General features: G+C 29.5%; 49 protein-coding genes (2 of these 49 cut by a window edge). 27 read left to right on the forward strand and 22 right to left on the reverse strand.

Going from position 1 to position 57,671, the window contains the following annotated elements; translation table 11 throughout:
* The 7 genes from Q0881_RS13725 to Q0881_RS13755 all read right to left on the reverse strand — a co-directional run.
* On the reverse strand, window positions 1-297 hold the 5' portion of the coding sequence (locus tag Q0881_RS13725; RefSeq protein ID WP_299161349.1) for a DUF3703 domain-containing protein. The gene continues 45 nt to the left of window position 1, outside the view; only the first 297 of its 342 coding nucleotides appear in the window; the start codon lies at window positions 295-297; its stop codon lies beyond the left edge, outside the window.
* A 44-nt stretch (window positions 298-341) separates the two neighbouring features.
* Window positions 342-1,955, reverse strand: coding sequence for an amidohydrolase family protein (locus Q0881_RS13730; RefSeq protein ID WP_299161351.1), 1,614 nt, complete (start codon window positions 1,953-1,955; stop codon window positions 342-344).
* A gap of 98 nt (window positions 1,956-2,053) precedes the next feature.
* The gene (locus Q0881_RS13735) at window positions 2,054-3,814 is read right to left on the reverse strand and encodes a S41 family peptidase (protein ID WP_299161354.1); all 1,761 of its coding nucleotides are present in this window, start codon (window positions 3,812-3,814) and stop codon (window positions 2,054-2,056) included.
* An 11-nt stretch (window positions 3,815-3,825) separates the two neighbouring features.
* Window positions 3,826-4,572 carry an outer membrane beta-barrel protein gene (locus tag Q0881_RS13740; RefSeq protein ID WP_299161357.1) on the reverse strand — a complete coding sequence of 249 codons (747 nt, stop codon included), beginning with the start codon at window positions 4,570-4,572 and terminating at the stop codon, window positions 3,826-3,828.
* A 525-nt stretch (window positions 4,573-5,097) separates the two neighbouring features.
* Window positions 5,098-6,534, reverse strand: coding sequence for a M20/M25/M40 family metallo-hydrolase (locus tag Q0881_RS13745; RefSeq protein ID WP_299161360.1), 1,437 nt, complete (start codon window positions 6,532-6,534; stop codon window positions 5,098-5,100).
* 50 nt (window positions 6,535-6,584) lie between these two features.
* Window positions 6,585-8,369 (reverse strand): hypothetical protein, encoded by a 1,785-nt coding sequence (locus Q0881_RS13750; protein WP_299161363.1) that lies wholly within the window; start codon window positions 8,367-8,369, stop codon window positions 6,585-6,587.
* A gap of 39 nt (window positions 8,370-8,408) precedes the next feature.
* Window positions 8,409-11,429: a tetratricopeptide repeat protein gene (locus Q0881_RS13755; RefSeq protein ID WP_299161366.1), complete on the reverse strand. Its 3,021-nt coding sequence runs from the start codon at window positions 11,427-11,429 to the stop codon at window positions 8,409-8,411.
* 125 nt (window positions 11,430-11,554) lie between these two features.
* Here Q0881_RS13755 and Q0881_RS13760 point away from each other — a divergent pair, with 125 nt between their 5' ends.
* Window positions 11,555-12,238 carry an ATP-binding cassette domain-containing protein gene (locus Q0881_RS13760; protein WP_299161369.1) on the forward strand — a complete coding sequence of 228 codons (684 nt, stop codon included), beginning with the start codon at window positions 11,555-11,557 and terminating at the stop codon, window positions 12,236-12,238.
* A gap of 211 nt (window positions 12,239-12,449) precedes the next feature.
* On the opposite strand, the gene mdh is transcribed toward Q0881_RS13760, so the two are convergent.
* From mdh to gyrB, 4 genes are all read right to left on the reverse strand, one after another.
* Entirely contained in the window at window positions 12,450-13,376 is a 927-nt protein-coding gene (mdh, locus tag Q0881_RS13765; RefSeq protein ID WP_299161372.1) for a malate dehydrogenase, read from the reverse strand.
* A 129-nt stretch (window positions 13,377-13,505) separates the two neighbouring features.
* Window positions 13,506-15,365, reverse strand: a complete 1,860-nt coding sequence (locus Q0881_RS13770; protein WP_299161375.1) for a hypothetical protein — start codon at window positions 15,363-15,365, stop codon at window positions 13,506-13,508.
* Window positions 15,366-15,482: 117 nt separating this feature from the next.
* The gene (locus tag Q0881_RS13775; protein WP_299161378.1) at window positions 15,483-16,523 is read right to left on the reverse strand and encodes a DUF6588 family protein; all 1,041 of its coding nucleotides are present in this window, start codon (window positions 16,521-16,523) and stop codon (window positions 15,483-15,485) included.
* Window positions 16,524-16,611: 88 nt separating this feature from the next.
* The gene (gyrB, locus tag Q0881_RS13780; RefSeq protein ID WP_299161381.1) at window positions 16,612-18,549 is read right to left on the reverse strand and encodes a DNA topoisomerase (ATP-hydrolyzing) subunit B; all 1,938 of its coding nucleotides are present in this window, start codon (window positions 18,547-18,549) and stop codon (window positions 16,612-16,614) included.
* Window positions 18,550-19,025: 476 nt separating this feature from the next.
* Here gyrB and Q0881_RS13785 point away from each other — a divergent pair, with 476 nt between their 5' ends.
* Window positions 19,026-20,192 carry a DUF3103 family protein gene (locus Q0881_RS13785; RefSeq protein ID WP_299161385.1) on the forward strand — a complete coding sequence of 389 codons (1,167 nt, stop codon included), beginning with the start codon at window positions 19,026-19,028 and terminating at the stop codon, window positions 20,190-20,192.
* A 67-nt stretch (window positions 20,193-20,259) separates the two neighbouring features.
* On the opposite strand, the gene Q0881_RS13790 is transcribed toward Q0881_RS13785, so the two are convergent.
* Both Q0881_RS13790 and Q0881_RS13795 read right to left on the reverse strand, forming a co-directional pair.
* Window positions 20,260-20,895, reverse strand: a complete 636-nt coding sequence (locus Q0881_RS13790; protein ID WP_299161388.1) for a hypothetical protein — start codon at window positions 20,893-20,895, stop codon at window positions 20,260-20,262.
* 3 nt (window positions 20,896-20,898) lie between these two features.
* Window positions 20,899-21,588, reverse strand: coding sequence for a hypothetical protein (locus tag Q0881_RS13795; RefSeq protein ID WP_299161391.1), 690 nt, complete (start codon window positions 21,586-21,588; stop codon window positions 20,899-20,901).
* Between the two features lie 118 nt (window positions 21,589-21,706).
* Here Q0881_RS13795 and Q0881_RS13800 point away from each other — a divergent pair, with 118 nt between their 5' ends.
* Window positions 21,707-22,675, forward strand: coding sequence for a helix-turn-helix domain-containing protein (locus Q0881_RS13800; protein ID WP_299161394.1), 969 nt, complete (start codon window positions 21,707-21,709; stop codon window positions 22,673-22,675).
* A 59-nt stretch (window positions 22,676-22,734) separates the two neighbouring features.
* Here the strand turns inward: Q0881_RS13800 and asnB are convergent, their stop codons facing one another.
* Entirely contained in the window at window positions 22,735-24,399 is a 1,665-nt protein-coding gene (gene asnB / locus Q0881_RS13805; RefSeq protein WP_299161397.1) for an asparagine synthase B, read from the reverse strand.
* Between the two features lie 407 nt (window positions 24,400-24,806).
* On the opposite strand from asnB, the gene Q0881_RS13810 reads away from it, so the two are divergent.
* The 10 genes from Q0881_RS13810 (at window position 24,807) to Q0881_RS13855 (ending at window position 37,264) form a co-directional block, all read left to right on the forward strand.
* Window positions 24,807-26,198, forward strand: coding sequence for an anthranilate synthase component I family protein (locus Q0881_RS13810; protein WP_299161399.1), 1,392 nt, complete (start codon window positions 24,807-24,809; stop codon window positions 26,196-26,198).
* Between the two features lies 1 nt (window position 26,199).
* Window positions 26,200-26,772 (forward strand): aminodeoxychorismate/anthranilate synthase component II, encoded by a 573-nt coding sequence (locus Q0881_RS13815; RefSeq protein WP_299161402.1) that lies wholly within the window; start codon window positions 26,200-26,202, stop codon window positions 26,770-26,772.
* Complete coding sequence (trpD, locus tag Q0881_RS13820; protein ID WP_299161404.1) at window positions 26,772-27,758, forward strand: anthranilate phosphoribosyltransferase; 987 nt, start codon at window positions 26,772-26,774, stop codon at window positions 27,756-27,758. The genes Q0881_RS13815 and trpD overlap by 1 nt, the downstream gene beginning before the upstream one ends.
* Window position 27,759: 1 nt before the next feature.
* On the forward strand, window positions 27,760-28,548 hold the full coding sequence (gene trpC, locus Q0881_RS13825; protein ID WP_299161406.1) for an indole-3-glycerol phosphate synthase TrpC: 789 nt from the start codon (window positions 27,760-27,762) through the stop codon (window positions 28,546-28,548).
* Window positions 28,549-28,550: 2 nt separating this feature from the next.
* Window positions 28,551-29,174: a phosphoribosylanthranilate isomerase gene (locus tag Q0881_RS13830; protein ID WP_299161409.1), complete on the forward strand. Its 624-nt coding sequence runs from the start codon at window positions 28,551-28,553 to the stop codon at window positions 29,172-29,174.
* Window positions 29,155-30,333, forward strand: coding sequence for a tryptophan synthase subunit beta (trpB, locus tag Q0881_RS13835; protein WP_299161411.1), 1,179 nt, complete (start codon window positions 29,155-29,157; stop codon window positions 30,331-30,333). Before Q0881_RS13830 ends, trpB begins: the two co-directional genes overlap by 20 nt.
* A 2-nt stretch (window positions 30,334-30,335) precedes the next feature.
* On the forward strand, window positions 30,336-31,103 hold the full coding sequence (trpA, locus tag Q0881_RS13840; RefSeq protein WP_299161413.1) for a tryptophan synthase subunit alpha: 768 nt from the start codon (window positions 30,336-30,338) through the stop codon (window positions 31,101-31,103).
* A gap of 74 nt (window positions 31,104-31,177) precedes the next feature.
* Window positions 31,178-34,345, forward strand: coding sequence for a S41 family peptidase (locus Q0881_RS13845; protein ID WP_299161416.1), 3,168 nt, complete (start codon window positions 31,178-31,180; stop codon window positions 34,343-34,345).
* An 80-nt stretch (window positions 34,346-34,425) separates the two neighbouring features.
* Window positions 34,426-36,537 (forward strand): DNA helicase RecQ, encoded by a 2,112-nt coding sequence (gene recQ / locus Q0881_RS13850; protein ID WP_299161514.1) that lies wholly within the window; start codon window positions 34,426-34,428, stop codon window positions 36,535-36,537.
* A 10-nt stretch (window positions 36,538-36,547) separates the two neighbouring features.
* Window positions 36,548-37,264, forward strand: coding sequence for a hypothetical protein (locus tag Q0881_RS13855; RefSeq protein WP_299161419.1), 717 nt, complete (start codon window positions 36,548-36,550; stop codon window positions 37,262-37,264).
* Window positions 37,265-37,306: 42 nt separating this feature from the next.
* On the opposite strand, the gene Q0881_RS13860 is transcribed toward Q0881_RS13855, so the two are convergent.
* Together Q0881_RS13860 and Q0881_RS13865 are read right to left on the reverse strand one after the other, a co-directional pair.
* Window positions 37,307-37,930 carry a hypothetical protein gene (locus Q0881_RS13860; protein ID WP_299161422.1) on the reverse strand — a complete coding sequence of 208 codons (624 nt, stop codon included), beginning with the start codon at window positions 37,928-37,930 and terminating at the stop codon, window positions 37,307-37,309.
* Complete coding sequence (locus tag Q0881_RS13865) at window positions 37,914-38,396, reverse strand: sigma-70 family RNA polymerase sigma factor (RefSeq protein WP_299161425.1); 483 nt, start codon at window positions 38,394-38,396, stop codon at window positions 37,914-37,916. Before Q0881_RS13865 ends, Q0881_RS13860 begins: the two co-directional genes overlap by 17 nt.
* Window positions 38,397-38,515: 119 nt before the next feature.
* Between Q0881_RS13865 and Q0881_RS13870 the strand changes: the two genes are divergently transcribed.
* The 7 genes from Q0881_RS13870 (at window position 38,516) to Q0881_RS13900 (ending at window position 42,033) form a co-directional block, all read left to right on the forward strand.
* Window positions 38,516-39,022 (forward strand): helix-turn-helix domain-containing protein, encoded by a 507-nt coding sequence (locus tag Q0881_RS13870; RefSeq protein WP_299161428.1) that lies wholly within the window; start codon window positions 38,516-38,518, stop codon window positions 39,020-39,022.
* A 39-nt stretch (window positions 39,023-39,061) separates the two neighbouring features.
* Window positions 39,062-39,403, forward strand: coding sequence for a hypothetical protein (locus tag Q0881_RS13875; protein WP_299161431.1), 342 nt, complete (start codon window positions 39,062-39,064; stop codon window positions 39,401-39,403).
* The gene (locus tag Q0881_RS13880) at window positions 39,400-39,744 is read left to right on the forward strand and encodes a hypothetical protein (protein ID WP_299161434.1); all 345 of its coding nucleotides are present in this window, start codon (window positions 39,400-39,402) and stop codon (window positions 39,742-39,744) included. Before Q0881_RS13875 ends, Q0881_RS13880 begins: the two co-directional genes overlap by 4 nt.
* Before the next feature lies 1 nt (window position 39,745).
* Window positions 39,746-40,237 carry a hypothetical protein gene (locus Q0881_RS13885; RefSeq protein WP_299161437.1) on the forward strand — a complete coding sequence of 164 codons (492 nt, stop codon included), beginning with the start codon at window positions 39,746-39,748 and terminating at the stop codon, window positions 40,235-40,237.
* A 122-nt stretch (window positions 40,238-40,359) separates the two neighbouring features.
* Entirely contained in the window at window positions 40,360-40,638 is a 279-nt protein-coding gene (locus Q0881_RS13890; protein ID WP_366139568.1) for a hypothetical protein, read from the forward strand.
* Window positions 40,639-40,845: 207 nt separating this feature from the next.
* Window positions 40,846-41,322, forward strand: a complete 477-nt coding sequence (locus tag Q0881_RS13895) for an SRPBCC family protein (protein WP_299161440.1) — start codon at window positions 40,846-40,848, stop codon at window positions 41,320-41,322.
* A 6-nt stretch (window positions 41,323-41,328) separates the two neighbouring features.
* Window positions 41,329-42,033, forward strand: coding sequence for a DUF2071 domain-containing protein (locus tag Q0881_RS13900; protein ID WP_299161444.1), 705 nt, complete (start codon window positions 41,329-41,331; stop codon window positions 42,031-42,033).
* Between the two features lie 66 nt (window positions 42,034-42,099).
* Here Q0881_RS13900 and Q0881_RS13905 read toward each other — a convergent pair whose 3' ends face one another.
* The 5 genes from Q0881_RS13905 to Q0881_RS13925 all read right to left on the reverse strand — a co-directional run bounded on the left by Q0881_RS13905 (window position 42,100) and on the right by Q0881_RS13925 (window position 47,716).
* Window positions 42,100-42,354, reverse strand: a complete 255-nt coding sequence (locus Q0881_RS13905; protein ID WP_299161447.1) for a hypothetical protein — start codon at window positions 42,352-42,354, stop codon at window positions 42,100-42,102.
* Between the two features lie 5 nt (window positions 42,355-42,359).
* Window positions 42,360-42,764, reverse strand: a complete 405-nt coding sequence (locus Q0881_RS13910) for a hypothetical protein (protein WP_299161450.1) — start codon at window positions 42,762-42,764, stop codon at window positions 42,360-42,362.
* Window positions 42,761-43,303, reverse strand: coding sequence for an RNA polymerase sigma factor (locus Q0881_RS13915; RefSeq protein WP_299161453.1), 543 nt, complete (start codon window positions 43,301-43,303; stop codon window positions 42,761-42,763). Before Q0881_RS13915 ends, Q0881_RS13910 begins: the two co-directional genes overlap by 4 nt.
* 210 nt (window positions 43,304-43,513) lie before the next feature.
* Window positions 43,514-44,134, reverse strand: coding sequence for a TonB-dependent receptor plug domain-containing protein (locus Q0881_RS13920; RefSeq protein WP_299161456.1), 621 nt, complete (start codon window positions 44,132-44,134; stop codon window positions 43,514-43,516).
* Window positions 44,135-44,281: 147 nt separating this feature from the next.
* Window positions 44,282-47,716 carry a methylmalonyl-CoA mutase family protein gene (locus Q0881_RS13925; RefSeq protein WP_299161459.1) on the reverse strand — a complete coding sequence of 1,145 codons (3,435 nt, stop codon included), beginning with the start codon at window positions 47,714-47,716 and terminating at the stop codon, window positions 44,282-44,284.
* A 243-nt stretch (window positions 47,717-47,959) separates the two neighbouring features.
* On the opposite strand from Q0881_RS13925, the gene Q0881_RS13930 reads away from it, so the two are divergent.
* From Q0881_RS13930 to Q0881_RS13950, 5 genes are all read left to right on the forward strand, one after another.
* Window positions 47,960-49,075, forward strand: coding sequence for a helix-turn-helix domain-containing protein (locus tag Q0881_RS13930; RefSeq protein ID WP_299161462.1), 1,116 nt, complete (start codon window positions 47,960-47,962; stop codon window positions 49,073-49,075).
* Between the two features lie 115 nt (window positions 49,076-49,190).
* Entirely contained in the window at window positions 49,191-49,565 is a 375-nt protein-coding gene (locus Q0881_RS13935) for a hypothetical protein (protein WP_299161465.1), read from the forward strand.
* 160 nt (window positions 49,566-49,725) lie between these two features.
* A complete protein-coding gene (locus tag Q0881_RS13940; protein ID WP_299161468.1) occupies window positions 49,726-50,574 on the forward strand; it encodes a sterol desaturase family protein in 849 nt (282 codons plus the stop codon).
* A gap of 7 nt (window positions 50,575-50,581) precedes the next feature.
* Window positions 50,582-53,089 carry a DUF5686 family protein gene (locus tag Q0881_RS13945; protein WP_299161470.1) on the forward strand — a complete coding sequence of 836 codons (2,508 nt, stop codon included), beginning with the start codon at window positions 50,582-50,584 and terminating at the stop codon, window positions 53,087-53,089.
* A gap of 3 nt (window positions 53,090-53,092) precedes the next feature.
* Complete coding sequence (locus Q0881_RS13950) at window positions 53,093-53,722, forward strand: DUF6134 family protein (protein WP_299161472.1); 630 nt, start codon at window positions 53,093-53,095, stop codon at window positions 53,720-53,722.
* A gap of 376 nt (window positions 53,723-54,098) precedes the next feature.
* Here Q0881_RS13950 and Q0881_RS13960 read toward each other — a convergent pair whose 3' ends face one another.
* Window positions 54,099-54,983: a LysR family transcriptional regulator gene (locus Q0881_RS13960; protein WP_299161477.1), complete on the reverse strand. Its 885-nt coding sequence runs from the start codon at window positions 54,981-54,983 to the stop codon at window positions 54,099-54,101.
* A gap of 78 nt (window positions 54,984-55,061) precedes the next feature.
* On the opposite strand from Q0881_RS13960, the gene hutH reads away from it, so the two are divergent.
* Complete coding sequence (gene hutH / locus Q0881_RS13965) at window positions 55,062-56,549, forward strand: histidine ammonia-lyase (protein ID WP_299161516.1); 1,488 nt, start codon at window positions 55,062-55,064, stop codon at window positions 56,547-56,549.
* A 14-nt stretch (window positions 56,550-56,563) separates the two neighbouring features.
* Window positions 56,564-57,671, forward strand: the 5' portion of a protein-coding gene (locus Q0881_RS13970) for a urocanate hydratase (protein WP_299161519.1). It continues 887 nt past the right edge of the window; only the first 1,108 of its 1,995 coding nucleotides appear in the window; it begins with the start codon at window positions 56,564-56,566; the stop codon falls past the right edge of the window.

Below are 57,671 nucleotides of genomic sequence, written 5' to 3' on the forward strand. Positions count from 1 at the left end.
TTTAATGGGAGAAATGTTTGCTCCACCTGTATTTCCTTTTGGTACCCAGATATTTGTAAAAAATAAGGAAGCAAGAATTCGAGTAATTTGCCCAAGTATTTCTTTTATGTTTTTAGTTTTTATTCCATAGATTAACATATATATATGAGATAAAGTATGTCTATATAAATGCTTTTGCCCTAGTATATGAGCATTTTCTAAATGATAAAAAGACACTCTAAAACTATTGTTTTTAAGTGCCTTTTTATAAAGTGTTATTTGATTGTAAAACTCTTGCTTGCGTTGAAGTTTAGTCATGATTTTTAACAATCAGACTTATTTTTAAACAAAAAGATTCGTTTTTAATTTACTTTTTCTCCATTTACATAAGTAGCTAGTACCTTTGTATTTGGTATTTTATCTCCATCAACAGTCATAATATCATTTTCTAGAATGATAAAATCTGCAACTTTTCCTACTTCAATACTACCTTTTTCATTTTCCTCGAAATTAGCATAAGCATTCCAAATAGTCATTCCTTTTAACGCATTCTCTCGAGATAAAGCATTGTTCATTTGATAACCGTTTTCTGGATATCCTTTTAAATCTTTTCTAATAGTTGCTGCATAATAAGTGTATAATGGGCTTACATGCTCTATCGGAAAGTCAGTTCCTAAAGCAATTTTACCGTATTCTTTTAGTAAATCGTTATAAGCATAAGCTCCTTTTATTCTTTCAGCTCCTACACGATCTTCAGCCCAATACATGTCACTTGTAGCATGTGTTGGTTGTATAGATGGTAGAACGTTTTTAAAGAAATGAAAATCTTTTAAATCGACTATTTGTGCATGTTCTATACGCCAACGACGGTCTTTTTTGTTTTTTAAAACATTATCGTAAGTTTTTAGCATTACATAATTAGCAGAATCACCAATTGCATGTGTGTTCATTTGATATTCAGATGCTGCAATACGTTTTGCTAAATCTTGTAAATTACTATAAGAATTAACTAAAGCTCCAAAATGTCCTTTTTTATCAGAATATTCATCTTTTAAAGTTGCCCCTCTTGAACCTAAAGCCCCGTCTGAATATACTTTTACTGAGCGTACATTTAAACGTTCTGTTTTTACAATTCCTTTATTAAGGTAATAATCAAGGTTTTTTTTGTTATTAGAAATCATTGCGTAAATACGCATTTTTAAATCTCCAGTTTGTTGTAAGCTATCTATTAATTCAATTGTTTGCTTATCTAAACCAGCATCGTCTACGGTTGTTAAGCCTAAATCGAAACAAATTTTTTGAGCATCTTTTAAAGCTTGAATTTGCTCTTTTTTTGATGGTTGCGGAACTTTAATAAAGCTCATGGCATTGTCTATTAAAACTCCGGTAAGTTTCCCATCCTTTTTTAGAAATTCTCCACCTTCAATTTTAGATTCTAAAGTAATCCCTGCTAAATCAATTGCTGTTTGATTTACTAACATTGCGTGTCCGTCTATTCTACGAACTGCTACTGGGATATTAGGAAATAGGTGATCTAATTTTTCTTTAGTAGGAAACTCCTTTTCTTCCCAGTCGTTTTGATCCCATCCACGTCCAGTTATAAATAATGTGTTTTTTTCTTTTTGAAATTCAACTAATTTTTGAAGTACTTCATTGTAACTTTTTGTACCTACTAAATTTACTTTTTGTTGTTGTAAACCCAATCCGTAAAAATGACAATGTGCATCTATAAAACCAGGATATATAGGGTTGTTTTTTGCATCGATAGTTTTTAAAGTAGCATACTTTTTTTGAATTTCATTATTATCTCCTACTGCAATAAATTTACCGTCTTTTATGGCGAAACTTTCAGCTTTGTCAAAGTTAGAGTTTACGGTATATGCATTTGCATTAATAACTATTAAATCTGCTTTTTCTTGTTTTTTGCAAGAGAATAAGAAACTTAAAGCGAGTAGGGGGAGTAGTTTTTTTTTCATTGGTTTATTTAAATTAAATAGATAAAAAACCAAATGTATTTAAACTAAATTAAAAAAAGGAAAACTAGCACTAGTTTTCCTTTTTTTAATTTAAAGCCTTATTTGTTAACTGCTTTTAAAGCAGCATCAAAAGCTGGATCTATATAAGTTGTTGTTAATTGATCAACTTGTTCCTGAGTAGGAATAACTTTTACATTTGGTGCAACTCCTATAGATTCAACAATTTTTCCATTACTGTCTTTAAACGCCATTAAAGGCATATAAAAGGATAAATAACCATTATCTGATGTATTACCTCCGTTAAAATCGTCTTGACCTCCTAAACCTGCAGTACCTCCACCGCTATTGTCTCCAACTATGGTTACATGATCTCCTTGTGATTTAATCATCATAGTACTAATTTCAGACATACTAAAAGAATCTTCATCAAGTATAATGGCTATAGGGACATTTTGTTTAAGTGCAAATTTATGAGGTTTTGTTTCTACAGATACCCATGGACTGTAATTAAATCTTCCGTTTCCTTCTTTTGTTCTTTGATACCCCCAATTTTTTTGTTGGGTTATAAATCTTTCTGTAAAAATTCGTGCATCAATTACATACCCACCTCCATTACCACGTAAGTCTAAAATTATTTTTTTAGCCTTGCCATTTGTAATAGGATTGTATAACTTATTATAAATATCGAGAGGATAATTTGTTGATATATTATTTAATAGTACATCAAAATCATCAGAGAAAGTCCAAATGAAAAATTTAATAGAACTAGTAAACCCAGATAATTTTTTATAGTTTTCTATACGTTTGTTATAGATTTCATAAAGTATATTAACAGCTTCTTTTTGAGCATATGTAGTACTAGGATTATTGTAATATAAAGATAGCGTAGAGAATAGACTTGCGTGTTTAGTATTAAAATTACTTTTAGTAAGTTTTGTGAAATTTTCTAGAGGAGTTAAACTTGTTTGAAAGTTGTTTATTAGTTCTGTATTTTTAAAACTATTAAGAGATTCTATATAATTTTTATATTCATTAGAATTAATAATTGTACTTATTAACGTTTTAAAAGTAGTTAAGTTATCTTTTATTAAATTTTCAAAATCTTTACCTGCCTTATTGTCTAACTTTTTTAAATCTTCAAAATATGATTGATTAATTCCAGAAATATTACTTATGTCTTCTAATAAAGGAAAAGAGTTGTCAGTAAGGCTATTAGGGTATACTGTAAATTGAGTTAGTTGAATATATAAGGTTTCTGGATCATTTTTTAAGAAGCCAGCTAAAAAAGGGCCGCTTTTAAATATGGTAGTGGGGTCTAGTTTTTCATTGCTCATAACCAAACTTACATTACCTTTACTAACTTTTGGATTTCTTTGGTTTCTTCCAAAATTAATAAAACCATCCTCTTCTGTGTATTTGTATTTCATGTTACTAGAAAAGGATGCACTAATAGTAGCATTACGGTTTGGTAATGTAATACTAGGTAAAGGTATTGACACATTTAACCCAAAATGTTGGTCTAAAATTTTTCCAGTAATAATTTCAGCAAAATATTTAAATGCTAAATTAGCTTCTTTTTCGGCTTGATTTGCATCAACATTAGCTTTATTAAAAGTTGTTAAGTTTTTAAATTTTGGGCTGTATTTTTTATAAACATCGTCCCAATTTTCTTTTTCTTCGTTAAAGTAATTGTAATCGTTATTCATAGTATCCCAGAAAGTGTCGAAAAGATCAGAATAACTGGTTACACCAGTTCTGTTTAACTCTGCTATTTCTAAAGAATCTTCTCTACACGATTGAAGCATGTATAATGATATAATTGTTATAAATATTAGTAATATGTATTTGATTTTTTTCATAATATTTAATTTTAAAAGTTGTAAGATATTCCCATACCATAATTAGAAGTGGTGTAATAATAGTTAGATGCTTTTCTTAATTGTTGTTTTTGATTATCAGATAAACCATACATAAAAGAGTATTCAATAAAAACACCTAAGTTTTTATAGATTTTGTAATCAACCCTGGTTTCAGCTTGTAAACCATAATCTACTCTGTTAAATTGATTCTCATTCTTGTCAAAATCATAAGAATCTATTACTGTTTTTTGAGGAAATCCGTCAAAATCAAATTCTGCAAAAACGTAAACTGTACTTTCTCTTTCTAATGAATTCCACCAACCTACATAAGTTCCTGCAAAAATTTCAAAGTTAAATTTTGTGTTTTTTAAAGCTTTATGTAATGGTTGTATTCCTACCATTACTGGAATGTTAAAATACCTTGATTTATGAAGAGTATAAATACCTTCGCGAGTACCTGTTCTTTGGTACTTATAGTTTTTGTTAAGGTATGTTATTCCTGTTTGGATGCTAATATGTTTGTAAATTTTAAAATTGAATCCAGCTTTAAAATAATTTCCACTCTCATCTACATATTCAGTATTTACTCTATTAGTGGCACTGTAAGTAATGTCATTGTTATTTAGTCCTCCAGAAAGGCTAATTCTAAATTTATTTTGAGCACTACTAGAAAAACTGGTTATTAAGATTATAAAAAGAATTCCTAATACTTTAGGAATTATAGAGAGGCTTCTCTCATGCATTTCTTGTTTTTTCATTAGTTTTAATGTTAAGATTAATAAACACGTACAATGACAATGTACGTGGGACTGATAGTAGCTTTTTAATAAATATGAATCACGATGTATGTGTTAAATCTAGTCATAATGAATGTTTTTATATGTAGTAAATTAATTAACGGTAGCTTTTATTCAATTAACGGTTATGAATATTGAATAAACGGAGAATTAAATTTATTTTAAGTTCTATTACTTAAATATACTTGTCTTCCAAGAAGCTAAGAATAGATTATTCTTATGTGATTTAAATATTGACTTGTAAACAAAAAAAATAAAAGAGAAGTTTTTCTATTAATGAGATTTAATAATGATAAATATTATTAAAATGCTGGCTGTGTAATAAAGGAGGTGCAGGAGAAGAATGTAATTAATATTATAATAGAATGTGAATTTTATAATGAATTGAAAAAATAAAAACTACACTCAAAACAAAAGTTTTAAATGTAGTTTTTTGATGATTTTCAAGAAAAATGAAATTCTAATATTTAGAATGTAGTTAAGTTGTTAAGGTTTTAATGTTTCGTTATTGTATAAATATTTATCCATTAAATATACAATGCTAGTCATTGAAGCACTTCCTAACTCTAACTCACGTTTATTTACTTTGTCAAAGGTGTCAGAAGCTGCATGATGATAATCGAAATAACGTTGAGAATCCGGACGATAACCTACTAAAGTTACATGATCGTCTTTTAACGGACCTATGTCTGCTCCGCTACCCCCTTGTGTAATATCGTGTAAACCATAAGGAGCTAATAATTTTTTCCAGCTCTGTAGTAGTTTTCTGTTTTTATCATTTGCATCAATAGAGAAACCTCTAGGTGTATGACCTCCAGCATCAGACTCTAATGCACCAATATGAATTTCATTATTTTGTTTTGCTAAACGAGCATATTCTGTAGCTCCTCTTAAACCATTTTCTTCATTCATAAAGAATACAATTCGTATGGTGTTTTTAGGTTTAATATTGTTCTTTTTTAATAAATAGGCTACTTCTAAAGATTGTACAACACCGGTTCCATCATCGTGAGCGCCTTCACCTAAATCCCAAGAATCTAAATGCCCGCCAATAACCATAATTTTATCAGGATTTTCACTTCCTTTAATTTCTCCAACTACATTATGTGATGGTGCATCTGGTAGTGTTTTACAACTTTGTTTGAAATAAAATTTTAGGCTTGGGTTTTCTTTTAAATGTTTGCTTAAATTCTCTGCTGCTCTAGAACTAATTGCTGCTGCAGGAATGTATTCTGATTTAGGAATTTCTCCGTAGCCCATAGATCCTGTATGAGGATAGTCGTCAATTCCATTAGTCATTGAACGAACAATTACTCCTTTGGCTCCAAACTTACCAACAATAGATGCTCCTCCGTAACGTTGACCTACACAGCCTCCATAAGCTCTAAATGTTTGGATTAAAGTATTATCAAAAGCTCCGTTAAAGAAAACTATTTTACCATTTGCTTTATCTCCTAAACTTTTTGCTTCTTCTGTGCTTTTTACTTCAATTATTTCTGCTGTAATTCCGTTATTAGGAGTTGCAATTGAACCTCCTAAAGCACAAATAGGTACATTTATTTCTTGTCCATTAAAAGTATAATTTGCAATTTCTTTTTCGCCACGTACCCAATGAGGAACCATGATAGGTTGTAACCAAACTGAGTCTAAGCCAACTTTTTTCATTAGTTGTTCGCTCCAAATAACCGATTTTTCTGCTCCTTCAGAACCCGATAACCTGCTACCAATATTTTGTGTTAAATCACGTAGCCATTCATATGATTTTCCTTCAGTTAAAGCTGTATTGAAAATGTGTTTAATTTGAGTTGAATCTATTTTTTCTTCAGTAGATAAATCTTGAGTTATTGCAACATTTTCCTTTTTTTCTGTTTTACAAGAAATTACAAATAGTCCAGAAATTAATAGTAGCGATAGTTTTTTCATTTATGACACCTTTTTAAGTGCCATAAATGTAAGTTTTATATTTTAAAATATTAAAAAATAGAATCAAACTTCCAAGTTAAACCTCCCATTGCTTGAAATCCTTGAACGTTAAAGTTATTAAATCTTTGATAGCTGTTATTTAATACGTTATTAAGATTTAAAAAAACCGAAAAAGAGTCGCTAAAATGATACCCACCGTTAAAGTTTACATCAAAATAGCTTTTTAAATTAATTGTATTTGGAGGTAGAATAGATGGAAGTACTTCGTATTCTTTTCCTTTTCGTTCTCCTACAAAGAAAAAATTAGCACCAGCAAACCATTTTTCTGTTTTATAAGTTCCAAAGATTTCCCCTTTCATTTTTGGAGTATTCCAAGCTTCTTGTTGGTTTGTTAGTGTAAATGAATTGAATTGTCCATTTAACCCTACAGTTAAATTTTTTATACCGTCAAAAGCAACTTCTCCAAAGAAATTTAGTAATTTAATGTCATCATATACAGTTGTAAAAGAATTCCCATATTCGTAACCGGAAAAAGTAAAAGCATTACTCCCTGCAGTGTTACTACCATTTGATTTCGATTGATTTAATGTGAAAAATGGGTTGTTTTCTATGTCTGAATAGCTAGCTTTAAAATTGTAACTAAATTGAGAATCTAACTTTCCTTTAATACCACCATAAACGGCATATTTTTTATTAGTTTGTAATAAATTTTGCGTTGGAGATATGTAAGGGTTTTGTTCTGAAATAGATTGATATGAATTTGTTTCTAAATCACCAGAAGCACCAACAAATACATTTGCAAAATCGTTTACAATAGGATAAGAAATTTCTACATCAGGATATATTAAAAAATTATTATTGCTGTTTTCTAAATCTAAAGAAAAATATGCTTTAGCTCCAATTTTAATTGCTAAATCTTGTACATTAAATTTATAAGATGGATGTGCGCCAAAAACAAAAAAACTATGTTTTAATTGGTTTTGAGAGTCATAAGACTTTTCAAATTTAGTTCCTAAATAACTTAAAGTGGTATTTATTGATAAATCATTTAATTGACGATTGAAACCATCTAATGGAAATTTAAATAATGCATTTGCATCTATGAAAAATTCATTACTACTCAAAGCATCTGAAAAGTAGGTAACTGAACCACTTCCTTCAACTAAATAAGAGTCGTCAAATTTAATGGTACCAAAAACTTTAAAATTATTATAAGCTTGTTCTTCTTCTATAGCACTTATTGTTGCTTCGGTAAAATTAATGTTACTAGGTAAACCATACCAATTGTATTTATCACGAGCAGCTTTTATACCAGCTTTCCAGTTGTAATAACGCTCTTGTTGTGAATAAAACAAGTTAAGACTTGCATTGTAATAGGTGCTGCTTAGCTGTGTGTTTTCAACAGGGTCTGCCGAAAGTAAAAACTTAAAATGGACTCCATATTCACTATCATAACTTTCATTTCGTCTTATATAAGTTTCAAGATATGGTGTAATTTTATTTCCTAAACCTAAAGAAAAATAGTTTGGATATAGCCTTTCTCGTTTACCCAAATTTATTTTTTTCATGGTTCCACTTTTAGGTATAAAAGTAGAAGCAACAGGAACAGAAAATATTTGATATTTAAGTTCTTTCTTTTGAGTTTCTTTAGTGTGTTGTATTATTGGTTTTTGCTTTATTTTAAAAGCATCCGTAATTTTTGGAACGTAAGAAGTAACTACATTAACTACTTCTGTTTTAATTATAGTGTCTTTAGCTTTTTCGGTTGTTTTTTTCTCCTGCGCATTTGCAATTGATATTACAAATAAAATAAGTAAACCTAGGTGCTTTTTCATCGATCTAATCATTGAACTTTCTTTTGTTGTTAACAAATTTTAGTTTTGGGTAGTTACTGATTCGTTTGTTTTTGCTTCTTTATTTTTAATATTACTAAGCTCATTTTTAGCCTCTTCTGTTACATCTTTGTATTGCGTGAAGTTTTTAATAATATTTTCTAGAATATAAGTTGCTTGATAAGCATCTTTTAAAGCGTAGTAATTTTTGGCCATAACAATATAACTTTTTACCCCCCAATATTTATAAGATGAGTAATTTGCTATTAAATCTTGTACAGCTTTATTAGAAGTTTCGTAATCTTTATTTTCATTTAAAAAGAAAGCATTATAATATAAACTTTCAGCTTTTAAAGCTCCGGTTGCTTTTTTACTAACTTCATTAAAAAATTCTTCAGCAGTTAAAAAATCATTCGTTTTAAAAGCAGAGCGAGCTATTATTACTTTGGCGTCTTCAATAATGTTAGCATCAATTTTACCATTACTTAAAACTTTCTCTGCATATGTAATTGCATTTGAATAATCTTCTTTTTTGTAGTAGCCTTTCATTAAATTACTTTGTGCAAAAATAATGTTTTGAGGGTAGTTAGCTTCTTTTTCTAGTTGCTCTAAAACTAACATTCCTGAATTCCAGTTTTCTTCTTCTAAATAAATGTTAGCAAGCTTTGTTAGCGATTCCTCTGTGAATTCACTTTTATTTTGACTAATCACATAAGTGTAATGTGGAACAGCATTTTTAAACTGATTTATATTGTTATATGATTGCGCTACATAAAAATGAGCTTTTAGAGCATGAGCACCAGAAGGAAATGCTTGCAGGTATTTATTAAACCCTTCTACAGCCTTTGTGTTATTATTGTCTAAAAATTTATTTTCTGCAGATTGGTATGTTGCATTGTCAAGTTCCGCATTTGTAACATTTACAAATTTTACACCTTTAACCCAAGCAGCATATTCGTCAACTTTACCTATATCTATGTATACATTTTTAACATTAGTAACAGCTTGTTTTGCTTCTTTTGAGTTTGGATGTTTTGCAACAATTTCTTTATACTTTTCTAAAGCTTTTTTATTGTTATTATTATTGTAAAATAATAATCCTTGGCGTAAAAGTACATTAGGTATATAATTACTATTTGTGTGTTTTGATAATAATTGATTGAAGGTTTTTTGAGCTTCTGTTGAATTATTTGTAGTTGTGTATGTTGTTGCTAATTGGAATAATGCGTCATCTTGCAATTGAGAATCAGTATAATTATTTATTAATGTTTTTAAGCTTTGAATTTTTGTTTCGTTCTCACCCATAAACCCATTACTCATTGCTGTTTGATATTGAGCATAATCTGAACCGACACCACCTTCTTGAATTACCTTATTGTATGATTCAATGGCATCAGCGTATTTTTTCGAAGCATAATAAGAATCTCCTAAACGGTTAGAAGCATCATCATTTAAATCATTGTCATTTAATTTTGCACTTAGAAATTGTTGAAAATGATTAGCTGCATTTTCGTAGTCTTTAAGTTTAAAATAAGTATAGGCGATGTTGTAATCTAATTTTTTTGTTTCTTCAATTTCTTTATTTGTGACTAATAAAAAGCTAGCTAGAGCTTCTTTATAGTTACCTAGTAAATAATCTGTTTCAGCCAGCCAAAAAGTTCCTTTGTTACTAACAATAGTGTTATCTGCTAAAGTTGCATTTGAAAAATATGGCTTAGCTTCTTTTAATTTACTTTCATTGAATAATTGAATACCTCTGTATAGTGATACTTCATTCGCTAGATTTTTATTTTCAGGAGATTTAGACTCGTTTAAATAATCCAAAGCTCCTTGGTAATCTTGCTGGTGTAAATAAGAAGTAATTAATAACTCATTTATTTCAGCAGTATTTGGAGATTTAGGGTATTTAGCTATAAAACCTTTTAATACGTCAGGAACGTTCTCGTATGGATTTCCTTGTTCGTAGCTTAATTTAGCATAGTTAAATAAAGCACTTTCAGTTATTTTTAAATCAAAATCCATTTCGCTAGCATTTCTAAATGCATTTAAAGCTTCTGGTTTTTTCTCAAGTTCTAAATAACATTCACCTAAATGATAGTAAGCATTTTGGGCAACCTTATTGTTACCTCCTATAATTTTATTAAAATTACCAATAGCTTTTTCATAATCTTTTTGCTTGTAATAAGCATAGCCTAAGTAATAATAATCGGTATTAGTCCATTTCCCTTTTTTTCCTTTATAAGCTTTTAAAAATGGTATAGCTAGATCGTATTTTTTTAAATTGAAATAACTCTCACCCATTATTTTTGAAATTTGAGAGATTTCTTTTTGTTCTTTCGTGTTTTTTAGAAGTTTTTCACCAATTTGTACTGACTTATCAAAACGACCAGCTTTAAAACTAATATCTAAAATATAGTAATTTGCTTTTGCCTGATAAGTAGCATCATTTGCTAACTGGCTTAAATTATCTTCAGCTTCACCAAAGTTTTCTTGTTTATAGGCTACATATCCATAGTAGTAGCGAGCATCGTTACCATAAATTGGGTTTCCAAGTAAGGTTTTAAAACGAGATTTTGCATCTTTTAAATAATTTGAAGCTAAAAGAGCATATCCCATTTTATAATTTAATTCATTTCTTTCAGGTTGCGTTAAAAGCTTTTCATTTACTTTTTGATACCATTTTAATGCATGAGCAGCTTTTCTATTTGCAAAATAGTAATTACCAACATTTAAAAAAGCTTTCTCTTTTTTGTTGTTATAGGGATAGTTTTTTACAAACTCAAGTACTTTTTCATCTGCATTATCTTGTACTAATTTTATAGCACACATAGCATCATAATAATCAGCATCAGCCTTACGATTCTTGTGTTGCTCAGAATTTAGAGAGACTTTTGTGAACAGTTCTTGTGCAGCAGCATAAGCTTTGTTATTGTATAGTTTTATTGCTTTGTGAAAATTGGAAGCAATGTCGGAATTAATAGCTGATTTTTGAGCTATTACAGATGTTGAAAAGGCTAATAGAAGTAATAAGTAGCAACTTTTTTTATAACAAATAAATCTCATATTCTTTAGTTATCTAAGTAGTATAACGTTAGTTTTTTATTTTTGTTGGAAGACTTTTTATCAAAAGTAATAAATGTTATAGAATTACATAATAAAATTTTAGATTTGTAGAAATAAATCGATACATGGAAAGACCAGTTTTACATCTTGAGAACGCCGATATTTATCAACAGGATAGTTTAGTTTTATCAAAAGTTAACTTTACATTGAATAAAGGTGATTTTTATTATTTAATTGGTAAAACTGGAAGTGGTAAAAGTAGTTTGTTAAAAACCTTATATGGAGATCTAAGATTGCAGCGTGGTTTAGGTGATATTGTTGGTTTTGATTTAAAGAAAGTTAAAGAAAAAGACATTCCTTTTTTAAGAAGAAAATTGGGGATTGTTTTTCAAGATTTTAAATTGTTAAACGATAGGAATGTTTTTGATAATTTAGAGTTTGTTTTAAAAGCTACTGGATGGAAGAACAAAACTGATATGAAGGATAAGATTTATGAAGTTTTGGATAAAGTAGGAATGAAAGAAAAGTACTACAAAAAAACATTCGAGCTTTCTGGAGGAGAACAACAAAGAGTAGCGATAGCTAGAGCATTGTTAAATAATCCAGAACTAATTTTAGCTGATGAGCCAACAGGGAATTTAGATCCAAAAACTTCTTTAGAAGTAATGGAATTGTTAAATGAGATTCACAAAAGCGGAAAAACAATTTTAATGGCTACACATGATTATCAGTTAATTGTAAAGTTTAAACAAAAAACGGTAAAATGCGAAGGAGGAGAATTATTTGAAGTAGTGCAGCAAACTGTTTAAAAAATAAACCCACTTCATCAACTCGGTGAAGTGGGAAAATTGCTATGAAAAACTATGAAAAAGAAACACTGCTATTGCTTCTTCTTTTATAAAGACGTATTTTATTTAAAGTTCTTACAGTTCAATTTACTTTTTTAACACTTTTTTATAAAATAATAACCCCAGAGTATTTTTATACTCTGGGGTTATTATTTATTTTAATTATTTGTTCTTAGAACTCTAAAGAAGAGTTGTTGTTTTTAACTGCTTCTGCCGATGCTGTTAAATGAGCTTTTTCCTCCTCGCTTAAATTGATATTAACGATTTTTTCAATTCCGTTTTTACCTAATATAACAGGAACACCGATACATAAATCAGATAAACCATATTCTCCATCTAATAAAGCAGAACAAGGGAATATTTTCTTTGTATCACAAGCGATTGCTTGAACCATACCAGAAACAGCAGCACCAGGCGCATACCAAGCTGAAGTTCCTAATAAACCAGTTAAAGTAGCTCCACCAACTTTAGTATCTTGTTTAACTTGTTCTAAACGTTCTTCTGGTAAAAATTCAGAAACAGGAACAGAATTACGAGTAGCTAAACGAGTTAAAGGAACCATTCCTTTATCAGAATGCCCTCCGATAACCATTCCATCAACATCAGAAATTGGAGCTTCTAAAGCTTCAGCTAAACGGTATTTAAAACGAGCAGAATCCAAAGCTCCACCCATACCTATAATTCTATTTTTAGGTAAACCAGTTGTTTTATGAACTAAATATGTCATTGTATCCATAGGATTAGATACCACGATGATAATTGTATTTGGAGAATGCTCAATTAAGTTAGCAGAAACCGTTTTTACAATACCAGCATTGATACCTAATAACTCGTCACGAGACATACCAGGCTTACGAGCAATACCAGAAGTAATAACACAAACATCAGATCCAGCAGTCTTGCTATAATCTCCAGTAGTACCTGTTATTTTAGTGTCAAAACCGTTTAAAGAAGCAGTTTGCATTAAATCCATAGCTTTACCTTCAGCAAAACCTTCTTTAATGTCAACTAATACAACTTCAGATGCGAAATTTTTAATAGCAATGTACTCTGCACAACTTGCACCTACGGCACCTGCTCCTACAACTGTTACTTTCATTTTATTTATATTTTAATTGTGATGATTAATTTAAGTTGCACAAAAATAGTGATTTGGCTATGGATATAAAAGCAAAACTCCATTGAAATTTCAATGGAGTTTGTCTAATAAAACATTATAAGAGTGGTACTAAAATTTATATGCAGATATTAAATGATTATTTTCATTAACAAATACATTATTATCTACTTTATCAATAACATAATTAGGTGTTTTATCTAATAAATCTATTTGAGTTTCAGTAGCACCAGTTTTTTTATTAATCTTTATAATTTTATGAATATTAGGTAGGTTCTCTCTTTTAACTTTAGTTACTATAAATTGACTGTCTTTTATGTTTTTTGAATTAAAAAACCTTTGAGAAGCAATGCTAAAAACCGCTTTCATATTTTTTTCATCTGGCCCTGTATATACACCTATGAATTCAAAACTTTTAGATGTTCCATCTGTTTGGTCTTGAGAAGTTCTATAGGCTCCATTAGATAAACTACTTAACATTTCTATATTTTCCATAGATCCTTTGATGTCGAAATCTACACCAGCAACTGCTAGTCCAATTTGAGCTACGCCAACTAAACCTTTAATAGATGAAGCTGGTTTATAATAAGAAGAGTACTTTATTTCTCCATTAGGTTTTAATAAAGACATGTGTTGAGCTGTACTTAATAAGTAACCTTCGTCTTTAATATATTCAGCAACTAAAGGTGTTTTTCTTTTTACATTTTCTAATTTAATATCTTCTGCAAATAAATTAATTTCTCCAGATTTTAAATCAAATTTATACCCTTTTTTATTTTCAAAAAGAACGACTTTATTTTCATTTTCATCAAAAGTAACAGCAGGGATAGATTTAAATTTTACATCTCTTCTCCACACATCTTTTCCTTTTTTATAATCAAGGATGTTAGATCTTTCTGTTGAAATGTACAAGACACCTTTATCGGTTGGAGTTGCATAATAAGCATATCCGTTTATATTAGTGTCCCATATTTTTTTTCCTTCATTAGAAACTAAAGCAATAGAACTTTTCTTTTCATCTTTACCAATGGCAATCATTCCTTTTTCATGAGGAATAACTTCATTTAAATAGTCTATTTTAAAGCTTTTTTTCCACTTAAATAAGTTTGTAGTAGGATCTATAATGTTGAACCCTTCAGTTTCAACTAATATTAAGTTTCCAGATTTGTCCGGCATTACATCGATTAATGTTCCTCTTAATTTTAATTTGCCTGGAGTAATGTCTTCACCATTATCAGGGTTTAAAATTTTTAATTTATTAGATTTTTTTATGCCAACATATAAGCTATTGTTGTTGTCAGAATAAACTAATGCTTTTATTTTCTTTTTGGTGTTATATTGCCAAATAATTTCTCCATTGGTAAAGTTAAGGGCATAAATTTCATCTTTTACACCTACAATTAAGTTGTTGTTTTTTGTGAAAATTGGACCGTGATTAATAAATGAATTCCCTATTAATTTTTTAAATAATCCACTTACTTGACCTAAATCAGTAATCCAGTTAACTTTACTTTTAGTTAAATCAAAATTCATTAATTTTTGATCCTTGTTATCTAGAAGTTCAAAAAGGATAGTTTTTTTATCGCGTAAAATTGTATAATCCTTAATTCTGTATCCTTTATCTTTTGTGTCAAAAAGAATATTACCATTACTTGAATTTATAATTATTCCTCTAGTTTTTCCTACTACAGGGCTATATTCTACATAGAAAAAAGGTAAACCATCTATGTTTAAATAAGTGTTTTTATCTATGGCCTTTAGTTCTTTGTTGTGCCAAATAATTTTACCATTGGTATTATTCATGGCTAATAAACCTTTAGCACCAGAAGCTATAATATTTCCTTCATTGGATTGTTTAATCCATCCTACTTGGTACAAATCACTTTTCAAATCTTTTTCCCATTTTTTTTCTTGGGAAAAACTAGTATAGATAATTAAGTGTACTAGAAAAATAAGCAATCTTGTTTTCATAATTTTTTTAATATTGAAAGGTTGTTTTTAATAATTGAGGTTCGAAAATATAAAATAAAAAGAACCTTACTGGAAAGTAAGGTTCTTTTTATTAAGATTTTTTTAACAAATAAAATATTATCTAAAACTAAATGCTATACCTGCATTTACGGTATTGTAGTCTTGAATAGAGTAGCTTCCGAAAATTTTGAAAAAACCTAAACTAATTCTCGCTCCTATGGTAGTATTAAAACTACTTGATTTAAATTTTAAGCTTGGAGCTGTTAATGCTATTTGTTCTGTTCCTCCAGGAGAATTGAAAGTACCACTGAAAGTACCATTCATTGTTAAATTGGCATTACCAGAGTTGTATCCTAAACCACCAAAAACATTAATTATAGGGAAGTTTAAAGAGGCTATAGCTTGAAAAGAAAAAGCTGATAATCCGAATTCACCTGCTCCATTTTGAATAGTTAATGCTCCAGAAGTTTGATCTGCAAACTCATATCTTACATCTAAGTTAGTGTATGCAGCAAGTAAAGATACATGTAATGGAAGTTTGTCTAGAGGACCAAACCAGCTAGTTATTTCTTTTTTTAATCCAACACCATACATACTTATTTTTCCTCCGTCATCTCCAAATTTTGTTTCTGGAAAAAAACGAGCCATTACTTCAAATTTATATGGTAAGCCTAGTCCAACTTGTAGAGCTGGAGCAGGAATAGCTTTTATTGGGAAGTCGCCAGTGATACCACCAGGTAATTCAAAATCGGCTGTTACTACTTGCGGAGTTCCTCCTATATCTATGGTTCTTGTAACAGTAAATGTTGTTGGAGTATCAGGTCCAGCAAAGGTTGAGGCAGTTGTAGAACTCGATGTAATTGAAGACCCTGTGCCTAAAGCCTGTTGAATATTGAAAGTTTCTTTTTCTGAACCGATAAAACTTGCGTTTAAGCCTATAGTAATGTCAAAACCAAATTTTTTATGAACTTTAGCTGTATGGTACCAGCCAGTATTCATACTGTTTATTAAGCCTTCCATGCCAGGGTTAAAATATGCTTGAATAAGATTTTTTGCGTCTTTTGTACTACCTAAGATAGCTTGTTCAAAACCATCTTGGGCTTTTACACTAAAAACTAAGCTAAAAATTGTTAAAAAAGTTAAAGTAATTTTTTTCATTTTACAAAGCTGTTAATTAAGTAACAAATGTATGATATTGTAATTAAAATAAAAAACTCAACCATTTGGTTGAGTTTTTTATGAATTATTATGCATCTATATTAGCATACTTAGCGTTTTTTTCAATGAATTCTCTACGAGGAGGAACTTCGTCTCCCATTAGCATAGAAAATACTCTATCAGCTTCTGCGGCATTGTCAACAATTACTTGGCGTAAAGTTCTAAATTCTGGATTCATGGTTGTGTCCCATAATTGTTCAGCATTCATCTCTCCAAGACCTTTATAACGCTGAATGTTAACACCTCCACCCATTTTTTGAGCAATTAAATCACGTTGGTTATCATCCCAAGCATATTCACGTTTTTGTCCTTTTTTAACTAAATATAAAGGAGGCGTTGCAATATAAATATAACCTTGTTCAACCATGTCACGCATGTAGCGGAAAAAGAAAGTTAAAATTAACGTAGCAATATGAGACCCATCTACATCGGCATCACACATAATAACTACTTTATGATAGCGCAGTTTAGATAAATTTAAAGCACGAGGATCTTCTTCAGTTCCGATAGAAACTCCTAGGGCTGTAAACATGTTTTTGATTTCTTCGTTTTCAAAAACTTTATGTTGCATTGCTTTTTCAACATTTAAGATTTTACCCCTTAAAGGAAGAATGGCTTGGAAATTACGATCACGCCCTTGTTTAGCTGTACCACCTGCCGAATCTCCCTCGACTAAGAAAATTTCACATTGAGCAGGATCAGTTTCTGAACAATCAGATAATTTACCAGGTAAACCTCCAATACTCATTACCGTTTTACGCTGTACCATTTCACGAGCCTTTCTAGCTGCGTGACGTGCTTGGGCTGCTAAAATTACCTTTTGAACAATAGTTTTAGCATCGTTAGGATTTTCTTCTAAATAATCGGTAAGCATTTCTGCAACAGCTTGAGAAACTGCAGCACTTACTTCTCTATTACCTAATTTTGTTTTTGTTTGTCCTTCAAATTGAGGTTCAGCAACTTTTACAGAGATAATAGCTGTTAATCCTTCACGGAAATCATCACCGGCAATGTCAAACTTTACATTTTTTAATAAACCAGATTCATCGGCATATTTTTTTAAAGTATGTGTTAATCCACGACGGAAACCAGATAAATGTGTTCCTCCTTCATGTGTATTGATATTGTTTACATATGAATGTAAATTTTCTGAATATGAAGTATTATAAACCATTGCTACTTCAACAGGGATACCATTCTTTTCTCCTTCCATAGCAATAACACCAGCGGTTAATTGCTCACGAGTAGAGTCTAAATATTTAACAAACTCAGATAACCCTTCAGTTGAATGAAATGTTTCAGAAATAAAATTTCCTTCATCATCGGTGTTTCTTTTGTCAGTTAAAGTAATGGTAATACCTTTGTTTAAGTACGCTAGCTCACGCATACGAGTAGCTAAGGTATCGTAATTATATTCGGTAGTTTGTTCAAAAATTGATTTATCTGGTAAAAAGGTTACGATAGTACCTGTAAAGTCAGTTTCTCCAATAGTTTTTACTGGATATAGGGTTTTTCCTTTTTCATATTCTTGTTGCCAAACTTTCCCTTCTTTATGTACAGTAGCTGTTAAGTGATCAGAAAGTGCATTAACACAAGATACTCCAACACCGTGTAATCCACCAGATACTTTGTATGAGTCTTTGTCAAATTTTCCACCTGCTCCAATTTTTGTCATTACAACTTGTAATGCAGAAACACCTTCTTTTTTGTGAATTCCTACAGGAATTCCACGACCATTATCTTTGGTGGTAATAGAATTATCTTCATTAATAATAACATCAATCTGATCACAATAACCACCCATTGCTTCATCAATAGAGTTATCTACAACCTCATATACTAAGTGATGTAAACCACGAATACCAACATCTCCAATATACATTGATGGACGCATTCTTACGTGCTCCATTCCTTCTAATGCCTGAATACTAGAGGCATCATAATTATGTTTTTTTTCTTCGCTCATTTTCTTGAGTTAAAAATTAATTATTTTTCTTGATGTTATTTTTAAATAACATAAAAATAACCGCATAATGCGATTATTGTACTTACAAATTTACGGTTTTATAGCTATATAATAAAGTTCTTAAGCTGTTTAGTTATATAATTGAATGAAAATATTTTTTAGTCAAAAATCTCTTAAACCTCTTAAAAACGTATTTAAAACTGAAATAGGTTTTTTTATCAGTTTTTGTTTTCTGTAAAAATGAAATAAGTCTTTAGATTGGATATTTTGAATAAGCTTTTGATAAGATTTACGTCAAAAAAGTTAAGGTTTTAAGAAGAGAAGTAAATTTTAAAGGTTTATTTATGGAAATGATTTAATCTTAGTGTTTTTGCGGTTTAGGTTAATTAATTGTAATATTTTAACATATTTTAACATTTTAAAATGTATTTTTTGTATGTTTGATGCTTAATATTAATAAATTAAAATTTTAAGTAATGAGAATCCCCCGATTTTTAGTAAAAGCCTTAGTGGCTTCGGTGTTATTAGTGAGCTGTACTAATTCAAATGAATTAGAGACCCCTAATCAACAAGTAGAGTTAAATGAAGTGAATAAGAAAGAAGTAGCTTTCAAATTCATAGATTTAATGAAGAATCAAGAATTTAAAGATAAGGCAATTGAGATGTTGAAAGCTCAACAACCAAGTGTTGTATTGTCTAAAATTTTAGAGGAAACAAAGAGTATTGTTGGTAATGAGAAATCATTTAAAGAATTAACGATTCAATCAGCTACTTTAGAGTCTAGATCAGATGCAGATATTGCTCCTGAAAAGATTGAGATTTTGGAAGTTTGGATGCATAATCCAAAGAAGGTTTCTGATTTTTCTAATGTGTTATTTTCTTTTGCTCCTGAAGGTGAAGAGAAAAATTGGTCTGTTGTAGAAGCGTATACAATAGATAAGAAATTGGTGCTTTTAGATGCTGAAAAAACTCCTAAACAAACTGTTATTGTAATTGAAACAAATGGTTTTGAAACTTTAAAAAAGGAAGTTGCTTATATGAATAAGTATCTTCAGGAAGAAGGAGTACAAAATGAGAGATTTGCTAAAACAAAAATGGATTTTAGTCCTGTTTCACCTAGGAATACAGGTTTAGAAACCACTAAATTAGATAAGATACGATTAAATAATGATGAAGAGCCATGGATAAGTGGAGCTGCAGAAGTATATGCTATTACTTCTGGAATTAAAGATGCAGGAAATAAACCTGAAATCAAGATTATTCCTATGTATTACTTAGATTATGACGGAACTGATTATTATCCAAATCAAATACTTTTATTTTGGGATGATTATAAATACCAAGCAGCAAATATTCAGTTATTTGAGAAGGATGATAATGTAAATTATAAGAGCTTAGTTTCTACTATTGTTAGTGGAGTTTTTCAAATAATTGGAACTGTATCTACGCAGCCATGGGTAAATGTTTTAGGGCAGGTAGCTGGAGCAATTATTCAAGCTATGCCTGATAGTTGGTATACGAATAATGATGATTATGTGGATTCTTTTTATACAATTGAAAAAAATAAGAGTTACAATAATCATTATGGAGCAAGAGGTAATGCAAGAGTTAATATGTCTCCTTTCTTTGTTGCAGCTAATTAAAAATATTAGAGATTAGAAAAGTAAGCACTCTGATAATATCAGGGTGCTTTTTTTAGAATAATAATAATTAATTTTTAAGTCTATAGCGTACACCAAAGTTTATAGCAGAAGCATCAGGAGTTAATTTAGAGTTAAAAATAAAGCCAATAGATTCATGTGTTTTTGCTCCTCCAAAAAGTGATGTTTCTCCAGAAATTAATAAGTCAGTTCTCTTATTTAATTTATACATAAAACCTAACCCTAAATTAAGGTTTACGTAAATATTATTATTGTGGTTAGGTGTTAGGTTTTCTGTAATTAGAAATTGATTCTTTAATGTAAAATTTAATGCAGGCCCAATACTAAAAAAGTATTTCATTTTTTTTATGAAAAAATGATTCTCAAATTTATAATTAAAAGGAATGCTTATGATTTGTCCTTTATATAAGAACTTTTTCCCTGTAAAATTAAAGAAACTAGCAAATCCAGCAGAACTTTTTACTTTTAAATATTCGATTCCAGTATGTAGGTATTTAACTCTTAAAGATAAGCTACTTTTTTTTGAAAGATAATATTCAAATCCGACTCCGAAATGAATTTGAGCTTGATTATTTAAATTTTGATATCCAGTTTCTATTAGTAAAAAGATATCTTTTTTTTGTTGAGAAAAAGAAGTTGAAACGTTGAAAAGTAAATAGATTATAATGATTTTTAAAATTTTCATAATCTAGCTTTTAAAATTCCAGTTAATAAATGGTAAAGAGCGCTTTTCATTTTTATTCCATAAACCAATTTGTAATCCTTTTGAGTTTTTAGTTTTGTTTGAAATTCCTATTTGAATCCCACTTAAGTTTTTTGAATCATTAAAACTTCCTAATTGAATTCCGTTTACATATGTAGAGTTATTTCCAATAAAACCAACCATTATCCCATTTGTTATGTATGTGTTATTTCCCATTAAGCTGACGGCGACGCCGTTTTGTTGTTCAATAATATTGCCTACAATTGCCGCTGAAATTCCATTTTCTTTTATAAGGTATTGCCCTATAAAAGCACTTGATAAACCGTTTATACGCGTGCTAGCCATAGAACCAGATGAAATATTAATTCCATAAACAATTTCAGTAGGTTTTTTTGATAACTTATTTTGAAACTCTTGGTTAGTTTTTGAAATTGGACTTCTTGGTGCTAATGGAAGTAATAAGCCTAAGCCTGGAGCTTCGACTCTAATTCCAAAAGTTTTTGTTAATGCACTATCCTTAAATATTTCTTTGGGTAAAATACCTACCGATACGCCTAGGATATCTGTGTTTTTTGAATGTGTTGTCCATAATAAAGGTCTAAATTTTCTTTTTACTTCTTGTGAAAAAGATTTAAACACAAATAAAATGCTCGTAATTAAAACTATTTTTTTCATAATTTTTAGTATTAAAATCAATTCAAAAGTAGAGTGGTAATCACATATTAAGTTGTTTTAATCACAAGTAAAATGATTTATTTTTGTGATTATCACAAAAAATAATTAAATTTAAAAAATGTTTCAAAAGGTTTTTTTAGAGAAGGTAGAGAAAATGTTACCTGAAAATAATTCGTTAAACGAAGCTGTAGCAATGGCGTTGGAAATAAGTTATGATGCGGCACATAGACGTACAAGCTTAAAAAGTAAATTTTCATTAGAAGAGAGTATTAAGTTAGCTCGCTATTTTAATTTATCATTAGATGAATTGTTTGGACTTACCGAAAAACAATTTGTTTCAGTAGAGAAAACAAAAGAGATTACTAATGAAGTTGAGCTGCAACAATACTTTGAGAATGCATATAAGTCACTGTTACCTCTTTTGAATAAAAAGGGTTGTCAGATTTATTATTCAGCAAAAGATATTCCTATTTTCTATACATTAAGTAATAATAGATTGAGTCAATTTAAATTTTACGTTTGGTTAAAGTTATTAGATAAGCAATTTAGAGATAAGAGTTTTGATGAATATTATCCTAAATTATCAACAATAAAATCGGCAAAGAAATTAGGAGAGTTATATCAGGATTTGACAACAATTGAAATTTGGGACATAACGACTATTAATAGTACTTTAAAACAAATCCATTTTTATTACAAAGCTGGGCAATTAAAAGTTGAAACAGCTATGCAATTATGCATGGAGCTTAAAGAGTTATTAAATGAAATTTCATTAAAAGTAGTGGCTAAAAAACAGCGGTTTAAGTTGTATTATAATGAGCTATTAATTATGAATAATAATATTTTTATTTCTACTCCAGAAAGGGAATCATTATATGTTCCTTTTTTAATGCTGTCATATTATCAAACTAGTGATAAAAGAGTATGTAGTCAAGCAAAGAAGTTTTTTAATAAACAATTAAAAAATTCTAAGTTATTAAATACTTCTGGGGAAAAAGAGCAGAATACATTTTATAATAAAATGATGGGTAAGGTAAATGCATTGGAACAATTAATAAGGGCTGAGAATATTTTAGAATTTGAATAAAAAAATCCCGCAGAAGCGAGATTTTTAAGTGATTTTAAATTTTAAAAATAGAATTTACTTTAGTAAGAATCATCATGTACAGTTGCAATCGCTCTTCCAGAAGGTTCGTTCATGTTTTTAAAAGCTTCATCCCATTCTAAAGCGGTAGCTGTACTACAAGCAACACTAGCTTCTTGAGGTACACTTAAGGCTGCGGTATCGCTTGGGAAATGTTCTTCAAAAATTGAGCGGTAATAAAATTCTTCTTTGTTTGTTGGTGTTTGAATTGGGAATCTGAATTTAGCATTAGCCAATTGTTCGTCACTAACTTCTTTTTCAACAACTTCTTTTAAAGTATCAATCCAACTATAACCAACACCGTCGCTAAATTGCTCTTTTTGTCTCCAAGCTACACTTTCTGGTAACATATCTTCAAAAGCTTTACGAATTACCCATTTTTCCATACGTTCTCCGTTAATCATTTTGTCTTGTGGGTTAATACGCATGGCTACATCCATAAATTCTTTATCTAAAAACGGAACACGTCCTTCAATTCCCCAGGCCATTAAACTTTTGTTAGCACGTAAACAATCGTACATGTGTAGTTTGTCTAATTTACGTACGGTTTCCTCATGGAATTCTTGAGCATCTGGAGCTTTGTGAAAATATAAATATCCACCAAATATTTCATCGGCACCTTCACCAGATAAAACCATTTTAATTCCCATAGATTTAATTACACGAGCCATTAAATACATTGGTGTAGAAGAGCGAATAGTAGTAATATCGTAAGTTTCAATATTGTAAATTACATCTTTAATGGCATCTAATCCTTCTTGAATGGTGAATTTAATCTCATGATGAATGGTGCCAATATGGTCTGCAACTTTTTGTGCAGCAGCTAAATCAGGAGAACCTTCTAAACCAACAGAGAAAGAATGTAATTGTGGATACCAAGCTTCAGATTTATCATCAGATTCAATTCTTTTTTGAGAATATTTTTTTGCGATAGCTGAGGTAACGGAAGAATCTAATCCGCCAGAGAGTAAAACACCATAAGGAACATCACTCATTAATTGCCTATGTACAGCAGCTTCAAGAGCTTCTTTAACTTCTGTAATGCTTGTTTCGTTTTCTTTTACTGCTTCATATTCAGACCAATCTCTTTTGTACCATTGTACAAATTTTCCATCTTTACTAGACATATAATGACCTGGAGGAAATAATTCTATTTTAGCACAAACGCCTTCTAATGCTTTTAATTCAGAAGCAACATAGAAAGTTCCATTTTGATCCCAACCGATATATAAAGGAATAATTCCCATATGATCTCTAGCGATAAAATATTCATCTTTTTCGGCATCATATAAAGCAAAACCAAATATTCCATTCATATCGTCGATAAAGTCAACTCCTTTTTCTTTGTATAGTGCTAAAATTACTTCACAATCAGATGCAGTTTGAAATTCATAAGAACCATCAAGTTGTTTACGTAATTCTCTGTGATTGTATATTTCGCCATTAGCAGCTAAGATTAATTTTTTATCAGCACTAAATAATGGTTGTTGTCCAGAGGCTGGATCAACAATAGCTAAACGTTCATGAGCCATAATAACTTTATCATCACTGTAAATTCCACTCCAATCTGGACCGCGATGTCTAATTTTTTTAGCCATTTCTAATACTTGAGGTCTTAAACTTTCAGAAGGTTGTTTTAAATCAAACGCACATACAATTCCACACATAACTTTATATTTTTATTTAATCTTCTCAAATAAAATTGAGAAGTATATTTTATTTTTTGTTTATAATTCTGATACAAATAACCGAATGATGTTTTTATTTGAAAACTATATTGAGTATTTGTGTTTTAAATTATAACTATAATTTAATTATTTGTGTTGATGTGTAATTGTTTTGTGTTTTTTAAGCTTTCAAAACTTACTTTTTTGATTTTTTAGAAATAAATTGAAAATAAATTTGGATTTTTAAAAATCTATTATACATTTGTCACATAATGATGAAACAATTATTAAATAACTGGTGGTGGAGAACTCGTAACTTACGTTAGTGAGACCATACCGTTATATCCATAATACAACGAAAAGGCTTATCTCATGATAAGCCTTTTTTTTATATAATAAAATTAAGAATGAATAAAATACAGTTTACAACAATATCTAAACAACAATTAGCTGATACAATTACGCCAGTAAGCTTATACTTAAAAACAAGAGATAAGTATGCGAATAGTTTATTGTTAGAGAGTTCAGATTATCATAGTAAAGAAAATAGTTACTCATTTTTATGTATTGAGCCTCTAATAACAATTAAGGCTGAAGGAAATGATATTTCATTTTCGTACAAAAAAAAGGAATTAGATAGAAAAGAAATTGATCGAGATTTTTATAAATATTTTGATAGTTATAGTGATTTAATAGATGTTAACTGCACAGAAGAGATAAAGTCATTTAATGGTTTATATGGGTATACAACTTTTGATGCTGTTCAATATTTTGAAACAATAAAATTAAATTCAAAAAAGGCGCCATCAGAAATACCAATGTTGCAGTATAGTTTCTTTCGATTTATTATTGCAATTAATCATTTTAAGAATGAAATGATTTTAATTGAAAATATTCCGGAAGGAGAAGAATCTCGTTTGTCGGAGATAGAAAATTTAGCAAATTCACAATCATTTGCTAAGTATCAATTTAATTTTGAAGGAAAAGAAACATCTAATATTACAGATGAAGAATTTAAAAACAGTGTAACTAATGCAAAGGAACATTGTAAAAGAGGAGATGTATTTCAGTTGGTTTTATCACGTCAATTTCAACAAAAATTTAAAGGAGATGAGTTTAATGTATATAGGGCTTTACGATCTATAAATCCATCACCATATTTGTTTTATTTTGATTACGGAAGTTTTAAGTTAATGGGGTCGTCACCAGAGGCACAAATAAAAATAAATGCAGAAGAAGCTATTATAAATCCAATTGCAGGAACTTTTAGAAGAACAGGGGATGATGCAAAAGATACCGAGCTAGCAAAAGAATTAGCAAGCGACCCAAAAGAAAATGCAGAGCATGTAATGTTGGTAGATTTAGCTAGAAACGATTTAAGTAAACACGCAACGAATGTTACTGTTGAAACTTATAAAGAAGTACAATATTTTAGTCATGTAATTCATTTAGTGTCTACAGTTACTGGAAAAATTACAGGAAATCCAATTGAAATAGTGGGAGATACTTTTCCCGCCGGGACATTAAGTGGAGCACCGAAATATAAAGCTATGGAGTTAATTGATAAGTATGAAAATCAAACAAGAGGGTTTTATGGGGGATGTGTAGGTTTTATTGGGTTAAATGGAAATGTAAATCAGGCCATTGCAATCCGTTCATTTGTAAGTAAAAATAACACATTGTTTTATCAGGCAGGAGCGGGAATTGTAATCAATTCAAAAGAAGAAAACGAGTTACAAGAAGTAAATAATAAATTAGCAGCATTAAAGAAAGCTTTAGTGTTAGCAGAAGAGATATAAGATGAAAATATTAATATTAGATAATTACGATTCATTTACCTATAATTTAGTGCATTATGTAGAAGATATTACAGGGAAATTACCTGATGTATATCGTAATGATGAAATTTCAATTGACGAAATAAAAAGATACGATGCAATTATTTTATCTCCTGGGCCAGGAATACCAGAAGAAGCAGGGATTTTAAAAGAAACGATTAAAACCTATGCAGGAAAAATTCCAATCTTTGGAGTGTGTTTAGGTTTGCAAGCAATAACAGAAGTTTTTGGAGGTGAATTAGAAAATTTAAACGATGTATTTCATGGTGTGGCAACAGAAATGAAAGTAACACAAAACAATACAATTACGTTTAAAGATATTCCAGAAACATTTGAAGCAGCTCGTTATCATTCTTGGATTGCATCTCATACTAATTTTCCAGATGAATTAGAAATAACAGCAATTGATGAAGATAAAAGTATTATGGCATTACGTCATAGAATACATCATTTAGAAGCAGTTCAATTTCATCCAGAAAGTATTTTAACACCAGATGGAAAAAAGATGATTCAAAACTTTATAGATAGTATCTAATGAAAAAAATATTAAACACGCTTTTCGAACAAAAGCGATTGACTAAAGACCAATCGAAAGAGGTTTTAATAAATATTGCTCAAGAAAAATACAATGTTTCACAAATTGCTGCATTTATTACGGTGTTTTTAATGCGACCAGTTTCTGTTGATGAATTGTCAGGTTTTAGGGAGGCCTTATTAGAATTGGCAGTAAAAGTTGATTTATCAGATTTTGATACGATTGATTTATGTGGAACGGGAGGAGATGGTAAAAATACTTTTAATATTTCAACATTAACATCGTTTATAGTTGCGGGTACAGGAAATAAAGTAGCCAAGCATGGTAATTACGGAGTGTCGTCGGCTTCAGGATCATCAAATATGTTGGAGTTCTTAGGGTATGAGTTTACCAATGATGAAACAATTTTAAAGCGTCAGTTAGAAGAAGCAAATATTTGCTTTTTACACGCTCCATTATTTCATCCGGCAATGAAGGTAGTTGCTCCAATACGTAGAGAATTGGGTGTAAAAACATTTTTTAATATGTTAGGACCATTAGTGAATCCAAGTTCTCCCCAAAATCAATTAGTAGGTGTATTTAATTTAGAGGTAGCTAGAGTTTACAATTATATGTTACAACAATCTAATGTAAATTACGGAGTGGTACATGCATTAGATGGATATGATGAAATTTCATTAACAGGAGATTTTAAATTATTTACAAAAGAAGCAGAACAACAAATTTCGCCATCAGATTTAGGGCAAAAGCAAATATTACAATCGGATATTTTTGGAGGAGATACTGTAGCAGAAGCGGCTAAAATATTTGTAGATATTATTAATGGGAAAGGAACAGAACAACAAAATAATGTAGTGTTAACAAATACGGCATTTGCATTAAAAATATTTGATAAAAATAAGAGTTTTGAAGTAGCTTTTGAAGAAGCAAAAGATTCATTATTAGGGTTGAAAGCAAAAAAATCATTAGAAAAACTAGTAAGTTAAAATGACAATTTTAGATAAGATAATAGCGTTTAAAAAAACAGAAATAGCAAAAATTAAAGCTGAAGTTCCTGTTAAAAAATTAGTAGAAAGCCCAAATTTTAAGAATTCACCATTTTCATTAAAGAAATCATTATTACAGGTTGGCTCAACAGGTATAATTGCAGAGTTTAAACGTCAATCACCATCAAAAGGTATTATTAACGATAAAGCTACAATTATTGATGTTACTGAGGGCTATCTGGATGCAAATGTGGCTGCACAATCTATTTTAACAGATACTTCGTTTTTCGGAGGATCGATGGCAGATTTATTAGAGGCTAGAACCGTAAATCAAGTGAAGCCAATTTTAAGAAAAGATTTTATTGTAGATGGTTTTCAAATAGTAGAAGCAAAAGCTATAGGAGCAGATGTAATATTGTTAATAGCAGCTTGTTTAACAAAAGAAGAGTTGAAAAATTACGGTCAATTAGCAACAGATTTAGGACTAGAGGTTTTATATGAGGTACATACCCAAGAAGATTTAGATAAAATAAATGATTTGGATAATAAGATAATCGGCATTAATAATCGTAATCTTAAGACGTTTGAAGTGGATTTAGAACACTCGATAAAACTTGCAAGTCAAATTCCAGACACGGCAATTAAGGTTTCAGAAAGTGGAATATCAGACCCAAGAGTTATTACAGGTTTAAAAGAATACGGATTTCAAGGTTTCTTAATTGGAGAAAACTTTATGAAAACAGAAAACCCAGGAGAAGCTTGTAAAGAATTCATAAGTCAAATTAGATAGAGATGAAGCTAAAAGTATGTGGAATGAAGTATGTGGAAAATATCCAACAAGTAGCAGCTTTAAAACCTGATTATTTAGGATTTATTTTCTATGATAAATCAAAAAGGAATTTTGAAGGTATAATTCCACAATTACCTAAAGAAATTAAGAAAACAGGAGTTTTTGTAAATGAGTATTTAGAAATAGTAGTTTCTCTTATTGAAGAATATCAATTAGAAGCGGTTCAGTTGCATGGAGATGAATCTGTAGATTATATTAAAAGTTTAAAAAGTCATTTACCAAAAATTGAAATCATTAAAGTTTTTGGAATTAAAGGTGATTTTGATTTTGAAGTTTTAAAACCATACGAAGAAGTAGTTGATTTCTTTCTGTTTGATACGAAAGGTAAAGAACGAGGAGGAAACGGATTTACATTTGATTGGAGTGTATTAAAAAATTACAATTCGACAAAACCATTTTTTTTAAGTGGAGGTATTGGGTTAGAAGAAATAAAAGAAGTACAAAACATTATAAAAACAGATTTACCTATTTATGCGTTAGATGTAAATAGTAAGTTTGAAATAGAAGCTGGTTTAAAATCAGTAAAAAAAATAAAGAAATTTAAAAATGAAATTTCAACCAACTAAAGAAGGATATTATGGACAGTTTGGAGGAGCGTTTATTCCAGAATTGTTATATCCAAATGTAAAAGAATTAGAAGATAATTATTTAGAAATTCTAAGTTCAGAAGCTTTTCAAAAAGAGTATAAAGATTTGTTACAGCATTATGTTGGTAGACCAAGTCCTTTATATTTAGCAAAGCGTTTGTCAGAAAAATATGGAGCTACTATTTATTTAAAACGAGAAGATTTAAATCATACAGGAGCACATAAAGTAAACAATACTATTGGGCAGATTTTAGTAGCAAAGCATTTAGGAAAAACTAAAATTATTGCAGAAACAGGAGCAGGGCAACATGGTGTTGCTACCGCAACGGTTTGTGCTTTAATGGATTTAGAGTGCGTTGTTTTTATGGGAGAAACTGATATTAAGCGTCAAGCACCAAATGTAGCTCGTATGAAAATGTTAGGAGCTAAAGTAGTTCCCGCAACGAGTGGAAGCAAAACGTTAAAAGATGCAACAAACGAAGCTATCAGATATTGGATTCAAAATCCAGAAACGTATTATTTAATAGGTTCTGTTGTTGGTCCACATCCGTACCCAGATATGGTGGCGCGTTTGCAAGCGGTTATTTCAGAAGAAATGAAAGTACAATTAAAAGAGCAAACAGGAAAAGAAAATCCAGATACAGTTATAGCTTGTGTAGGAGGAGGGTCGAATGCAGCAGGAGCTTTTTATCATTATTTAGAAGATGAAGAAGTTGAGTTAATAGCAGTAGAAGCAGCAGGTTTAGGAGTTAATTCGGGAGAAAGTGCAGCAACCTCACAATTAGGAGAAGTAGGCGTAATTCATGGAAGTAAAACAATTTTAATGCAAGATGAATATGGGCAAATAGTAGAGCCATATTCTATTTCAGCAGGGTTAGATTATCCAGGAGTAGGACCTTTGCATGCATATTTACACGAAACAAAACGTGCAAAATTCATGAATGCTACAGATAAAGAAGCATTGGATGCAGCTTATGAGTTAACAAAAATAGAAGGAATTATTCCAGCACTAGAAAGTGCACATGCATTAGCCGTTTTACCAAAAATGGATTTGAGAAAAGAGCAGACTATTATAATTAATTTATCAGGAAGAGGAGATAAAGATTTAGAAACTTATATTAAGCATTTAGAAGAATAGTAATGAATTCAGTAAAAAATATATTTCAAAAGAAAAGTCAAAATTTATTATCTATTTTCTTTACAGCAGGTTTTCCAAAATTAAATGATACCACTAAAATAATAACAGAATTAAGTTCTAGTGGTGTAGATTTTATTGAGGTTGGCTTACCATATTCAGATCCTTTAGCCGATGGACCAACGATTCAGCATAGTAGTGCAGTCGCTTTAAAAAACGGAATGAATTTAGATGTAATATTCGAACAGTTAGACGCTATAAAAGAAACAAATAAAACGCCATTGGTATTAATGGGATATTTGAATCAGATTATAAAATACGGCGAGCATGAATTTTGTCAAAAAGTAAAAGATTGCGGAATTGATACGGTTATCATTCCAGATTTACCAATGATTGAATATGAGAATCATTATAATGAGTTATTTAAAAGCTATGGAATTGTTAATGTGTTTTTAATAACACCTCATACATCAGAAGAGCGAATTCGCAAGATAGATTCCTTAACTGAGGCGTTTATATACGTGGTAGCATCAGCATCAATAACAGGAGCAAAAGGAGAAATTTCTCAACAACAAATTGATTATTTCAATCGAATAAATGCAATGAGTTTACAAAGTAATTTAGTTGTTGGTTTTGGGATTTCAGATAATAAAACATTTACGACAGCTTGTGCTCATATGAACGGAGCAATTATAGGATCGGCTTTTATAAAAGAGGTTGGTGAAAATGGAGTTAATAACATTTCAAATTTTATTTCGGGTATTAAAATTTAACTGTTAAGAAAAACTTAAAATTCATAAAGACATTATTGAATGTTATAAATTAGTAGCTTATAACACAAACAATAATGTCTAAGAAACCTTTTTCCATACTTGCAGCATTTTTATGCTCGAGCTTTTTAATAGCTCAAAATACGTTTATTCGTAAGCCTCAAATTAGTCCAGATGCATCTCAAATGGCATTTTCATATCAAGGAGATATTTGGACTTATAATTTTGGTAGTAAACAGCAAAAAAGATTAACTATTCATAAAGCTTATGAAAGTAATCCTGTTTGGAATACCAATGGAACAGAAATAGCATTTTCATCGAATAGAAAAGGAAATGATAATGTTTTTATAATGTCAATAAATGGGGGAGTACCTAAACAATTAACATACTACCCAACAGCAAATATTCCAACAAATTGGACTGAAAAAGGAGATGTATTCTTTAATACAAGAAGAGTATATCGTGGTCCAGAATGGGATGGGCAAATGTACAAGGTGAATCAAAAAGGAGGAACACCAAGTCGTTTACTAACAGCATATGGAGAAGGAGCTCAATTATCTCCAAACGGAAAGTTTATAGTATTTGTAAAAGGAGCTTGTAGAATTGCACGTGAAGATTATTCAGGTTCTGCACAAAGAGATATTTGGATTTATAATACCCAAACTAAGCAATACACTCAAATAACTACGAGTAATAAAAATGATCATTCACCAACTTGGGATGCTGCTGGAAATTTATATTATATAGGAGCTGAAAGTGGTCGATATAATATTTACAAACAGTCAATCACTGCAAACGGAACAGTTAGTGGTTCTGCTTCACAATTAACTGCACATAAAAAAAATGGAGTTCGTACGTTTTCTGTAAGTAACAATGGAACAATTGTATATTTAAGTGGAATAGATACTTATAAAATTGAAAATGGTAAGGCTCAAAAAATCAAACTAAATATTTATTCAGATACTCGTTTTGAAAAAGAAGAAACTAAGACGGTATCTAATAAAATAAGTGACTATGCTATTTCTCCTGATGGTAAGAAAGTTGCGATGGAGATTAATGGAGAAATTTTTGTAAAAGAAAACAACAAAGAAAAGAAGCGTTCTAATAATGTGAGTAAGCATGCTTTTAGAGATCGTAGTCCACAATGGTTAGATGACAAGACTGTAGTTTTTATGTCAGATAGAGATGGGCATTATGAGTTATATAGTGTAGTTTCTACAGATACTTTAGTTGGTTTACAAAGAAGTTTAAAAACCAAAGTAACCAAATTAACATCAAGTAAAGAAGATATAGATAATCCAATAGTATCTCCAGATAGGAAGAAAATCGCTTATCAGGTAGGAAGAGGTACTTTGATGATTGCTAACATTAAAGATGGTAAAATAGTAAAACCACAAATATATTCAGATTCTTGGGCAGCAGCTGAAGATTTTTCTTGGAGCCCAGACAGTAAGTTTATTGCCTATTCTCAAGAAGATTTAAACTTCGATAGTGAGATATTTATTCAGTCGATAGCTGATAAAAGTAAAAAGATGAATGTTTCTATGCATCCGCGTAGTGACAGAAGTCCAGTTTGGAGTTCAGATGGAAAGAAATTAGCTTTTATTTCAAATAGAAATGGAATTAATTACGATGTATGGATGGTATGGCTACAAAAAGAAGATTGGGAAAAATCAAAAGCAGACCATAAGGAAGGAGCATATTACGCAGAAAAGAAAGAGGATAAAAAATCTGATAAAAAAGGAAAGAAAGGTAAAAAGAAGAAGAAGGTTGAGGTTAAAATAGATTCAGAAAGAATTTTTGATCGTTTAGTTCAAGTTACTTCTTTACAAGACAATGAGTACAGCCCTATGTTTAGCGCAGATAGTGAGTTTATCTATTTTTCAGCAACAAACCCAGCAACCAAAAAGAGAGGTTTGTATAAAATTAAGTGGGATGGAACAAAATCTAAAGCCATAAAAGGTGTCTCAAGAGCAGGAGGTTTTAATCTGAATAATAAAAAAGTCTATTTTGTATCAGGAGGAAAGTTAAAGCAGATGAATACAAAGTCTGATAAGGTAACTGGATTACCGCATTCAGCAATGTATACTGTAAATAAAGAAAAAGAGTATACACAGGTTTTTGATGAAGGAATTCGTGCATTAACAGCAGGTTTCTATGATCCTGAATTTCACGGGTATGATTGGAAGGGTTTAGTAAAAAAATATAAACCTTGGGTATTATCAGCATCAACACAACAAGATTATTCATATATGTATAATTTATTGTTGGGACAATTAAATGCTAGTCATATGGGGTATAGAGGAAGTGCTCCAAGAAATACAAGTGAGAAAATAGGATTATTAGGTTTAGAAGTTGAGAATACTAAAGATGGAGCTCGTGTAAAATATGTATTAGAAAATACAGTAGCAAGTAAGTCGAAAAGTAAACTAAAAGTAGGAGATGTTATTACTCAAGTAAATGGACAGGAAGTTAATAAAAACACGAATTTCTACAGTTTATTAAAGAATACACAAAATAACGAAGTGCTATTAAGTTTAAAAGATGGTAATGAAGTAGTAATTCGTCCACAAAGCTCAATTAGAAGAGCGCAATATGAAGCTTGGATTGACTCTAGAAAAAAGTTAGTAGATGAGTATTCAAACGGACAATTAGGATATATACATATTCAAGGTATGAACACACCAAGTTTTGAACGTTTTGAAAGAGAATTAAAAGCAAGCGGTTATGGTAAAAAAGGAATTGTAATTGATGTTCGTTATAATGGAGGTGGATGGACTACTGATAGATTAATGGCAGTTTTAAATGTAGATCAACATGCATATACAGTGCCAAGAGGAGCAGCAAAAAGTTTAAAGAATAATAAAAAGTTTACGAAAAATTACCCTTTTAATGAGCGTGCAATTTTATCAGTAAACACAAAACCAGTAGTTGCTTTATGTAATGAAAACAGTTATTCAAATGCTGAAATATTTTCACATGCATTTAAAAATTTAGGTTTAGGGAAATTAGTAGGACAGCCGACTTTTGGAGCAGTAATTTCAACAGGAGGTAAAAGATTACAAAATGGATTTATTCGTATGCCATTTAGAGCTTGGTTTGTAAAGAAATCAGGAAGAAATATGGAGAATGAGGCACCAGCTGTACCAGACTATTTAGTTAAAAACGCACCAGGATGGAAAGAAAGAAACGAGGATGCACAGTTAAAGAAAGCAGTTGAGGTATTACTAAAAGACTTGAAATAAATTAGAAGAATTTAAAGTAGAAAAAATGAAGCGTAGAATTTTAATTCTACGCTTTTTTTATGGTTATTTTTGCATTTATGATGGAGATAACAGAAAAAGATTTATTAGAAAAGTTAAAGTCAAGTTTTGGATATGATAGTTTTCGATTAGAGCAACAAAAAATTATCGAAAATATTTTAAATAAAAAAGATACGTTGGTAATTATGCCAACAGGAGGTGGTAAATCTATTTGTTTTCAATTACCAGCATTATTCTTTAAAGGGATAACATTAGTTATTTCACCTTTAATAGCATTAATGAAAGATCAGGTAGATAGCTTAAAAGCCAATGGGATATCTGCTACTTATTATAATAGTAGTCAATCTGCAGAACAGCAACAACAGGTTTTTGATGCAATCGTAAATAAAGAAGTAAAGTTAGTATACGTTGCTCCTGAAAGTTTGTCGTTACTTCAAAATATATTAAATCAAACCTATATTAGTTGCGTAGCTATAGATGAGGCACATTGTATTTCTGCTTGGGGTCATGATTTTAGACCTTCCTATAAACAACTTTCATTTTTAAAAAAATCATTGCCAGATGTACCAATTGTAGCTTTAACAGCAACAGCAGATAAAGCAACACAAGAAGATATTTTAGAGCAATTAGCAATTCCAAATGCAACTAAATATGTAAGTTCATTTAATAGAGAAAATATAAGTTTAGAGGTTCGACCAGCAAATGATAGGGTGCAACAAATTATTAAGTTTATAAATAAAAAGCCAAATGAATCGGGGATTGTATACTGTTTAAGTAGAAAGGCAACAGAGCAATTGGCTAGTAAACTAAAGCAAAATAATATAAATGCAAAAGCGTATCACGCAGGATTAAATTTTGAAGAAAGAGCAAAAACACAAGAAGATTTTATAAAAGATGATGTAGCTATTATCTGTGCAACAGTTGCCTTTGGAATGGGGATCGATAAGTCGAATGTGCGTTGGGTGATACACTATAACATGCCCAAAAATATAGAAGGATATTATCAAGAAATTGGACGTTCAGGACGTGATGGTTTACCAGCAAAAGCATTGCTTTTTCATAGTTATGCAGATGTAATTCAATTGCGACAATTTATAGCAAATACAGGAAATAAAGAAGTACAAGAAGCAAAACTTGATAGAATGAAACAGTTTGCAGAAGCAACCGTATGTAGGCGAAAGATTTTGTTGAGTTACTTTGGTGAACTGATAGAAGAAAATTGTGGAAATTGCGACGTATGTAAAAACCCTCCAACCTTTTTTGATGGTACAGTAATAGCACAAAAAGCATTGTCAGCCATATACCGTTTGCAGCAAAAAGAAGCAATGGGTACAGTTATAGATGTACTTAGGGGAGCTAAAAATGCGGCAGTTTTAGATAAAAATTATCAAGTATTAAAAACATATGGAATAGGTAACGATATTTCTTGGAAAGATTGGCAACATTATATAATTCAGCTAATAAACCAAGGGTATTGTCAAATAGCATTTCATTTAAACAATACCTTACAGTTAACAGATTTTTCAAATAAAATACTTTTCGATGGAGAAAAAATAGCGTTAACAATACCAATAGAAATTAAAAAGGAAGAAAAGCTAGTAAAAGCAACAGGTAAGAAAGTAACGAATAAAGCAGTTAAAGATACTTTATTCGAACGCTTAAGAAAATTGCGCTATAGGATTGCACAAGAAGAAGATATTGCGGCTTATTTAGTTTTTAGTGATGCTACTTTGAGAGAATTAGAAAACGAACGACCACAAACTGATAATGAATTTTTAGCAATAAGCGGAGTAGGACAACGAAAGCTTGAGGTATACGGTGGTGAGTTTATGGAAGAAATAAGAACTTTTATAAAAGAAAAAAAGAGAGGAAAAAAAGACACAACGTTAGAAACCTACAATTTATATAAAGAAGGTTTTACAATAGATGAAATTGCAGAGAAACGAAATTTAAAAGCACAAACAATATTTTCACATTTATCAAAATTATACTTAGAAGGAAAGGATGTGAGTTTAGATGAGTTTATTGATGCTAGTACTGTGAAATTAATTGCAAATGCGAAAAAAGTATTAAAAAACGAGCCAACTTTAAAACCCTATTTTGAATTTTTAGGAGAAAAAGTTCCTTATGAACAAATACGAATAGGACTTACCATTTTGCAAAAGAAAAGATAACTTATAAGTTATGAAAGAGTCTCATTTACCAATTGATTTAACAAATAGTAGCGCTTTAAAATTAAAAGAGCTTATAGTTAGTTTAGAGAATGAGATAAATAAAATAGAAAAAAAGTTACTCCCTTTTGAACAGTTACTACGAAGTGCAATAGCAGATTTATTAGTAGAAGAAAGAGAGTTCGTAATTTTATACAAGCAACAGAAGAAAGCAAAAAAAGCAAAAAGATTAGAGCAAAAACGTAGAGGGAAAAACTATAAAGAAACTACGGGATTAAAAGTAATACAAAAGCAAAAAATCAGCTTAGATAAAGAGAATTTAAAAGAGAAAAAAAGGCTGTACAAAGAAGCTATGTTGTATGTGCATCCAGATAAGTTTTCAATGAAAGAAGCAGAAGAATCTTTGGCAACAGAGATTACCACAAAGCTTATAGAAATATATAAAACAGGAACTTTTGAAGAATTACAAAACTATCATTCATATATTTTTAGTGGTAATTTAACTGTTAAAATAGGAAAAAATACTGTAAAAACAGGCGCTAATAATGATGAAAACGAATATTTAAAGAGTGAAGTTATTCGTTTAGAAGAACAATTAAACAAATTGCAAAACAGTTATGCAAACAAAGTTCTAAACGAATATAAAAAACCTTTACTGTTTGTAGAAGAATTAAAAAAATATTACAAAGACAGAATTTTTAAATTTAAAAAACGAACACGAACAAAATAAAACGGCATCATAAATTATTAATTTAAGATGCCGTTTAGTAGTTTATAATTCAGTTTTTAAATCATCCATTTCTTTAATAAGATCATCTAATTTAGAAATATGAGTTGCATACAGAATTTTAGTAGAAATAGTATACACTAAAATACCAATTGCAGAAACACATATCGCAACTATAAAACCAACACTTATTATTTGTAATAGAGAAGTATCGCTAGAAATAAATTTAGAAAGAAAACTTTTTTCTTTAATATTAAATGCTAGGATAAATATTGATAAAATAGCGGCAGGAATAGCAAAAACAAAAAGTCTCTTAGTCGATTTCATAATTAAACTAATAATATGTCTATACTGTTTAAGATAAGTTAAATTATCAGATTTAACATCAATAGTTTTAAATTTACTGAGTAGTTTACTATTAAAAAAATATAAACACAAAATTAAAAAAGCAGCATATAAGCCTATAGTTACTTCAGATAGTAATGCCATCCCAATAACAACTATAATAGCCATAGGAATGAGCCCTTTGTTATCTATTTCGTAAGTGCGTTTAATTTTATTAATTATTGATTTTGATTTTTGATTATATAAGTTGTTGATTTTAGGAGCAATTAATGATTGTTCATTAATAAAAGCTTCGGTCCAAATTTTTTCAATCGATTTTTCCATCTAATAATATTTTTAATTGTTTTTTAATTCTGTTAATACGTACAGCAATATTGTTAGCGCTAGTTCCTATAATTACTGCAATTTCCTTATTAGGATTTTCTTCTAAATAAAGTAAAATGATAGCTCTATCCAGTTCTGACAATTTCTTTATAGCGTCATATAACAAGTTTAAGTTCTCATTTTCAAAAGCAGAGTTTTTGTCAGATTCTTCGTGAAGAATTTCAACAGAATTACCTCTTCGTTTATTTTTCTTAGAAAGTGTTAAACAAATATTTAAGGTAATTCGATATATCCAAGTAGACCATTTCGATTTATTTTGAAAAGCATCTCTACTTTTCCAAATCTGTAAACAAGCTTCTTGATAAAAATCTTCAAAGTCTTCTTGAGAGTCAGTGTATGCTCTGCATATCTTTATAATAATACCCGCATGAGGTAAAATTGAAGTTATATAAAAGTCGTTACTCAAAATTGTTTTTCTTGGTTAGTAATTCGGGAATTAAAAATATTACAAGAATAGTAAAAAAATAAATATATTTTATTTTCAGAAATTATTGAAAGTTTAAAATAATAGTATATATTTGCAGTATGAAATTAGAAGACGCAAAATTAAAATACATTCATACTTGGGGTAGTTTGGCAACAAACTGGGGTATTAATAAAACCATGGCGCAAGTGCATGCATTATTATTAGTGTCTACAAAACCACTATCTGCAGATGATATAATGGAAACATTGAAGATATCACGTGGAAATGTGAATATGAATGTAAGAGCGTTAATAGATTGGGGAATTGTAAATAAAGAGTTTGTCGTAGGAGAACGTAAAGAGTTTTTTGTTGCAGGAAAAGATATATGGGAGTTATTTAAACAAGTAACAAAAGAGCGTAAGAAAAGAGAAATAGAGCCAGTACTTAAAGTTCTAGAAGATTTAAAGAATGATGTTGAAGATAATTCTGAAGAAGCAGAAGACTTTAAAAAGATGATGGGAGATTTATCCTCAGTAACCACAACTGTTAATGGTATTTTAGATAAAGCAATTAAAGCCGATGAACATTGGTTATTATCTAACTTTACTAAAATGATAAAAAAGTAAAAAAAATTTGCAAATAAACTTTCAATAATTTCTGAAAATATGAAATATATAAAAATATTAATAAATTTAAATAGAGCAATTATGGTAATAACCTTATTATTATATACAACTTTCATCTTAGGGTTATATGCTCAAATAATATTAGGAGCTTTTCAAATTCTAACAGGAATAGTTTTATTATTTTTTATTAAAAACTTCTCGAAAGAAAATAAAAATAGGTTATCAATTTATTGGTGTTTAACTATAGGCTATGGATTAACCTGGTTAACAAACTTATTGGATTTCCTTGATAGCCTTTGGGTAGTCTTATTAATAATTTTGCCTTTAAGTATTGCTAGTTATTTTACGTTCATTTTGGAATCTATAAAGAAAGAAATATGAATCAAGTTGCTTATATAATCTATGCATTAGTATCAATTTTAATAGTAATTAAGGTAGGAAATCTATGCTACAGTAACGGGAAAATTTACATATTAAGTTATTTCCCAGAGGATGTAAACTTTGGTAATGGGATAAACAAATTACTAAGAACAGCTTATTATTTATTAAATATTGGATTAGTTGTATGGAGCTTAAATACCATGAAAGAAATTACCACATTCATTCATATAATTAAAGAGATTGTAAAAAGATTAAGTTACGTTTTTTTAATAATAGGATGTCTTCATTATATCAATATTTATATAGTTTATTTAATTCACAAACATTTAAAGGAAAAGTAATATGGAATTACCGTTAAAAGAAAGTTGGAGTAAAATAAAAAAGCATTTTAAAAAAAGTATGAGAAAAAACATGCATGTTTCTATAGCATCAGTTAATGCAAATAATGAACCCACAGTAACGCCAATAGGCTCTTTATTTTTAAACGAAAATCAAACAGGTTTCTATTTTGAAAAATTTGCTACAAAGCTTAACAAAAATGAAAAAACGAACAAAAATATATGTGTTTTAGCTGTAAATACAGGTAAAATATTTTGGTTAAAATCGTTGTTTCGAGGAGAATTTTCGGAATATCCAGGAGTAAAATTATATGGTGAATTAGGAGAGAAAAGAGAAGCAAATAGCAATGAAATACGTGCTATGCAACGAAGAGTAAGTGCTACAAAATTATTAAAAGGACATACTTCCTTATGGAAAGACATGAGTTTGGTTAGAGAAATTAAATTTACAAAGGCAGAGAAAATAAATCTTGCAAGAATGACAAGAAAATTATAAACCACTAAAAATAATAATATGAACACTTCATTAGAATTAATAGCTTATATCATTTATTTAACAATTAGTATTGGACTAACAACATTTGTATCACAGCATCTTTTAAGAATAGTAAAATATTTATGTTAGATATATTTCATCAGAGAGTAGAAATAGCAATGGCTACCAACAAGCTTTTTAAAATAGGGTTTTATTTGTTAAATATAGGTTTTGCTCTACGAATTATAGAGATATATAGCTTAACAGGTTACAAAGATTTAGTTGAAACATTAAGTGCTAAAATTGGAGGTTTTTCAATTTATTTAGGAATTGTAATGATATTTTTTATCCTGTTTTTCTTAAAAGGAAGAAAAGCAAGTAAAGAAGAGAATTTAAAAATTGAAAAAGAAGTAAAATTATAGGGGAAGTTGCTAGTCACTATCTTGAAAAAGAAGAAAACCTCATGAGTTAATACTTATGAGGTTTACGAAATGTTAAAGTAAACTATAATTAAGAGTAAAAAAGTTAATCATAATAAATTCTAAAGTAGAAAAGCATATCCGGAAAAGCTATTAAACTTAAGGTTTAAATTTTCTACGATTACCTTTAAAGAATTTAAAATATAATGTATGGCAGTAATAGTATTATACACAAAAATAAATGCAATCAAAGAAATAGTATTTGATCTTTCGCGTAGCATAGATTTACATAAAGTATCAGCTAAGAAAACGAATGAAAAAGCTATTGCAGGGAAAAAAGAAGGACTTATTGAGTTAAATGAAACCGTTACTTGGAGAGCAAAACATTTAGGAGTATATCAGAATTTCACTTCAAAAGTAATAGGGTGTAAAGCGTCAGATTATTTTGCAGACGAAATGGTGTCTGGAGTTTTTAAAAGTTTTAAACATGAACATTATTTTTATAATAATGGTAATAATATTACTATGCTAATTGATGTTTTAAAATTTACCTCTCCTTTTGGATTATTGGGTAAGTTGATAGATTTTCTATTCCTTAAGAAATACATGACAAATTTTCTTAGAACAAGAAATAAAACAATACAAGACTTTGCAGAAACAAAAAAATGGAAAAAAGTATTAAATTAAGATAATATGAGTTTTTTAAAAGCAGAATGGAGAAAGTTATTAATGATAAATTACGAAATAGATCCAGAAATATTAAAACCGTATGTACCTAAAGGAACAGAATTAGATTTTTATAATAACAAATGTTATGTAAGTTTAATTGGGTTTATGTTTGTTAATACAAAATTGTTAGGAGTTAAAATACCGTTTCATATAAATTTTGAAGAAGTAAACCTCCGTTTTTATGTAAAAAGGAAAGAAAACGAAATTGATAAAAGAGGAGTGGTGTTTATAAAAGAAATAGTACCAAAACTAGCAATAACATTTGTAGCAAATACTATTTATAATGAGAATTATGAAACGTTACCGATGAAACATGTATGGGAAGAAAAAGAAGATAAATTTAATATTTCATATCAATGGAAAACTAATAAGCTATGGAATAAAATTGAAGTAAATGTTAAAAACGAAAAGAAAGAAATTGAAGACAATTCAGAAATAGAATTTATTTCAGAGCATTATTGGGGTTATTCGAAAGACAAAAATAAAACAACAGAATACGAAGTAAAACATCCTAAATGGAAATATTATCCTTTAATTAATTATAACGTAGGTGTAGATTTTTTAGCAAGCTATGGAAAGGATTTTGAGTTTTTAAACAAACAAAATCCAACATCAGTTTTTTTATTAGAAGGTTCAGGAATATCTGTAGAAAATAAAACGATATTATAAATATTCTTAAAATACAGAGGTCCTTTTAGTACCTCTGTATTATATTAAAAATTTCAATTATACAATTTAATAAATCAAAACAGTATCTGTTTTAATTACAGTTTCATCAGGTAATACTTCAATATAAAAGCCTTTTGTTCTTACCAAATAAATAATATCTTTTTCAAGTAGATTTCCAGAAGCTTCAATTCGAAGTACATTGTCAATATCTTCTATGTCTATAGACCAATTAATAATACTTTGATGATTATTAAATATAAGTTCTAAAGATTTAACCTTCTTTTCAGATTCAATATTTGTTCGAAATATTAATAGTTCCATATTTTTTATTCTAAATCGGTTTTTTGAGGATTATCTTGATTTGGGTTTGTTTTTTTGTCAACATACTGAGTATAGTATTTATCGCCTTCTTCTTTCCAAAATTTATCATAATGTTTCCATTTAGAAAAATCGGTTTTATTGTCTTTATCACATTTTTTATTAGACTTTTTACTACCACTACCGCCACAACCTCCAATTAATATTCTTAGAAGAATGAATAACCCAACAGCTTGCCAATAAGTAAGTGTAGTAAGACCGAAAATTTCAGGCATCAACCAGTTCCATAACCACATTATTACAAAGCCAAATAAAATAGCTAAACCAGTAATAAATAGTGCTCCAAAAATGATGATACCTATTATTTCAATGGGTGATTTTTTTCTAAATTTATGTGTAAAAAAATTTGTCATGATTTAATGATTTTATGTTTTTGTAATTCTAATTCTATTTTTTTATACAATATCCCAATTGCTCTATGTCTTCTGGACATTAAGGTTCCTATAGGAATTCCAGTTTTAGATGAAATTTCTTTATAAGTATACCCTTCAAAATCTACAGCGATAATAATATCTTTATAAGCTGCCTTTAAATCTTCAATACAATATTTTAAGATTGATATCATTTGATCTGAATTGTAATGGTTTTCAGAATGATTAAGGACATCAACTATCTCTAATAAATTTTCATCAGTTTCCAATCTATTAGCTTTTTTAGGAGCTCTCATTGTATCAATAATTTTGTTTTTTATTGATCTATAAACGAAACTAGCTACATTATTTATAGGCCCATATCTATCAGCACCAGCAAATAATTTTAAAGCAACATCTTGAATTATATCTTCAGCATTACGATTAACAGTATCACTTATTCTAGTATTTATATACCTTTTAAGTGATAGATATTCTCTACCAAAAAAATCTTTAAGCTTTTTTGTGTTTTCTGATTCCAAATTATTTAAAAACCTTTATATGAAGAGTCTTTGTTTTAAAAGACGATGTTTTTTTAATTTATTGCATTTTTAAAAAAATAAATTGAAAGTAAGTTAATACTTACATCTATGATATTATTTAAAAGTAATTCTATTTATAAAATAGGAATACTAAAAAACCTCATAAGTGTTAACACTTATGAGGTTTTTTAGTACGCTTAATTAAGAGTTCTAATAAGTTTTAACTTCTATTACACCATTAGCACCTCTAGAACCATATTTAGATGTTTCTGGACCTTTTAATACTGTAATAGATTTTATAGAAGTAGGAACTATATCACCAAAAATAATCTGATCAACAGCAGTATTATTAACAACAAATAAAGGAGTAGTACTCCCATTAATACTGTTATAACCTCTAATGTTAATACTGTTATTTGGGTCAATTGTTACACCAGGTACTTGCCCTCGCATATAATCATATATTGTTTTAAATTGAGCAGCACTCAAGTTTTTAGAATTAGAATCATTAATAGTATAATGGTCTTTTCCTCCTTTTATGGTAATTACGATATTTTTTTTGCCGTTATAAGTAATTTTTTTTATTCCAATTTTAGGTGAGAAAGCACTAATTTCTTTCGGTATTTTTGTTAGTTTAGTTTTAAAAAAACCTTTTGAATTTGTCCACCTTTTTTGTCTTACATTATCAAAAAGAATAATTGCTTTGGGTATTGGTTTATTATTATTGTCTTTAACTTGAATAATTAAGTTTTTGCTCTTTGTTGATTGAGCATTTATATTAAAGTTAAAAAAAAGGAATCCAAATAAAACTAAGAATATATATTTTTTCATTTTTTATGAGGTTTTAAGGTTTTACTAAAATAACAAAATTAAATTAAATATTAAGTTGAATTTATTTCATTATAATCTTAGGTGTTTGGTAATCAAAAAAATAAGCCTCATGAAAACATGAGGCTTGTTATATTTAAAGAAACAGTTTTACATATTTCTCCTATATTGCCCACCAACCTTAAATAAAGCTTGCGTAATTTGACCTAAAGAACAATATTTAGTTGCTTCCATTAATTTATCGAATAAGTTTTCATTCTGAACAGCAGCTTCTTGTAAAATAGCTAGTTGTTCTTGAACTTTTCCATCATTGGCTTTGTTCAATAATTCTTTTGTTTGAATTTGGAATTGCTTTTCTTCTTCCGTTGCACGAATAACTTCAGCAGGTTGTACTGTAGGTGAGCCTTTAGAACTTAAGAAAGTATTTACACCAATAATTGGAAATTCGCCAGTATGTTTTAAAGTCTCATAATATAAACTTTCTTCTTGTATTTTAGAACGTTGATACATGGTTTCCATAGCTCCTAAAACGCCTCCACGTTCGGTAATTCTATCAAACTCTAATAATACTGCTTCTTCAACTAAATCAGTTAATTCTTCAATAATAAAAGCACCTTGAATTGGATTTTCATTTTTGGCTAAACCTAATTCTTTATTGATAATCAACTGAATTGCCATTGCTCTACGAACAGATTCTTCTGTAGGTGTTGTAATCGCTTCATCATACGCATTTGTATGTAATGAATTACAATTGTCATTGATTGCATATAAAGCTTGAAGCGTAGTACGAATATCGTTAAAATCAATTTCTTGTGCGTGCAAAGAACGACCAGAAGTTTGAATATGATATTTTAACATTTGAGCTCTTGGGTTAGCTCCGTATTTATGTTTCAAGGCTTTTGCCCAAATTTTACGAGCAACACGACCAATTACTGAATATTCAGGGTCAATTCCGTTAGAGAAAAAGAACGATAAGTTTGGTCCAAATTTATTAATGTCCATCCCACGAGATAAATAGTATTCAACATAGGTAAATCCGTTTGATAATGTCAACGCTAATTGTGTAATTGGGTTTGCACCAGCTTCTGCAATATGGTATCCAGAAATTGAAACAGAATAAAAATTACGAACTTGTTTTTCAATGAAGTATTCTTGAACATCTCCCATTAAACGTAAGGCAAATTCAGTAGAGAATATACACGTATTTTGTGCTTGATCTTCTTTTAAAATATCAGCTTGTACAGTTCCTCTAACTTGTGCTAAAGTTGTTTTTTTAATTTCAGCATATACTTCCGAAGGTAAAACCATATCACCAGTTAAACCTAAAAGTAGTAGACCTAAACCGTCATTTCCTTCTGGTAATTTTCCTTGATAAACAGGTCTATCTAATCCTTTAGAATCATAAATTTCTTTGAACTTAGCTTCAACTTGTTTTTCTAATTTATTTTCTTTGATGTATTTCTCACAATTCTGATCGATTGCAGCATTCATAAAGAAACCTAACAACATTGGTGCTGGTCCATTTATAGTCATCGATACAGAAGTCATAGCGTGACTTAAATCGAAACCTGAATATAATTTTTTAGCATCGTCTAAACAACAAATAGAAACACCTGCATTACCAATCTTACCATAAATGTCAGGTCTAAGTCCTGGGTCATTTCCATATAAAGTAACCGAATCAAAAGCTGTTGATAATCGTTTAGCTGGCATGCCTAAACTTACATAGTGGAAACGTCTGTTAGTACGTTCTGGACCACCCTCACCAGCAAACATTCTAGTTGGATCTTCTCCAGTTCTTTTAAAAGGATATAATCCTGATGCGTATGGGAATTCTCCAGGAACGTTTTCTTGTAAACTCCAACGTAATAAATCTCCCCAAGCTTGATATTTAGGTAAAGATACTTTAGGTATTTGGGTATGTGATAACGATTCTGTATGTGTGGCTATTTTAATTTCTTTGTCACGTACTTTAAACGTGTAAATAGGATTTTTATATTTTTCAACCTTTTCTTGCCAGTTTAAAATAACTTCCCAGTTATGTGGATCAAGATTAAGTTTTACTTTATCAAATTGAGCAATTAATAATTTTAAAAAGTCTGTATCGTCCTTAGCAGACTCTTGAGATAAAATTTCATCTTCATTTAACCCTGTTTTAATAATTGTTGCAGGTGAATTTATAATAGACTCTATGGTTTTATGAATACCATACAATTTCTGAGCAACAATAACTTGATCGTCAACTTTTTTATCATAAGCTCTATTACTTTCTGATATTTCAGATAAATAACGAACTCTACTTGGAGGAATTACAAATATCTTTTCAGACATTTCCTTAGTAATTTCCATACTAGATTTTAAATCTGCATTCGTTTTTTCAACTAACTTATCCATAATACGTTTATATAACGTATTCATTCCTGGGTCGTTAAATTGTGACGCAATCGTTCCAAAAACTGGCATGTCATCCATATGAACATCCCAAAGGTTATTGTTACGCATATATTGTTTTTTAACATCACGTATAGCATCTAAAGCACCACGTTTGTCAAATTTATTAATGGCAACCAAATCAGCAAAATCAAGCATGTCGATTTTTTCTAATTGTGTTGCAGCTCCAAATTCTGGAGTCATTACATATAGTGAAGTATCAGAATGCTCAATGATTTCGGTATCAGACTGTCCAATACCAGAAGTTTCTAAAATAATTAAATCAAACTCGGCAGCTTTTAAAACTTGTACAGCTTCATTTACATATTTAGATAAAGCTAAATTAGATTGACGTGTTGCCAAAGAACGCATATATACACGTTCGTTATTAATCGCATTCATACGAATACGGTCACCTAATAAAGCACCCCCAGTTTTACGTTTTGAAGGATCAACAGAAATTAAACCGATAGTTTTCTCAGGGAAATCAATTAAAAAACGACGAACTAATTCATCTACTAATGAAGATTTACCAGCACCACCAGTACCTGTAATTCCTAAAACAGGAGTTTTTGAACTTTTATTTTTTTCATGTATAGCGTTTAAAGTTTCTTTTGCTACTTCAGGAAAGTTTTCTGCTGAAGAAATAATACGTGCTATGCTTCCAATTTCTTTTTCAGCTAAATTATTTATTTCTCCATTTAATTCATCACCAATGGCAAAATCTGATGTTTTTACCAAATCGTTAATCATTCCTTGTAAACCTAATTCACGTCCATCATCTGGAGAATAAATACGGGTAATTCCATAATCCATTAATTCTTTAATTTCTTCAGGTAGAATTACACCACCACCACCACCAAAAATTTTGATATGGCTCGCACCTTTTTCTTTCAGTAAATCGTACATGTATTTAAAGTACTCTGTATGACCTCCTTGATAAGATGTCATAGCAATAGCATTTGCATCTTCTTGAATTGCACAGTTTACTACTTCTTCAACACTTCTATCATGACCTAAGTGAATTACCTCTACACCGGTAGATTGTATAATTCTACGCATAATATTTATGGCAGCATCATGCCCATCAAATAAAGATGCAGCTGTTACAATTCTAACTTTATGTATTGGTTTATAAGGTGCTATTTGTTCCATTCGTAAATTAACTTAAATTTTCGGTACGCAATTTACGGAAATATTAAAAAATAAAAGGATTTACTAAGAATAATAAAAGCTCTAGATGTTAGGGTATAAGAGGAAGTAATTGTTAAAGTTTATATAAAACAAAAAAGAGATATACTTTTTTAAAATATTACTCATTGTAAAAAGATATTTTCTACTGTTTGTAACAAAAGTAGAGTTATGGCATCTTACAGTAATATAACAACATACTATTAAATGGAAGTTTTAAGTCAATTATCATTGTTTAGCTATCTATTAGCTTCTTTTTCAGCTATTATGATAGGTTTTTTGTTTTTAACATTGAAATTAAAAAAACAAAAAGGAAATATTTTTTTAATTCTTTTTTTATGGGCATTGGGTTTTAATATATTAAGTGACTTTCTTAGTGATGAAGAGGTGGCAAGTATTTTTAATCAAATTTCAATAGAAATTAATAGCTATTTATTTATTATACCTTCATTATTTCTTTATATCGTTTTTATAACTAAAGAAAAGAGGGGGTTCTGGTGGTTATTTTTGTATTTACCTGGAATGTTATTAAATGTAATTCCTTTTAGAGATACTGAATTAGAAGAATTATTATATGAACTAGTATATCTTTTAACTAACATTCCATTATTAATTACTGCCTTTTATTTACTTAAAAAATATAGAGTGAAATTAGAGAGTTATTATTCTTATGTAGAAAACAAAACACTTTCTTGGATAAAAGTGATTATGCTTACTATTGTTGGATTACACATTTTTATGTTTTTAAGTGGATTATTATTAATAAATATAGAAAATGAATTTACGGAAGTTTTAATTGATTTTATTGTAAGCTTAGTAACTTTTTTCATTGTGTATTGGATAGGGTATAATGGATTTCAACAGGTAGCCTATATAAACGAAGTTTCTAATAAAATAGCTAAGATTGAAATTAAGGAAGAGAGTGTTGAAAATTGTGTAAAAATTAATGAAAAAATTGACGATTTAAAATTTAAAGAACTTTATTTTAAAATAGAAGAAGAGAAGTATTATAAGAACCCTAATTTAACTATAAAATTGTTGTCTGAATTATTAACTATCAAAGAAAGAGAGTTATCTAATTTAATAAACTTATGTGCTAAAAAGAATTTTCATCATTTTATCAACCAATTAAGAGTACTTGAGTTTAAGAAATTGATTGAGTCTGATAAAGCAATGCAATATTCAATATTAGGACTTGCTAAAGATGCAGGTTTTTCTTCAAAATCAACCTTTTATAAAGTGTTTAAAGAAGTAGAAGGAATAACTCCAAGTGAATATAAAAGCAGGCTAAAGAGTCCGAATACGTGTTCTAGGACTTGTTAAAAAGAATTTTTTTAATCGTGTAGCGTTTCTTTGCTGACTGGTAATTGTAAAATCTTATTGAAGGGATAAAATTACTTTTCTAAAAGTACATGTTTAATTTTTAAAACAATTCAGAATGAAAAAAATAATCATAACAATAGTTATACTTTGGTTAGGAAATGCACCAGCTCAATGTCAAGAAATTTCAAAACAAATTTTTGGTAAATGGGAATTAAAAGAGGTTGAAGCAATGGGGCAAAAAGGAACACCTTTAGACGTTTTTGGAGTTGCAGAAGCATACCAAGAATACAAAAAACCAAATAAATTTGTTGGATTCCTAGGGGAAAAAGTAAATGGGGGATTTACTGTAGATAACAAATCAAAAACGATTACTGTAAAAGTAGGTAATGAAAGTACAGTCTTTAAAATTAAGAGTTTTACTGCTCAAAAAATGGTGTTAAATATAGCTTCAGAGGAGGGAACTTTGACACTTCACTATCAAAAAAAATAACAACGATTTAATTATTATCAAATCTAATATTTAACTCTATAGCTAGAGTGATATTATTATTTGTCTTGTGTTATGTTTATAAGTAAGCATAATGCAGGATAGGATAACTATAGCTTTCAACCAGCCAAACTAACGTTATAGTCATTTAAAAAAAACTACTATGTCAGTATTTTATGAAAACCCTTTGGTTTTACAATTAACAGTTTATGCTTTTATTATTTTTTTCTTTTGGGGATTAGAATTAAGACTATTTTCTCAAGAATTAAAACATAAAGCGCTTCATTCATTATTAAATGCAAAGTTTATAATATTTGTATTACCAGTACAAATAGGACTCTCTACCATTGTATTTATGGTCGCTAATTGGACAGTAAATGAAAAATGGGGATTACTTTACCAATTGCCTTTGGAAGAATATTCTATACTACATTTTATTGTAGCTTTTATATGCATTGATTTTTTTGATTATTGGTATCATGTCATGATGCATAGAGTGCCTATTTTCTGGAGATTTCACCAAGTACACCATAGTGATATGGATGTAGATATATCAACAACGGTAAGAGAACATCCTGGAGAAACAACAGTTAGAGTAAGTTTTTTAATAGCAATTGTTTTTGTTTTAGGTGTACCTGTAGAGTTTTTATTAATAAAGCAATTTATTCAAAGCTTTATTAATTTAACCTCTCATTCAAAAGCAAAATTACCGGATAGATTAAATAATATCATATCACTTCTTTTTGTAACTCCAAATACACATCATATACATCATCATTATGTATTGCCACAAACTGATAGTAACTATGGAGATATATTTTCTATATGGGATCGTTTATTTTCTACTTTCAGTAAAATGAAACAATCAGAAATTGTTCATGGAATAGACACTAATATGGATGTGGAGGAGAATAAAGATTTTAAAAATTTAATTACACGACCATTTGATGAAAATAGAGAGCATTCAACTAATCCTATTTATAAAAAAGTAAAGTTAAAAGCAGTAAAATAGTTTTAGGATGAAGATGAAGTTAGTAGTAGCGTTTATTTTTTTATACGCTGCATTAAGTGCGCAGACAAAAGTAAATGGGAAAATTGTAGATGAAAATAATGAGCCTTTACCTTACGTAAATGTTTTTTTTAAAGGCACTAGTATTGGTACTGTAAGCGATGAAAAAGGAGAGTTTTATATACAAAGCTCCAAAAAACAATCAATAATATCTATCGTCTTTTTAGGGTTTCAAACGCAAGAAATTGAGTTAAAAAACAGGATAACCAATGCTTTAAAGGTGACATTAAAAGAAGATAATACCACATTAGAAGAGGTGGTTATAGTTAAAAGACCTAAAAAAAGACTCAAGAAGAAAGAAAATCCAGCTTATCAAATACTAAAAGAAATTTGGAAAAAGAAGAAAAAAAATGGTCTTTCATTGGTAAATGCATATCAGTATGATCAGTATAACTCTAGGGAATTAGGGTTTGGGAATATGGATAGTGCATTTGTACGTAAAGTATTACGTAATAAATTTAAAGACTTAAAAGATTACGTGCAAAATAATTATCATAATGATAGCTATTACATACCAGTTGAGTTTATTGAAAAAAGCGAGAAAGTTTATGGAAATAATTTATTACATATAGAAAGGCGAGATGTAGAAGGAGAACGAAAAATAGGAATACATCAATTAGGAAAATATGTAGATAGAGCGACTACTATTTTTAAAGAAATAGATATATACAATGATGATGTTTTTATTTTAGATAAAACATTTGTAAGTCCAATTTCAACGTCAGGTTTTGGGAGTTATGACTATGTATTATCAGATAGCACTATAGTAAATAATAGAAAAGAATATACAATTCATTTTTTTCCTCGTCAAAAAGGAGACTTGGTATTTAAAGGTCACATGAAAGTTGCCGATAAAAGTTTTGCTCTAACGTCTATTGAAATGGAAATTTTAAAAGATGTAAATCTAAATTTTGTAAGAGATTTATCAATAGAAAAAACTTTTTTATTAAAAAACGATAGTATTTATTTACCAAAAACAAATAAGTATAAGGGAGAGTTTACTTTTTTAACAAAAAATAATAAGGAAAAGGGTATTTATTTGGTGAAAAAAGAAAAGTTTTCAAAGTATGTTTTTGATAGAGAAAAATCGGCAGCTTTTTATGATGTAAAAATAGTACAGAATTCAGCAAATCAATTTAAAAAGGCAGATTCGTATTGGGACACTAAGCAAGATGAAACAACAAAAAATACATTTAAGCTTGTAAATAAAGTAAAGTCTAGCAGTAAAGTAAAAAAGATAACAGGCACAATATATACACTTTCAGATGGATATTTTACACCAATAACAGGAATACAGTTAGGGAATTTATTTACAACAACTGCAAAAAATGATATTGAAGGAATAAGGTTACGATTAGGTTTTAGAACTTTTAAAACCAATAATGACCGAATGAAATTGTTAGGGTACGGAGCGTATGGTTTTAAAGATAAAAAGTTTAAATATGGTATAGAAGGAAGATATTTAATGTCATCAAAACCAAGAATAACTTTAGGAGCAGCTTATTTAAATGATGTTGAACAAATGGGTTTTACAAGGTTTAATGAAAGAGATTTAATACCACAACCAGATAAGGGACCGAAAGCAGTTTTTGTAAGAGGTGATAATTATTTCTTAGCAAAAGTTAAAAAGAAAATGTTTCGATTTGATGTAGAAGTAGCAGAAAACTTTAACATGGGAATTAAGTTAGCTCATGAAAAAATTACTTCAGCAGATTCTAAACGTTTTTCTATGGCGTTTTTTGATAAAAGAAAGAATAAAACAATAAATGTAACTAAAGATGTCTATTCAGATTTTTATTTAAGTTACCAGCCAGGTAGAGTTACAGAAGGTTTTGGAGTTGATAGACAATTAGGAACAAAACTACATCCTAAATTATTGGTGAATTATAAAAAAGCGTACAAAGGAGTTTTTGGAGGGAATGTAGATTATGAGAAGCTTTCAATACTATATAATCATCCTTTGCAAGTTGGTAAATTTGGAGTGTTTGATCCAACAATAATTATAGCAAAAACATTTGGTAAAACACCACTGTCAGTATTAACTGCAGTTCCATCAAACCAAACATACTTTCTAACACCAAATACTTTTGCATTGTTAGATTATTATGATTTTGTTGCTGATAGCTCAGTAGAAGGGCATTTTGAACAACATTTTAATGGGTTATTATTTAACCGTATTCCATTAATTAAAAAGTTAGGTTTAAGAAGTTTACTAACTTTTAGAGCGGTTTATGGAAGTATTTCAAATAGAAATAAAAAAATAAATAGATCAACAATAAAATATGTAGCGCCAAATAAGAAACCATATTTTGAATACGGATTTGGAATAGAAAATATAGGTTATGGAAACTTGAGACCTTTAAGAGTTGACTTTATCTGGCGAGGTGATTTTAAGAATGTAAATGGACCTGTGAGTCCGGGTTTCGGAATACGAGTTGGTTTTAAAACATCATTTTAATATATGAAAAGTAAATTTCAAATTATAATAATAATTGTACTGTTTTTAATGAATGTAACTTTATTATATGGGCAAGAATACACCTATGATGTAAAAGTTTTTGGAAACAAAATAGGAACAGTAATAGCTAATAGAATTCAAAAAGGTTCACAAACTATCTATAAAACAAGTTCATTATCATCAATTCGTTTTTTTGGAAAGAAAGAAATAGCAACATTTATGGAAACTGTTTATGATGATAATGTTTTAAAAAGTAGTTTCTATGAAGTTAAAAAGAATGGAAAAGTAAGAGAGAAATCGGTTTTAGAATATAAAAAGGGCAAGTACTTTGTAATAACAGATGGTAAAGAAACGGATCATGATAAACCAATTGTGATGAGTACAATAATGTTAACGTATCATAAACCTAAAAATAACCAGAGAGTATTTGAAGAAGTAGGAGGTTTTTATAAAACAATGACAAAAATAAATGCAAATCAATTTGATTTAATAAACTCTAAGAGCAGGCATAAAGACACGTATATTTATAATAAAGAAGGTGTTTTAGAAAAGTGTATTGTTAGAAAAACACTTTTTAATTTTGAAATGGTATTAAAATCGATAAAAAAGAAAAAAGAGGTTGGTAAATTATAAGTAATTAATAAAACTCCAGAATTTTCTTTTTTCTAAATAATATAAGTTGTTTTCATTTAAATAAGCTTCTCGTTCAAAACTTAAATTTTTGTAAGCTAAGTGTTTGTTTTTGTATATAATTAATTTAATGAGCCATTCAATAATGTAGAATAAAAAAAAGAAAACAATTAAAAGCTCTTGCTGTTGTTTTAAATGGATTTTTTCATGATTTATAAGTTCATAATTATATCTCAAATCTTTCCTTTTTATAAATATAAAGGGATATAAAGTTAAGCCAATAAAACCTTTTGGAATGATATGTTTAGATATAAAAATCATAAAAAAATATGATGTAAAAGTAGCCATTTTATATTTTATAATATGAAAAAGCTATGTTTTAAGAAGTAATTTTTTCTAAAAGAGAAGCAACAATAGGGTTTCTATTGTTTTTATCCCATACTACGGATAAGGTAGTTCGTTGAGGTATTTTATGTAACTCAATAAATTTTACATCCATGTTATAACCTTTTTGAAGTGACTTAGGAACAATAGATAAACCAAAATTATTTTCAACTAATTTATATATCGAAGCAGCATGTATAGTATTATGAGAAACAATAGGAGAGAAGCCACTCTCGTCGAAAATTTGCATTACTTTTTCATAGTAAGAAGGACTGTATGAAGGATCAAATAAAATAAAAGATTCGTTTTTTAATTGATGAAGTCCTTTGAAATTATCAACATTTACTGGATGTTCTTTAGGTAAAACCAGACAAAAAGATTCTTTTAAAATAGGTTTAATAGCAAGACCTCTAGGTACACGATCTAAACGAACAAAACCTATATCAATATCATGAGATAAAAGACTATCAATTTGTTTTTGATTGTCCATTTCTTTTAAGCCAAATTGAACATTAGGATATTTTTTTTTAAACTGAATTAATAAATTAGGAATAATATCTTGCATAGCAGATCCAACATAGCCAAACTCTAGTTTACCATCTTTTCCATCTTGGAGAAGTTTAGCATAATCTAAAATATTATCTAAGTTTTTAAGATTCCTAGTAAGCTCATTTTTAAGATATAAGCCAGCTGGAGTTAACTGAACTTTTCGATTGTGACGAATAAATAATTGAATACCAATATCATCTTCCATTTGTTTAATTTGTCTACTCAACCCAGGTTGCGAAATAAAAAGCCGTTCAGCAGCTTTTCTAAAATGTAAATCTTCAGCAACAGCCAAAAAATAACGAAAATGTCTTAACTCTATTTGATAACTCATGGTTATTATTTATTGATAAAGATGATATTGTTAGTTATCAAAAATAAAAATAACTTTGTAGAAAATGAAATAAAAGACATGTTTAAATACGGAATAGATAACTTAACGGTAGATAAAGTAATTGCAATTGCTGAGGGAACTTTAAAAGCAGAAATAACATCTGAAGCTAAAGATAAGATAAATGTGTGTAGAGGGAAAGTAGATAAAATGGCAAATTCTGATGCCGCTATCTATGGTATAAATACAGGTTTTGGACCTTTGTGTGATGTGCAAATTACACCAGAAGAGACTAGTAAGTTACAAGAAAATTTGTTAATTACACATGCCGTTGGAGTAGGAAACCCGATAGAGAAAAAGCTATCTAAAATAATGATGATATGTAAAGTGCAAGCATTATGTCAAGGGTTTTCAGGAGTACGTATAGAAATGATAGAACGTATTGTGTATTTTATTGAGAATAATTTATTGCCAGTAGTTCCAGAACAAGGATCAGTTGGAGCATCAGGAGATTTGGCACCATTATCACATCTTTTTTTACCATTGTTAGGAGAAGGGGAGTTTTGGGTAGGAGATACTATAGTACCTTCTAAAGAAGTATTAACAAAAAATAATTTAGAGCCTTTAGTATTAGAAGCAAAAGAAGGTTTAGGATTAATAAATGGAACTCAGTTTATTTTAGCACACGCTATCTTAGGCTTAAAAAAAATGGAATATTTATTGGATTTAGCAGATGTAGCTGGAGCTATGACCTTAGAAGGGTATTCAGGAAATGTATCACCATTTAAAGAGGAATTACACAAAATCCGTCCGTTTAAAGGAAATTTAAAGGTAGCAGAGCGTATGCGAATGTTATTAAAAGATTCTCAAAATGCACAAGATACTAGTTTTCCTAGAGTACAAGACCCATATTCTATTCGTTGTATGCCACAAGTACATGGAGCTTCAAGAAATGCATTTTACCATTTAAACGAATTGGCAGAAATAGAAATGAATTCGGTAACGGATAATCCAATTGTGTTAAGTGAAACAGAAGCAATATCAGGAGGAAACTTTCATGGGCAACCTTTAGCAATGGCATTAGATTACGCTTCAATAGCAGCATCAGAGCTAGGAAACATTGCAGATAGACGTTGTTATTTATTATTAGAAGGGAAGTACGGTTTACCAAGATTGCTTACAGAAGCAGGAGGATTAAACTCAGGGTTTATGATTCCTCAGTACACTACAGCAGCACTAGTAACAGAAAATAAATCGTTATGTTTTCCTCCATCGGCAGATAGCGTTCCAACATCATTAGGACAAGAAGATCATGTATCTATGGGAAGTATTTCAGGACGTAAATTCAATCAAATTCTAGGAAATATAGATAAAATATTCGCAATAGAGTTTATGTATGCGGCACAAGCTATGGATTTTAGAAGACCAAATACATTTTCACCTATCATAGAAGGTAATTTTAAGTTAATTAGAAATAAAGTAGCTAAATTAGAAGATGATAGAGTGTTGAAAGATGATATCAATGCATTGGTAAATATGGTTAAGAATCAAGAATTTAAAGTAGCTTAAAAATAGAAATTATGATGACATTTAAAAAGCAAATAAAACAAGGTATTCCTAGTGAGTTGCCAGAAATGCCAGTTTACGATTCGTCGATAAATAGAGCTCCAAAACGTAAAGAAATTTTAACTGCTGAAGAGAAAAAATTAGCATTAAAAAATGCATTGCGTTATTTTGATAAAAAACATCATGAAGTATTATTACCAGAGTTTGCAGAAGAGTTAGAGAAATATGGACGTATTTATATGTACCGTTTTCGTCCAACTTATAAAATGTATGCTAGAGATATTAAAGAATATCCAGGGAAATCTGAGCAAGCAAAAGCAATCATGTTAATGATTCAGAATAATTTAGATTATGCAGTAGCACAACATCCACACGAGTTAATTACTTATGGAGGAAATGGAGCAGTGTTTTCTAACTGGGCACAGTATTTATTAACAATGCAGTATTTATCTGAAATGACAGATAAGCAAACGTTAACAATGTATTCAGGACACCCAATGGGATTATTTCCATCACATAAAGATGCTCCAAGAGTAGTAGTAACAAACGGAATGATGATACCGAATTATTCGCAACCAGATGATTGGGAGAAATTTAATGCATTAGGAGTTACACAATACGGGCAAATGACTGCGGGAAGTTATATGTATATAGGCCCGCAAGGAATTGTACATGGAACAACAATTACAGTTTTAAATGGTTTTCGTAAAATAAAAAAAGAACCAAAAGGAAATTTGTTTGTTACAGCTGGTTTAGGAGGAATGAGTGGAGCGCAACCAAAAGCAGGAAGTATAGCAGGTTGTATTACAGTCTGTGCTGAGGTGAATCCAAAAATTACACAAATACGATTAGATCAAGGTTGGATAGATGAAAAAATCACAGATTTAGATGCTTTAGTAGCACGAGTTCGTGAAGCAAAAGAGAAAGAAGAAGTAGTATCATTAGCTTACTTAGGTAATATTGTAGAAGTATGGGAAAAGTTTGCAGAAGAGAATGTTCATATTGATTTAGGATCTGATCAAACATCTTTGCATAACCCATGGGCTGGAGGGTATTATCCCGTAGGTATTTCGTTTGAAGAAGCAAATGAAATGATGGCAAATGAGCCAGAGTTGTTTAAAGAAA

This window comes from uncultured Tenacibaculum sp. (assembly GCF_947494125.1).
Taxonomy (GTDB): Bacteria; Bacteroidota; Bacteroidia; order Flavobacteriales; family Flavobacteriaceae; genus Polaribacter.

Coding starts and splice junctions, on each gene's coding strand:
- Q0881_RS13960 (WP_299161477.1), bottom strand. CDS start 54,983: ATGAGTTATCAAATAGAGTTAAGACATTTTCGTTATTTTTTGGCTGTT.
- recQ (WP_299161514.1), top strand. CDS start 34,426: ATGGAGATAACAGAAAAAGATTTATTAGAAAAGTTAAAGTCAAGTTTT.
- Q0881_RS13830 (WP_299161409.1), top strand. CDS start 28,551: ATGAAGCTAAAAGTATGTGGAATGAAGTATGTGGAAAATATCCAACAA.
- Q0881_RS13870 (WP_299161428.1), top strand. CDS start 38,516: ATGAAATTAGAAGACGCAAAATTAAAATACATTCATACTTGGGGTAGT.
- trpA (WP_299161413.1), top strand. CDS start 30,336: ATGAATTCAGTAAAAAATATATTTCAAAAGAAAAGTCAAAATTTATTA.
- Q0881_RS13925 (WP_299161459.1), bottom strand. CDS start 47,716: ATGGAACAAATAGCACCTTATAAACCAATACATAAAGTTAGAATTGTA.
- Q0881_RS13940 (WP_299161468.1), top strand. CDS start 49,726: ATGTCAGTATTTTATGAAAACCCTTTGGTTTTACAATTAACAGTTTAT.
- Q0881_RS13855 (WP_299161419.1), top strand. CDS start 36,548: ATGAAAGAGTCTCATTTACCAATTGATTTAACAAATAGTAGCGCTTTA.
- hutH (WP_299161516.1), top strand. CDS start 55,062: ATGTTTAAATACGGAATAGATAACTTAACGGTAGATAAAGTAATTGCA.
- Q0881_RS13735 (WP_299161354.1), bottom strand. CDS start 3,814: ATGAAAAAAATCAAATACATATTACTAATATTTATAACAATTATATCA.
- trpB (WP_299161411.1), top strand. CDS start 29,155: ATGAAATTTCAACCAACTAAAGAAGGATATTATGGACAGTTTGGAGGA.
- Q0881_RS13845 (WP_299161416.1), top strand. CDS start 31,178: ATGTCTAAGAAACCTTTTTCCATACTTGCAGCATTTTTATGCTCGAGC.
- Q0881_RS13745 (WP_299161360.1), bottom strand. CDS start 6,534: ATGAAAAAACTATCGCTACTATTAATTTCTGGACTATTTGTAATTTCT.
- Q0881_RS13885 (WP_299161437.1), top strand. CDS start 39,746: ATGGAATTACCGTTAAAAGAAAGTTGGAGTAAAATAAAAAAGCATTTT.
- Q0881_RS13890 (WP_366139568.1), top strand. CDS start 40,360: ATGTTAGATATATTTCATCAGAGAGTAGAAATAGCAATGGCTACCAAC.
- Q0881_RS13875 (WP_299161431.1), top strand. CDS start 39,062: ATGAAATATATAAAAATATTAATAAATTTAAATAGAGCAATTATGGTA.
- Q0881_RS13760 (WP_299161369.1), top strand. CDS start 11,555: ATGGAAAGACCAGTTTTACATCTTGAGAACGCCGATATTTATCAACAG.
- Q0881_RS13750 (WP_299161363.1), bottom strand. CDS start 8,369: ATGAAAAAGCACCTAGGTTTACTTATTTTATTTGTAATATCAATTGCA.
- Q0881_RS13810 (WP_299161399.1), top strand. CDS start 24,807: ATGAATAAAATACAGTTTACAACAATATCTAAACAACAATTAGCTGAT.
- Q0881_RS13755 (WP_299161366.1), bottom strand. CDS start 11,429: ATGAGATTTATTTGTTATAAAAAAAGTTGCTACTTATTACTTCTATTA.
- trpC (WP_299161406.1), top strand. CDS start 27,760: ATGACAATTTTAGATAAGATAATAGCGTTTAAAAAAACAGAAATAGCA.
- Q0881_RS13770 (WP_299161375.1), bottom strand. CDS start 15,365: ATGAAAACAAGATTGCTTATTTTTCTAGTACACTTAATTATCTATACT.
- Q0881_RS13950 (WP_299161472.1), top strand. CDS start 53,093: ATGAAAAGTAAATTTCAAATTATAATAATAATTGTACTGTTTTTAATG.
- Q0881_RS13905 (WP_299161447.1), bottom strand. CDS start 42,354: ATGGAACTATTAATATTTCGAACAAATATTGAATCTGAAAAGAAGGTT.
- Q0881_RS13800 (WP_299161394.1), top strand. CDS start 21,707: ATGTTTCAAAAGGTTTTTTTAGAGAAGGTAGAGAAAATGTTACCTGAA.
- Q0881_RS13785 (WP_299161385.1), top strand. CDS start 19,026: ATGAGAATCCCCCGATTTTTAGTAAAAGCCTTAGTGGCTTCGGTGTTA.
- gyrB (WP_299161381.1), bottom strand. CDS start 18,549: ATGAGCGAAGAAAAAAAACATAATTATGATGCCTCTAGTATTCAGGCA.
- Q0881_RS13935 (WP_299161465.1), top strand. CDS start 49,191: ATGAAAAAAATAATCATAACAATAGTTATACTTTGGTTAGGAAATGCA.
- mdh (WP_299161372.1), bottom strand. CDS start 13,376: ATGAAAGTAACAGTTGTAGGAGCAGGTGCCGTAGGTGCAAGTTGTGCA.
- Q0881_RS13815 (WP_299161402.1), top strand. CDS start 26,200: ATGAAAATATTAATATTAGATAATTACGATTCATTTACCTATAATTTA.
- asnB (WP_299161397.1), bottom strand. CDS start 24,399: ATGTGTGGAATTGTATGTGCGTTTGATTTAAAACAACCTTCTGAAAGT.
- Q0881_RS13900 (WP_299161444.1), top strand. CDS start 41,329: ATGAGTTTTTTAAAAGCAGAATGGAGAAAGTTATTAATGATAAATTAC.
- Q0881_RS13795 (WP_299161391.1), bottom strand. CDS start 21,588: ATGAAAAAAATAGTTTTAATTACGAGCATTTTATTTGTGTTTAAATCT.
- Q0881_RS13945 (WP_299161470.1), top strand. CDS start 50,582: ATGAAGATGAAGTTAGTAGTAGCGTTTATTTTTTTATACGCTGCATTA.
- trpD (WP_299161404.1), top strand. CDS start 26,772: ATGAAAAAAATATTAAACACGCTTTTCGAACAAAAGCGATTGACTAAA.
- Q0881_RS13895 (WP_299161440.1), top strand. CDS start 40,846: ATGGCAGTAATAGTATTATACACAAAAATAAATGCAATCAAAGAAATA.
- Q0881_RS13930 (WP_299161462.1), top strand. CDS start 47,960: ATGGAAGTTTTAAGTCAATTATCATTGTTTAGCTATCTATTAGCTTCT.
- Q0881_RS13790 (WP_299161388.1), bottom strand. CDS start 20,895: ATGAAAATTTTAAAAATCATTATAATCTATTTACTTTTCAACGTTTCA.
- Q0881_RS13920 (WP_299161456.1), bottom strand. CDS start 44,134: ATGAAAAAATATATATTCTTAGTTTTATTTGGATTCCTTTTTTTTAAC.
- Q0881_RS13730 (WP_299161351.1), bottom strand. CDS start 1,955: ATGAAAAAAAAACTACTCCCCCTACTCGCTTTAAGTTTCTTATTCTCT.
- Q0881_RS13775 (WP_299161378.1), bottom strand. CDS start 16,523: ATGAAAAAAATTACTTTAACTTTTTTAACAATTTTTAGCTTAGTTTTT.
- Q0881_RS13880 (WP_299161434.1), top strand. CDS start 39,400: ATGAATCAAGTTGCTTATATAATCTATGCATTAGTATCAATTTTAATA.
- Q0881_RS13860 (WP_299161422.1), bottom strand. CDS start 37,930: ATGGAAAAATCGATTGAAAAAATTTGGACCGAAGCTTTTATTAATGAA.
- Q0881_RS13740 (WP_299161357.1), bottom strand. CDS start 4,572: ATGAAAAAACAAGAAATGCATGAGAGAAGCCTCTCTATAATTCCTAAA.
- Q0881_RS13910 (WP_299161450.1), bottom strand. CDS start 42,764: ATGACAAATTTTTTTACACATAAATTTAGAAAAAAATCACCCATTGAA.